The sequence below is a fragment of the Pseudomonas sp. GM84 genome, assembly GCF_000282535.1.
Taxonomy (GTDB): domain Bacteria; phylum Pseudomonadota; class Gammaproteobacteria; order Pseudomonadales; family Pseudomonadaceae; genus Aquipseudomonas.
In genome coordinates, this window is record NZ_AKJC01000139.1 from 1 (window position 1) to 52,646 (window position 52,646).

At 63.1% G+C, this 52,646-nt stretch carries 44 protein-coding genes; 29 read left to right on the plus strand and 15 right to left on the minus strand.

The window, feature by feature from the left end; translation table 11 throughout:
* The 3 genes from PMI38_RS12470 to PMI38_RS12480 all read left to right on the plus strand — a co-directional run.
* The coding region (locus PMI38_RS12470; protein ID WP_008094418.1) for a TOBE domain-containing protein at positions 1–460 on the plus strand (460 nt) is incomplete at its 5' end.
* A 93-nt stretch (positions 461–553) separates the two neighbouring features.
* The gene (locus PMI38_RS12475) at positions 554–1,846 is read left to right on the plus strand and encodes a carbohydrate porin (RefSeq protein ID WP_238540189.1); all 1,293 of its coding nucleotides are present in this window, start codon (positions 554–556) and stop codon (positions 1,844–1,846) included.
* Between the two features lie 117 nt (positions 1,847–1,963).
* Positions 1,964–2,818 carry a D-hexose-6-phosphate mutarotase gene (locus PMI38_RS12480; protein ID WP_008094422.1) on the plus strand — a complete coding sequence of 285 codons (855 nt, stop codon included), beginning with the start codon at positions 1,964–1,966 and terminating at the stop codon, positions 2,816–2,818.
* On the opposite strand, the gene hexR is transcribed toward PMI38_RS12480, so the two are convergent.
* Positions 2,811–3,674 (minus strand): DNA-binding transcriptional regulator HexR, encoded by an 864-nt coding sequence (hexR, locus tag PMI38_RS12485; RefSeq protein ID WP_177324908.1) that lies wholly within the window; start codon positions 3,672–3,674, stop codon positions 2,811–2,813. The two genes, PMI38_RS12480 and hexR, sit on opposite strands and share 8 nt — an antisense overlap.
* A 211-nt stretch (positions 3,675–3,885) precedes the next feature.
* Here hexR and zwf point away from each other — a divergent pair, with 211 nt between their 5' ends.
* From zwf to PMI38_RS12500, 3 genes are read left to right on the plus strand one after another with little or no spacing between them, the layout of a single operon-like run.
* Complete coding sequence (zwf, locus tag PMI38_RS12490; RefSeq protein WP_008094426.1) at positions 3,886–5,355, plus strand: glucose-6-phosphate dehydrogenase; 1,470 nt, start codon at positions 3,886–3,888, stop codon at positions 5,353–5,355.
* The gene (gene pgl / locus PMI38_RS12495; protein WP_008094429.1) at positions 5,342–6,055 is read left to right on the plus strand and encodes a 6-phosphogluconolactonase; all 714 of its coding nucleotides are present in this window, start codon (positions 5,342–5,344) and stop codon (positions 6,053–6,055) included. The genes zwf and pgl overlap by 14 nt, the downstream gene beginning before the upstream one ends.
* Before the next feature lie 17 nt (positions 6,056–6,072).
* Positions 6,073–6,747 (plus strand): bifunctional 4-hydroxy-2-oxoglutarate aldolase/2-dehydro-3-deoxy-phosphogluconate aldolase, encoded by a 675-nt coding sequence (locus tag PMI38_RS12500; RefSeq protein ID WP_008094431.1) that lies wholly within the window; start codon positions 6,073–6,075, stop codon positions 6,745–6,747.
* Between the two features lie 242 nt (positions 6,748–6,989).
* Here PMI38_RS12500 and leuA read toward each other — a convergent pair whose 3' ends face one another.
* The 3 genes from leuA to xseA all read right to left on the minus strand — a co-directional run bounded on the left by leuA (position 6,990) and on the right by xseA (position 11,289).
* The gene (leuA, locus tag PMI38_RS12505; RefSeq protein ID WP_008094432.1) at positions 6,990–8,663 is read right to left on the minus strand and encodes a 2-isopropylmalate synthase; all 1,674 of its coding nucleotides are present in this window, start codon (positions 8,661–8,663) and stop codon (positions 6,990–6,992) included.
* 415 nt (positions 8,664–9,078) lie between these two features.
* The gene (locus PMI38_RS12510; protein WP_008094433.1) at positions 9,079–9,906 is read right to left on the minus strand and encodes a M23 family metallopeptidase; all 828 of its coding nucleotides are present in this window, start codon (positions 9,904–9,906) and stop codon (positions 9,079–9,081) included.
* 3 nt (positions 9,907–9,909) lie between these two features.
* Positions 9,910–11,289 (minus strand): exodeoxyribonuclease VII large subunit, encoded by a 1,380-nt coding sequence (gene xseA, locus PMI38_RS12515; protein WP_008094434.1) that lies wholly within the window; start codon positions 11,287–11,289, stop codon positions 9,910–9,912.
* 129 nt (positions 11,290–11,418) lie between these two features.
* Here xseA and PMI38_RS12520 point away from each other — a divergent pair, with 129 nt between their 5' ends.
* The 3 genes from PMI38_RS12520 to guaA all read left to right on the plus strand — a co-directional run bounded on the left by PMI38_RS12520 (position 11,419) and on the right by guaA (position 15,188).
* The gene (locus PMI38_RS12520) at positions 11,419–11,976 is read left to right on the plus strand and encodes a hypothetical protein (protein ID WP_008094435.1); all 558 of its coding nucleotides are present in this window, start codon (positions 11,419–11,421) and stop codon (positions 11,974–11,976) included.
* 86 nt (positions 11,977–12,062) lie between these two features.
* Positions 12,063–13,532, plus strand: coding sequence for an IMP dehydrogenase (guaB, locus tag PMI38_RS12525; RefSeq protein WP_008094438.1), 1,470 nt, complete (start codon positions 12,063–12,065; stop codon positions 13,530–13,532).
* Between the two features lie 78 nt (positions 13,533–13,610).
* Positions 13,611–15,188 carry a glutamine-hydrolyzing GMP synthase gene (guaA, locus tag PMI38_RS12530; RefSeq protein WP_008094440.1) on the plus strand — a complete coding sequence of 526 codons (1,578 nt, stop codon included), beginning with the start codon at positions 13,611–13,613 and terminating at the stop codon, positions 15,186–15,188.
* 81 nt (positions 15,189–15,269) lie between these two features.
* On the opposite strand, the gene PMI38_RS12535 is transcribed toward guaA, so the two are convergent.
* Positions 15,270–17,156 (minus strand): LTA synthase family protein, encoded by a 1,887-nt coding sequence (locus PMI38_RS12535; protein ID WP_008094442.1) that lies wholly within the window; start codon positions 17,154–17,156, stop codon positions 15,270–15,272.
* A 301-nt stretch (positions 17,157–17,457) separates the two neighbouring features.
* On the opposite strand from PMI38_RS12535, the gene PMI38_RS12540 reads away from it, so the two are divergent.
* Together PMI38_RS12540 and tadA are read left to right on the plus strand one after the other, a co-directional pair.
* A complete protein-coding gene (locus tag PMI38_RS12540; protein WP_008094444.1) occupies positions 17,458–18,840 on the plus strand; it encodes a multicopper oxidase family protein in 1,383 nt (460 codons plus the stop codon).
* The gene (gene tadA / locus PMI38_RS12545; RefSeq protein ID WP_008094446.1) at positions 18,840–19,319 is read left to right on the plus strand and encodes a tRNA adenosine(34) deaminase TadA; all 480 of its coding nucleotides are present in this window, start codon (positions 18,840–18,842) and stop codon (positions 19,317–19,319) included. The genes PMI38_RS12540 and tadA overlap by 1 nt, the downstream gene beginning before the upstream one ends.
* A gap of 139 nt (positions 19,320–19,458) precedes the next feature.
* On the opposite strand, the gene mltF is transcribed toward tadA, so the two are convergent.
* Entirely contained in the window at positions 19,459–20,916 is a 1,458-nt protein-coding gene (gene mltF / locus PMI38_RS12550; RefSeq protein WP_043273522.1) for a membrane-bound lytic murein transglycosylase MltF, read from the minus strand.
* Between the two features lie 295 nt (positions 20,917–21,211).
* Here mltF and purL point away from each other — a divergent pair, with 295 nt between their 5' ends.
* Together purL and PMI38_RS12560 are read left to right on the plus strand one after the other, a co-directional pair.
* Positions 21,212–25,111 carry a phosphoribosylformylglycinamidine synthase gene (gene purL, locus PMI38_RS12555; RefSeq protein ID WP_008094454.1) on the plus strand — a complete coding sequence of 1,300 codons (3,900 nt, stop codon included), beginning with the start codon at positions 21,212–21,214 and terminating at the stop codon, positions 25,109–25,111.
* Positions 25,112–25,113: 2 nt separating this feature from the next.
* Entirely contained in the window at positions 25,114–25,425 is a 312-nt protein-coding gene (locus PMI38_RS12560; protein WP_043273524.1) for an NGG1p interacting factor 3 protein, NIF3, read from the plus strand.
* Positions 25,426–25,501: 76 nt separating this feature from the next.
* On the opposite strand, the gene PMI38_RS12565 is transcribed toward PMI38_RS12560, so the two are convergent.
* Positions 25,502–27,526 (minus strand): HET-C-related protein, encoded by a 2,025-nt coding sequence (locus PMI38_RS12565; protein WP_008094458.1) that lies wholly within the window; start codon positions 27,524–27,526, stop codon positions 25,502–25,504.
* A gap of 218 nt (positions 27,527–27,744) precedes the next feature.
* Between PMI38_RS12565 and PMI38_RS12570 the strand changes: the two genes are divergently transcribed.
* Positions 27,745–28,560: a DNA/RNA non-specific endonuclease gene (locus PMI38_RS12570; protein ID WP_008094459.1), complete on the plus strand. Its 816-nt coding sequence runs from the start codon at positions 27,745–27,747 to the stop codon at positions 28,558–28,560.
* 59 nt (positions 28,561–28,619) lie between these two features.
* On the opposite strand, the gene PMI38_RS12575 is transcribed toward PMI38_RS12570, so the two are convergent.
* The 4 genes from PMI38_RS12575 to PMI38_RS12590 all read right to left on the minus strand — a co-directional run bounded on the left by PMI38_RS12575 (position 28,620) and on the right by PMI38_RS12590 (position 34,682).
* A complete protein-coding gene (locus tag PMI38_RS12575) occupies positions 28,620–30,800 on the minus strand; it encodes a Heterokaryon incompatibility protein Het-C (RefSeq protein ID WP_008094460.1) in 2,181 nt (726 codons plus the stop codon).
* Between the two features lie 117 nt (positions 30,801–30,917).
* Entirely contained in the window at positions 30,918–32,978 is a 2,061-nt protein-coding gene (locus PMI38_RS12580) for a PhoX family protein (protein WP_008094461.1), read from the minus strand.
* A 576-nt stretch (positions 32,979–33,554) separates the two neighbouring features.
* Positions 33,555–34,109, minus strand: a complete 555-nt coding sequence (locus PMI38_RS12585; RefSeq protein ID WP_008094463.1) for a L,D-transpeptidase family protein — start codon at positions 34,107–34,109, stop codon at positions 33,555–33,557.
* A 21-nt stretch (positions 34,110–34,130) separates the two neighbouring features.
* On the minus strand, positions 34,131–34,682 hold the full coding sequence (locus tag PMI38_RS12590) for an NUDIX hydrolase (protein ID WP_008094465.1): 552 nt from the start codon (positions 34,680–34,682) through the stop codon (positions 34,131–34,133).
* Positions 34,683–34,807: 125 nt separating this feature from the next.
* On the opposite strand from PMI38_RS12590, the gene PMI38_RS12595 reads away from it, so the two are divergent.
* The 5 genes from PMI38_RS12595 (at position 34,808) to purT (ending at position 38,037) form a co-directional block, all read left to right on the plus strand.
* Positions 34,808–35,407: a CoA pyrophosphatase gene (locus tag PMI38_RS12595; RefSeq protein ID WP_008094467.1), complete on the plus strand. Its 600-nt coding sequence runs from the start codon at positions 34,808–34,810 to the stop codon at positions 35,405–35,407.
* A gap of 42 nt (positions 35,408–35,449) precedes the next feature.
* Positions 35,450–35,974 carry a gamma carbonic anhydrase family protein gene (locus PMI38_RS12600; RefSeq protein WP_008094469.1) on the plus strand — a complete coding sequence of 175 codons (525 nt, stop codon included), beginning with the start codon at positions 35,450–35,452 and terminating at the stop codon, positions 35,972–35,974.
* On the plus strand, positions 35,967–36,173 hold the full coding sequence (locus tag PMI38_RS12605) for a DUF1289 domain-containing protein (RefSeq protein ID WP_043273527.1): 207 nt from the start codon (positions 35,967–35,969) through the stop codon (positions 36,171–36,173). Before PMI38_RS12600 ends, PMI38_RS12605 begins: the two co-directional genes overlap by 8 nt.
* Before the next feature lie 138 nt (positions 36,174–36,311).
* The gene (locus PMI38_RS12610; RefSeq protein WP_008094472.1) at positions 36,312–36,779 is read left to right on the plus strand and encodes a VUT family protein; all 468 of its coding nucleotides are present in this window, start codon (positions 36,312–36,314) and stop codon (positions 36,777–36,779) included.
* A 76-nt stretch (positions 36,780–36,855) separates the two neighbouring features.
* Entirely contained in the window at positions 36,856–38,037 is a 1,182-nt protein-coding gene (purT, locus tag PMI38_RS12615; RefSeq protein ID WP_008094474.1) for a formate-dependent phosphoribosylglycinamide formyltransferase, read from the plus strand.
* A 38-nt stretch (positions 38,038–38,075) separates the two neighbouring features.
* Here the strand turns inward: purT and PMI38_RS12620 are convergent, their stop codons facing one another.
* The 3 genes from PMI38_RS12620 to PMI38_RS12630 all read right to left on the minus strand — a co-directional run bounded on the left by PMI38_RS12620 (position 38,076) and on the right by PMI38_RS12630 (position 41,666).
* Complete coding sequence (locus tag PMI38_RS12620) at positions 38,076–39,377, minus strand: MFS transporter (protein WP_043273529.1); 1,302 nt, start codon at positions 39,375–39,377, stop codon at positions 38,076–38,078.
* A gap of 264 nt (positions 39,378–39,641) precedes the next feature.
* Positions 39,642–40,847, minus strand: a complete 1,206-nt coding sequence (locus PMI38_RS12625; RefSeq protein WP_008094476.1) for a transporter associated domain-containing protein — start codon at positions 40,845–40,847, stop codon at positions 39,642–39,644.
* A gap of 9 nt (positions 40,848–40,856) precedes the next feature.
* Positions 40,857–41,666 (minus strand): cytochrome C assembly family protein, encoded by an 810-nt coding sequence (locus PMI38_RS12630; protein WP_008094478.1) that lies wholly within the window; start codon positions 41,664–41,666, stop codon positions 40,857–40,859.
* Between the two features lie 340 nt (positions 41,667–42,006).
* Here PMI38_RS12630 and ffh point away from each other — a divergent pair, with 340 nt between their 5' ends.
* The 6 genes from ffh to PMI38_RS12660 all read left to right on the plus strand — a co-directional run bounded on the left by ffh (position 42,007) and on the right by PMI38_RS12660 (position 46,074).
* Entirely contained in the window at positions 42,007–43,383 is a 1,377-nt protein-coding gene (gene ffh, locus PMI38_RS12635; RefSeq protein ID WP_008094479.1) for a signal recognition particle protein, read from the plus strand.
* Positions 43,384–43,630: 247 nt separating this feature from the next.
* Positions 43,631–43,882 carry a 30S ribosomal protein S16 gene (gene rpsP, locus PMI38_RS12640; RefSeq protein WP_008094480.1) on the plus strand — a complete coding sequence of 84 codons (252 nt, stop codon included), beginning with the start codon at positions 43,631–43,633 and terminating at the stop codon, positions 43,880–43,882.
* 5 nt (positions 43,883–43,887) lie between these two features.
* Positions 43,888–44,424: a ribosome maturation factor RimM gene (gene rimM, locus PMI38_RS12645; protein WP_008094485.1), complete on the plus strand. Its 537-nt coding sequence runs from the start codon at positions 43,888–43,890 to the stop codon at positions 44,422–44,424.
* A gap of 3 nt (positions 44,425–44,427) precedes the next feature.
* The gene (trmD, locus tag PMI38_RS12650) at positions 44,428–45,180 is read left to right on the plus strand and encodes a tRNA (guanosine(37)-N1)-methyltransferase TrmD (protein WP_008094486.1); all 753 of its coding nucleotides are present in this window, start codon (positions 44,428–44,430) and stop codon (positions 45,178–45,180) included.
* A gap of 42 nt (positions 45,181–45,222) precedes the next feature.
* The gene (rplS, locus tag PMI38_RS12655; protein WP_008094487.1) at positions 45,223–45,573 is read left to right on the plus strand and encodes a 50S ribosomal protein L19; all 351 of its coding nucleotides are present in this window, start codon (positions 45,223–45,225) and stop codon (positions 45,571–45,573) included.
* Positions 45,574–45,666: 93 nt separating this feature from the next.
* Positions 45,667–46,074 carry an acyl-CoA thioesterase gene (locus PMI38_RS12660; RefSeq protein WP_008094490.1) on the plus strand — a complete coding sequence of 136 codons (408 nt, stop codon included), beginning with the start codon at positions 45,667–45,669 and terminating at the stop codon, positions 46,072–46,074.
* Here the strand turns inward: PMI38_RS12660 and PMI38_RS12665 are convergent.
* Positions 46,065–47,882, minus strand: a complete 1,818-nt coding sequence (locus PMI38_RS12665) for a cation:proton antiporter (protein WP_008094492.1) — start codon at positions 47,880–47,882, stop codon at positions 46,065–46,067. The two genes, PMI38_RS12660 and PMI38_RS12665, sit on opposite strands and share 10 nt — an antisense overlap.
* 68 nt (positions 47,883–47,950) lie before the next feature.
* Between PMI38_RS12665 and xerD the strand changes: the two genes are divergently transcribed.
* From xerD to thrC, 4 genes are all read left to right on the plus strand, one after another.
* Entirely contained in the window at positions 47,951–48,847 is an 897-nt protein-coding gene (gene xerD / locus PMI38_RS12670; RefSeq protein ID WP_008094497.1) for a site-specific tyrosine recombinase XerD, read from the plus strand.
* Between the two features lie 153 nt (positions 48,848–49,000).
* Positions 49,001–49,762, plus strand: a complete 762-nt coding sequence (locus PMI38_RS12675; RefSeq protein ID WP_008094498.1) for a thioredoxin fold domain-containing protein — start codon at positions 49,001–49,003, stop codon at positions 49,760–49,762.
* An 82-nt stretch (positions 49,763–49,844) separates the two neighbouring features.
* Complete coding sequence (locus tag PMI38_RS12680) at positions 49,845–51,149, plus strand: homoserine dehydrogenase (RefSeq protein ID WP_008094499.1); 1,305 nt, start codon at positions 49,845–49,847, stop codon at positions 51,147–51,149.
* Between the two features lie 54 nt (positions 51,150–51,203).
* Positions 51,204–52,613: a threonine synthase gene (thrC, locus tag PMI38_RS12685; protein ID WP_008094500.1), complete on the plus strand. Its 1,410-nt coding sequence runs from the start codon at positions 51,204–51,206 to the stop codon at positions 52,611–52,613.
* Positions 52,614–52,646 lie beyond the last annotated feature (33 nt).

Below are 52,646 nucleotides of genomic sequence, written 5' to 3' on the forward strand. Positions count from 1 at the left end.
CGCCAGCTTCATCGGCTCGCCGCCAATGAACTTCATTCCCGCACGCCTGGCCAGGCAGGACGGGCGTCTGCTGGCCCAGCTCGACAGTGGCCAGGCGCGTTGCGAGTTGCCGTTGGGTGTGGCCGCAGAAGGGTTGGAGGGCCGTGAAATCATCCTTGGCATTCGCCCGGAGCAGATCACCCAGGGCACGGGGGAGGGCAATGGCCTGCCGGGTATTCGCGCCGACGTGCAGGTCACCGAGCCTACCGGGCCGGACTTGCTGGTGTTCGTCACCCTCAACCAGACCAAGGTCTGCTGCCGCCTGGCACCGGACATCACGTGCCGGGTCGGGGACAGCCTGAACCTGCAGTTCGACCCCGCGCGGGTGCTGCTGTTCGATGCCGCCAGCGGTGAGCGCTTGGGCCTGGGCGCGGGCAACGCATCCGTGAAGGACAACGTGGCTCACTTCAAGAGCCGTTGACATCGTCTACACCACCAATAAGAAAAAAGAGGACGCAAAGGGATGGAACAGCGCAACCGCATCAGGACCTTGGGCTCGCTGGCCTTGCTTGCCATGGTCGGCAGCAATGGCGTGCAAGCCGCCGAGGCCTTCTCCAGCGAATCGAAATGGATGTCTGGTGACTGGGGTGGCACCCGCACCGAACTGCTGGAAAAGGGCTATGACTTCACCCTCGACTACGTCGGTGAAGTGGCCGGCAACCTCAATGGCGGTTACAACGACGACAAGACCGCCCGTTACAGCGACCAGTTCGCCCTTGGCGCGCACCTTGACCTGCAGAAGATCCTCGGCTGGCACGATGCCGAATTCAAGCTGGCGATCACCGAGCGAAGCGGGCGCAACCTGTCCAACGACCGCATCAGCGACCCGCGTGCCGGGCAGTTCAGCTCGGTGCAGGAGGTGTGGGGGCGCGGCCAGACCTGGCGCCTGACCCAGATGTGGATCAAGCAGAAGTACTTCGACGGTGCCCTGGACGTGAAATTCGGCCGCTTCGGCGAAGGGGAGGACTTCAACAGTTTCCCCTGCGACTTCCAGAACCTGGCCTTTTGCGGCTCGCAGGTGGGCAACTGGGTCGGCGGCATCTGGTACAACTGGCCGGTCAGCCAGTGGGCGCTGCGGGTCAAGTACAACATCACCCCGGAATTCTTCGTCCAGGTCGGCGCCTTCGAGCAGAACCCCTCGAACCTTGAGACGGGCAACGGCTTCAAGCTCAGCGGCAGCGGCACCGAGGGTGCGATCCTGCCGGTGGAGATGGTCTGGTCGCCGAAGGTAAACGAGCTGCCAGGCGAATACCGCTTGGGCTACTACTACAGCACGGCCAAGGCCGACGACGTGTTCGACGACGTCAATGGCAACCCGCAGGCGCTCACCGGCGCGGACTTCAAATCGCACTCGAGCAAGCACGGCTGGTGGGTGGTGGCCCAGCAGCAGGTCACTGCCCATGGCGGCGACGTCAACCGCGGCCTGAGCCTGTTCGCCAACTTCACCGTGCATGACCAGGCTACCAACGTGGTCGACAACTACCAGCAGGTCGGCCTGGTCTACAAGGGCGCTTTCGATGCCCGGCCCAAGGACGATATCGGCTTCGGCGTGGCCCGCATCCATGTGAACGACGACGTCAAGAAACGCGCCGAGCTGCTCAATGCCCAGAGCGGCATCGACGACTACGACAACCCAGGTTTCGTGCCGCTGCAACGTACCGAGTACAACGCCGAGCTCTACTATGGCTTCCACGTCACCAACTGGCTGACCGTGCGGCCCAACCTGCAGTACATCAAGAGCCCGGGCGGGTTGGACGAGGTGGATAACGCGCTGGTCGCCGGCCTGAAGATTCAGTCGTCATTCTGAGCCCATTTGTTGTAAATTTACGCCAATCCAATTTCGGCTTCCGGCATCCACTGGTTTGCAGTGGTTGTCGGGGGTAGGCCGAGACAGCGCTATCTCAAACAACAAGAGCTTGGAACCATGCCCGAACATCCGCTACATCGCTTCTTTTCCTCGCAACGGCCCCGGCCGACATTCGAGTGGGAGCGTTACCAGCAGCGCGATGTGCTGATCATCGATCACCCCCGTTGCCAAGCGGTGTTCAGCCGTCAGGGCGCGCAACTGCTGCACTTTCAACCCGCCGGCGAACGGCCGTGGCTGTGGTGCGCCGAGCAGTGGCCGCAGGTGGGGGCGATTCGTGGTGGTGTGCCGGTGTGCTGGCCCTGGTATGGCCGCCATCCCAGCGAGGATCTGTGGCCTGCCCATGGCTGGGCACGGTTGCTGGACTGGAAGCTGCTGGACAGCCGCGAGGACGAGGAGGGCGTGACCCTGAAGTGGCGCCTGGACCTGTGCGACTGGCAGGTGGACTTGCAGGCAAGGCTTGGCAGCCGCATGGAACTGAGCCTGAGCACCGAGCACCAGGACAGCGAGCCTTGCCAGCTGAGTCATGCGCTGCTGGCCTACTGGCGTATCAGTGACGTTTCTGAGATAGCGCTGTCTGGGTTGGAGGATATCGAAGGCTACGACCGCCTGAATCGTCAGGCCTGTCGTGAGGACGGCGCCTTGAAGCTCAAGGGCGGTTGCCAGAAGGTCTACCCGGGTACGCCACGGGTGCAGTTGCAGGACCCGGCCTGGCAGCGCGAGCTGTGCATCGATACCGGCGACAGTGATGACACCGTGGTCTGGCACCCCGGCAACCGTCCCTTGATGGGCGTGACCGGGCGCGAGTGCCTGGGCTTCGTCTGTGTCGAGGCGGCCAGCGGCAGCGGCGAAGGCCTGAGCCTGGCGCCAGGGCAGCGCGCCCACTTGCGGCTGCAGGCGCACCGGCTCAGTTGAGGTCGTCGTCCTCGATCGGGTAGCGGCTGGCGTTGAGGCTTTCCTTGATCTTGCGCAGGTGCGGCTGGAAGTCCACGCCGCGGCGCAGGGTCATGCCGGTGGCCAGCACGTCGAGCACGGTCAGCTGGATGATCCGCGAGGTCATCGGCATATAGATGTCGGTGTCTTCCGGCAGCGGGATATGCAGGCTCAGGCTGCAGGCCTGGGCCAGCGGCGAGCCGGCGGCGGTCAGGCCGAGTACCGAGGCGCCGTTTTCGCGGGCCAGGCGCGCCACCTCGACCAGCTCGCGGGTGCGGCCGGTGTAGGAGATGATCACGAACAGGTCGCCGGTGTGGGCCACCGAGGCCAGCATGCGCTGCATCAGCACGTCGGCATGGGCCGACACTGCCAGGTTGAAGCGGAAGAACTTGTGCTGGGCGTCCAGGGCCACCGGGGCCGAGGCGCCGAGGCCGAAGAAATGGATCTGCCGGGCCTGGATCATCATGTCCACGGCGCGGCTGACCTGTTGCGGGTCGAGCTGCTGGCAGGCAGCGTCGAGCGAGGCGATGGCGCTGCCGAAGATTTTCTGGGTATAGGCCGCCGGGTCGTCGTCGGCCTCCACCGCGCGGCTGACATAGGCCGCGCCGCTGGCCAGGCTCTGCGCCAGTTGCAGTTTCAGCTCCGGGTAGCCGCTGACGCCGAACGAGCGGCAGAAGCGGTTCACGGTCGGCTCGCTGACCTTGGCCGCCTGGGCCAGCGCGGCAATGCTGAAGCGGGTCGCTTGTTGCGGGTTGAGCAGGATGACTTCGGCGACTTTGCGTTCGGCCTTGTTCAGCTCGTCGAGGCGTCCCTGGATCTGCTCCAGGAGGTTTCGCACGCGGTCCATGGGGGTGTCCTTGGGTCGGGAAGACAGCCGGCTGACGGAGCAGCAGGCCTCTTGCAGGGTCGTCTATCGTACTGGCGGTGCGGGTGGTGCACCACTTGTCTGTAATCTTTGTGTGTAATGTTATGGTTTTTACTACATTATTTCTTGAAAACCCTATGTGAAAGCGGTATTTCTAGATCAACTTTAGGAAAGAACCAACATCATGGCTGCGATCAGTGTCGAACCTTGCACCTTTGCCCTGTTTGGCGCCCTGGGCGACCTGGCACTGCGCAAGCTGTTTCCTGCGCTCTACCAGCTCGACCGCGCCAACCTGCTGCACGCCGATACGCGCTTGCTGGCGTTGGCCCGCGAGCCTGGCAGCGCCCAGGAGCACCTGAGCACCATCGAAACCCACCTGCGCCGGCACGTTGCCCCAGCAGACCTGGAGCCTGCGGCACTGGGGCGTTTTCTCGGCCGCCTGAGCTATCAGCACCTGGACTTCCTGCAGCCTGAGGGCTACCAGGCCCTGGCCGAACAAGTGGCCGGCGAGCTGCCGCTGATCGCCTACTTTGCCACGGCTGCCGCCGTGTATGGCGCGATCTGCGAAAACCTGGACAAGGCCGGCCTGGCCGCACGCACCCGGGTCGTGCTGGAGAAACCCATTGGTCACGACCTGGAGTCGTCACGGCGGGTCAACGATGCCGTGGCGCGCTTTTTCCCGGAAAGCCGGGTGTATCGCATCGACCATTACCTGGGCAAAGAGACGGTGCAGAACCTGATTGCCCTGCGCTTTGCCAACAGCCTGTTCGAAACCCAGTGGAACCAGAACTCGATTTCCCACGTGGAGATCACCGTGGCCGAAAAGGTCGGTATCGAAGGTCGCTGGGGCTATTTCGACAAGGCCGGTCAGCTGCGCGACATGATCCAGAATCACCTGCTGCAGCTGTTGTGCCTGATCGCCATGGACCCGCCCAGCGATCTGTCGGCCGACAGCATCCGCGACGAGAAGGTCAAGGTGCTCAAGGCACTGGCGCCGATCACTGGCGATGGCCTGAGCACCCGTGTGGTGCGTGGCCAGTACATTGCCGGCTACAGCGACGGCAAGGCGGTGCCTGGCTACCTGGAAGAAGACAACGCCAACGCCCAGAGCGACACCGAAACCTTTGTCGCCCTGCGCGCCGACATCCGCAACTGGCGCTGGTCCGGCGTGCCGTTCTATTTGCGTACCGGCAAGCGCATGCCGCAGAAGCTTTCGCAGATCGTCATTCATTTCAAGGAAACGCCGCACTACATCTTCGCCCCGGAACAACGTTTGCAGATCGGTAACAAGCTGATCATTCGCCTGCAACCGGACGAAGGTATTTCCTTGCGGGTGATGACCAAGGAGCAAGGCCTGGACAAGGGCATGCAACTGCGCAGCGGTCCGCTGCAACTGAATTTTTCCGACACCTGGCGCACCGCGCGGATTCCGGATGCCTACGAACGCCTTTTGCTTGAGGTGATGCGCGGCAATCAGAACCTGTTCGTGCGCAAGGACGAGATCGAATACGCCTGGCAGTGGTGCGACCAGCTGATCGCTGGCTGGCGTAACGCGGGCGATGCCCCCAAGCCGTATGCGGCGGGATCGTGGGGGCCAATGAGTTCGATTGCACTGATCACACGTGATGGGAGGGCGTGGTATGGAGATATCTGACCTGCAATTGCCGGCGAGCGTGAAGGCGCATCAGTTGATTGATGCCAAGACGCTCTCGACGACCCTGGCGGCTGACGTGGCCAGGCGCCTGCGCGCCGCGATCGCTACCAAGGGCCAGGCTTGCCTGGTGCTGTCGGGTGGCCGCAGCCCGGTGCCGTTCCTCGAGCAGTTGGCAACCGAGGCGCTGGACTGGTCGAAGGTCACCGTCAGCCTGGCTGACGAGCGCTGGGTGCCGGTGGAGCATGCCGACAGCAACGCTGGCCTGTTGGCCCGCCACCTGTTCCAGGGGGCGGCGGCCAAGGCCCGTTTCGTTGGACTCTATCGACAAGCCGAGCAGCTCGACGCGGCAGCGGACAGCGCCGACCAGGCCCTGGCTGCGTTGCCGGCTATCGATGTGCTGGTGCTGGGCATGGGTGACGATGGCCATACCGCGTCGCTGTTCCCCGGCAGCCCCAACCTGGCCGCCGGTCTCGACCGCAACAACCCGCGCCGCTGCCTGCCGATGCTGGCGCCGAGCGTGCCGCACCAGCGCCTGTCGATGACACGTTCGCTGTTGGCCAGCGCCGCTTTCATCGCGCTGTCCGTGCAAGGCCCGGGCAAACTCGCTACCCTGCGCGCCGCGCTGGCGGGCAATGATCTTTCCGAAATGCCGATTCGCGCCTTTCTTCACGACCCCCTGGACATCTACTGGTGCCCATGAGCAAAGGATCCACTGTCATGACCACCCTCGAACGCCCACAGCCCAAGCTCTCGATGGCCGAGAAAGCGACCCGGATCGATGCGATCTGTGGCGCGGCGCGCATCCTGCCGGTAATCACCATCGCCCGTGAGCAAGACATCCTGCCCCTGGCCGATGCCCTGGCTGCTGGCGGCATCCGTACGCTGGAAGTGACCCTGCGTTCGCAGCATGGCCTGAAGGCCATCCAGGTGCTGCGCGAGCAGCGCCCGGAGCTGTGCGTGGGCGCCGGCACCGTGCTCGACCGCGACATGTTCGCTGCCGTTGAAGCGGCCGGTGCGCAGTTCGTCGTTACCCCGGGCATTACCCAGGACATTCTCGAAGCGGGCGTGGACAGCGAGATCCCGCTGTTGCCAGGTATCAGCACGCCGTCGGAAATCATGATGGGTTATGCCCTGGGCTACCGCCGCTTCAAGCTGTTTCCGGCGGAAATCAGCGGTGGCGTAGCGGCGATCAAGGCCTTTGCCGGGCCGTTTGGTGATATCCGTTTCTGCCCGACTGGCGGGGTAAATCCGGCCAATGTGCGCAATTACATGGCGCTGCCCAATGTGATGTGCGTGGGCGGTACCTGGATGCTCGACAGTAGCTGGATCAAGAATGGCGAGTGGGCGCGGATCAAGGCGTGCAGCGCCGAGGCGATGGCCTTGCTGGACTGAAACTGAATTTGTTGTGTGCTTTACGGCTTATGGGGCGCTTGGTCGGCGCTCCTTTTTTTGTCTGCAGCTTTTGTGTTGCAGACGCGGGCCCTGTCGCGGGGCAAGCCCGCTCCCACAGAGGTTCTGCGAAACACTCGCAGGTGGTGGGGGCTGTGGGAGCGGGCTTGTCCCGCGAAAGGGCCGGTACAGGCAACAAAAAAGCCCGCATCATGGATGCGGGCTCTTGAACACCAACTAACAGCTTACGCCGCTTTAGCCTCTTGCTGGCTCAGCGACCGGTTCAGCGCACTGAACAGCGCCTTGAAGCTCGCAGTGGTGATGTTCTCATCGATACCCACACCATGCACCGGACGACCCCCGGCCACACGCAGTTCGATATAGGCCGCCGCCTTGGCATTGGTACCGGCACCAATGGCGTGCTCGTTGTAGTCCATGATCTCCACGGCGATCGGCAGGCCGGCCACCAGGGCTTCCAGGGCGCCATTGCCCTTGCCGCGCCAGTGCAGGGTGGTTTCGCCTTCACCGGCGACTTCCACTTCCACGGCGCTGTGGCCGTTCTCTTCCTGCAGGCGGTGGCTGACCAGTGCATATGGGGCGTTGGCCTGGAGGTATTCCTTGTGCAGCAGGCTGTAGATCTGCTGGGCAGTCATTTCCAGGCCCAGGCGGTCGGTTTCACCTTGCACCACCTGGCTGAACTCGATCTGCATGCGGCGTGGCAGGCTGATTCCGTATTCCTGTTCGAGCAGGTAGGTGATACCACCCTTGCCGGACTGGCTGTTGACGCGGATCACCGCCTCGTAGCTGCGGCCGATGTCGGCCGGGTCGATCGGCAGGTACGGCACTTCCCACAGCTCGCTGTCCTGCTGCTTGGCGAAGCCCTTGCGGATGGCGTCCTGGTGCGAGCCGGAGAACGCGGTGTGGACCAGGTCGCCGACATACGGGTGACGCGGGTGCACCGGCAGCTGGTTGCACTCTTCGACCACCTTGCGCACGCCGTCGATGTCGGAGAAGTCCAGCTCAGGGTCGATGCCCTGGGTGTAGAGGTTCAGTGCCAGGGTCACCAGGTCGACGTTGCCGGTACGCTCGCCGTTGCCGAACAGGCAACCTTCGGCGCGGTCGGCACCGGCCATCAGGCCCAGTTCGGTGGCAGCGATGCCGGTGCCACGGTCGTTGTGGCAGTGCAGGCTGATGATCACGCTGTCACGGCGGTTGACGTTGCGGCAGAACCACTCGATCTGGTCGGCGTAGATGTTCGGCGTGGCGACTTCCACGGTGGCCGGCAGGTTGAGGATGACCTTGTGCTCTGGCGTCGGGTTCCACACCTCGATGACCGCGTCGCAGACTTCCTTGGCGAACTCAAGCTCGGTGGCGCTAAAGGTCTCGGGCGAATACTGGAAGGTCCACTGGGTTTCCGGCTGCTGGGCGGCGTATTTGACGAACAGCTTGGCCGCGTTCACCGCGATGTCTTTCACGCCTTGCTTGTCCTGGTTGAAGACGATGCGGCGGAACGACGGGCTGGTGGCGTTGTACAGGTGGACGATGGCCTTCTTGGCGCCGCGCAGCGACTCGAAAGTACGCGCGATCAGGTCTTCACGGGCCTGGGTGAGCACCTGGATGGTGGTGTCGTCCGGGATGTGGCCGTCTTCGATCAGCGAGCGCACGAAGTCGAAATCTGTCTGCGAAGCCGACGGGAACGAGGCTTCGATTTCCTTCACACCAACCTGCACCAGGGTCTTCCAGAAGCGCAGCTTCTTCTCGGAGTCCATCGGCTCGATCAGCGACTGGTTGCCATCACGCAGGTCGGAGCTGCACCAGATTGGCGCCTGGGTGATGGTCTTCGACGGCCAGGTACGGTCAGGCAGGTCGATGGTCGGGAAAGCGCGGTACTTCTTCGATGGGTCTTTGAGCATGGTCATGGAAGCAATCCTTTTATGTGCGGCCGAGATCGGGCCTGCCGAGCAATAACGAGATGAAAAGGCGAGGCGACGCGATTCAGCCTGGTAGTCGGGCGCTGACCAGGCAGAGGCTGCGATGTTGTCGGAGCAGGATGAGGGTGCTGTGGGTCTTCATGCCTTCAACCCTAACCAGTGGGGTGGGGGATGGCAAGTGTTCGCGGAAAATTGAGAGGAATGCTTAAAAAAAGCTTGATAGCGAGATTTTATAGCTTGGATTCTTTTCAAGCTTTTAGCGTGTTGCGCTGTATTTTTTGATCGCGCAAGACAGGGGAAGTGATGTCGAGGGTGCTGGCCTCATCGCCGGCAAGCCGGCTCCCACGAGGTCGGCGGTGATCCTTGCGGGAGCCGGCTTGCCGGCGATGCAGGCGCTGCGGTCTCAGGGCTGGAACGCGCCAATGAAGATCGCCGGATCCACCCGCGCATCGTTCAGGCTGACATTCCAGTGCATGTGCGGCCCGGTAGCCCGCCCGGTCGAGCCGACCCGGCCGACCACCTCGCCCCGGCGCAACTGCTGCCCGACCGCCACATCGATCTTTGACATATGGCAGAACATGCTGATAAAGCCCTGCCCATGGTCGACGAACACCGTGCGCCCGTTGAAGAAGTAGTCACCCACCAGAATCACCTTGCCATTGGCAGGTGTCTTGATCGGCGTACCCGCCGGCACTGCAAAATCCAGCCCCGCATGCGGGTTGCGTTCTTCGCCGTTGAAGAAGCGGCGCACGCCGAACTTGCTCGACAGCGGCCCGCTGACGGGTTTGTCGAGCACCAGGTTGCTCGGCAGGTTGGGGCTGAAACTGCGGTAGGCCTTGATCTGCTCGGCCAGTTCACGGTCGATGCGCTTGAGGTCGGCCGGGTCGGGGTTGACCTGGCGCTTGTTCTTCAAGGTGATGTGCTGCTCCGGGTACTTCTTGCTCCCCACGCTGAACGTCAGGTTGCGACCCCCCTGGCTCAGCACGGCCGTGCCGGGCTTTTGCGTCAGCGGGATGCCGACGATGGCCAGCCAGTTGTCCTGTTCCTTGACCACCAGCACCGGCTTGCCATCGAAGCGCGCGTTCGGTGCAGTGGCCGCAGGCCCCAGGTCGACCACGGCGACGCCACCGGGTACCGGCTTGTTCAAGGTGCGGGTGATGTAGCTGGCCTGGGCGCCGCCCGCCAGCAACAACAGGGAAAGGGCAAGCAGGGGCGCGAACAGGCGGGGCATGTGTCAGTCCAGTAGGGAAAGGGTGACCGGGGTCAGGTGGTTGTCCTCGACCCGCACCCGCAGCTCGCCTTCATTCAGGCGGGCAGTCAGGCGCTGGCCGTTGTGGGTCTGCTCGGCGCTGCGGATGGCTTGGCCACGTTCGTCGAGGAGGATGCTGTAGCCACGCGCCAGGGTGGCCAGCGGGCTGACCACCTGCAACGTCTGCAACTGCGCCTGGAAGCGCTGGCGGCGATCCTTGAGCACTTCGCGCATGGCCCGTGGCAGGCGTTCGGCGAGGCTGTCCAGGCGCTGGCCCAGCAGTTTCAGGGTGCGCCCAGGATGCTGCGCGGCCAGGCGCGTGTCGAGCCGGGCCAGACGCTCGCGGCGTTGGTTGAGGTTGAGCATGAAGGCGCGGCGCAGGCGCATGTCCAGGTCGTCCAGGCGCTGGGCCTGCTGACGCAAGCGCTCGCCGGGGTGGCGCAGGCGCCGGGTCAGCGAATCCAGGCGCAGGCGGTCATGGGTCAGGCGGTTCTGCATGCGCAGCAGCAGGCGCCGTTGCAGGCCGTCCAGGCGCTGCTGCAGGCCGCTGTTGTCGGGGGCAAGCAGTTCGGCGGCGGCCGACGGCGTGGGGGCGCGCACGTCGGCGACGAAGTCGCTGATCGACACGTCGGTTTCATGCCCCACGGCACTGACGATCGGCGTCACGCAGGCCGCCACGGCGCGCGCCACGGCTTCCTCGTTGAAGCACCAGAGGTCTTCCAGCGAGCCACCGCCACGGGCCAGGATCAGGGCATCGAAGCCAAGCCGGTCGGCCTGCTGCAAGGCGCGCACGATCTGGTTGATCGCCTCGCGGCCTTGCACGGCGGTGGGAATCAGGTTCAGCTCGACCTGCGGCGCGCGGCGGCCGAACACGCTGATGATGTCGCGGATCACCGCGCCGGTGGGCGAAGTGATGATGCCGATGCGCTGTGGATGGGCCGGCAGCGGCTTCTTGCGTTCGGCACTGAACAGCCCCTCGGCACCGAGCTTTTCCTTCAGTGCTTCGAAGGCCAGGCGCAGGGCGCCGTCGCCGGCCGGCTCGACCGTGTCGAGAATCAGCTGGTAGTCGCCACGCCCTTCGAACAGCGAAACCTTGCCGCGCACCCGCACTGCCAGACCGTCGCGCAGGGCCTGGCGCACGCGTGTGGCGTTCTGCCGGAACAGTGCGCAACGCACCTGGGCGCCGCTGTCCTTGAGGGTGAAATACATGTGGCCGGAGGCCGGGCGGGCGAGGTTGGAAATCTCGCCTTCCACCCAGACGCTGCGGAACACGTCTTCCAGCAGCACGCGGGCGCGACCGTTGAGTTGGCTGACGGTGAGGACCTCGCGGTCCAGGCCGAGTCGTTCGAAGGGGTCTTTGATCATGGCGGGCATCATAAAGGACATAAGGGCCGCTTGTCTGTGCCGGCGATAGGGCCTTCACCCCTGCATTGCAGCGAGGAACTACCGGGGTAGAATTGCAGCATTACCGCAATCCCCAGGCCCGTTTCGCCAATGACCACCCAGAGCATCATCGTCCCCAAACTCTCCACCGTGCCGGTGCACGAAGCCCGCGCCCGGGCAATCCTGCGCTGGCTGGTGCGCGAGAAAATCGTCGAGGAGCAAATGACCACCTGCGGGCGCACCGGCAACCGCATGGGCCATGCCCTGGCCGCTGGCGCGCGCAAGGTCGCCCTGCATCCGCAGAAGCTGCCGTTCGGCGAGCAGGTCAATGGCCTGGAAGTGATGCTCAAGCGTTGCATCTATACCCCCACCGAGGGGTTTCTCGAAGAGGCCGGCTGCCCGGAGTGCCGGCGTGAGGTGGGCGAACCGTTGTTCGAAAGCCTGGAAGAGTGGATGCCCGGTGTAAGTGACAACTTCACCTGCCCGCTGTGCGGTTTCGAGGACGACATCAATGGCTTCATTTACCTGCAGCCATGTGCCTTTTCCAACTTGGGGTTCATCTTCAACAACTGGGGCGAGGCCGGGTTTACCCAGGCCTTTCTCGACAGCTTCGCCGATTGGCTCGACCAGCCGGTGGCGGTGGTGAAGGTAAAACTGCCAGAACGCTGACCGAAGGCCCTTATTTTGCATTGAGCGGCGCGCCGTGGATGAGTATAATGGCGCGCTTCCATTTTTCCCGCCCGGGAGCCCCCGCGATGTTGCGTATCAGCCAAGAAGCCCTGACTTTCGACGATATTCTCCTTGTACCTGGCTATTCCGAGGTACTGCCTAATGAAGTCAGTCTCAAGACCCGTTTGACCCGTGGCATTGAGCTGAACATTCCGCTGGTCTCCGCCGCCATGGATACCGTGACCGAAGCGCGCCTGGCCATCGCCATGGCCCAGGAAGGCGGTATCGGCATCATCCACAAGAACATGACCATCGAACAGCAGGCCGGCGAAGTACGCAAGGTCAAGAAGTTCGAGGCTGGCGTGGTCAAGGACCCGATCACCATCGAGGCCGACGCCACCGTGCGCGACCTGTTCGACCTGACCCGCCTGAACAACATCTCCGGTGTTCCGGTGCTGGAGAACGGCGACCTGGTCGGCATCGTCACTTCCCGTGACGTGCGCTTCGAAACCCGCCTGGATGCCAAGGTACGCGACGTGATGACGCCCAAAGAGCGTCTGGTCACCGTCCGCGAAGGCGCCGACAAGAACGAAGTCCGCGAGCTGCTGCACAAGCACCGCCTGGAAAAAGTCCTGATCGTCGACGACAAGTTCAGCCTCAAGGGCATGATGACCGTCAAGGACATCGAAAAGGCCAAGGCCTACCCGCTGGCCAGCAAGGACGACCAGGGTCGCCTGCGCGTCGGCGCTGCGGTCGGCACCGGCAAGGACACCGGCGAGCGCGTTGCTGCCCTGGTTGCCGCTGGCGTTGACGTGGTTGTCGTCGACACCGCCCACGGTCACTCCAAGGGTGTGATCGACCGCGTTCGCTGGGTCAAGGAAACCTACCCGCAAGTGCAGGTGATCGGCGGCAACATCGCCACCGGCGCTGCGGCCAAGGCCCTGGCTGAAGCCGGCGCCGATGCCGTCAAGGTCGGTATCGGCCCAGGCTCGATCTGCACCACCCGCATCGTCGCCGGTGTCGGCGTGCCGCAGATCAGCGCCATCGCCAACGTCGCCGCCGCTCTGGAAGGCACCGGTGTGCCGCTGATCGCCGACGGCGGCATCCGCTTCTCGGGTGACCTGTCCAAGGCCATCGTCGCCGGTGCTTCCTGCGTGATGATGGGTTCGATGTTCGCCGGTACCGAAGAAGCACCGGGCGAAGTCGAGCTGTTCCAGGGCCGTTCCTACAAGGCTTATCGCGGCATGGGCTCGCTGGGTGCCATGGCACAGGCGCAAGGCTCGTCCGACCGTTACTTCCAGGACTCCTCGGCCGGCGCCGAGAAACTGGTACCGGAAGGTATCGAAGGCCGCGTGCCGTACAAGGGCGCCCTGGCCGCGATCATCCACCAGCTGATGGGCGGCCTGCGTTCGTCCATGGGCTACACCGGCAGCGCGACCATCGAAGAGATGCGTACCAAGCCGGAATTCGTACGCATCACCGGTGCCGGCATGGCCGAGTCCCACGTGCATGACGTGCAGATCACCAAAGAAGCCCCTAACTACCGCGTAGGCTGAGGCTTCCAGCAACATTTGCATGCGGGGCTGTCACGACAGCCCCGCGTCGTTTCCGATTTCCACTGACGAGATTGAGTCATGGCCCTCGACATTCACGCTCACCGCATCCTGATCCTCGATTTCGGTTCCCAGTACACCCAGCTGATCGCCCGCCGCGTGCGCGAGATCGGTGTCTACTGCGAACTGCATCCGTTCGACATGGACGATGAAGCGATCCGCGAATTCAACCCGCGCGGCATCATCCTCGCTGGCGGCCCCGAGTCGGTCCACGAAGCCAACAGCCCGCGTGCCCCGCAGGCCGTGTTTGACCTGAACGTACCGCTGCTGGGCATCTGCTACGGCATGCAGACCATGGCCGAGCAGTTGGGCGGCAAGGTCGAAGGTTCCGACCTGCGTGAGTTCGGTTATGCCCGCGTCGACGTGGTCGGCAAGAGCCGCCTGCTCGACGGCATCGAAGACCACGTCGACGATGACGGCGTACTGGGCCTGGACGTGTGGATGAGCCACGGCGACAAGGTCACCCAGATGCCTGGCGACTTCCACGTGCTGGCCAGCACCCCGAGCTGCCCGATCGCCGGCATGTTCGACGATGCCCGCGGCTACTACGGCGTGCAGTTCCACCCGGAAGTGACCCACACCAAGCAGGGCGGTCGCATCCTGTCCCGCTTCGTGCAGGACATCTGCGGCTGCGAAGCCCTGTGGACCCCGTCCAACATCGTCGAAGACGCCATTGCCCAGGTACGTGAGCAAGTAGGTTCGGCCAACGTCCTGCTCGGCCTGTCCGGCGGTGTCGACTCGTCCGTGGTCGCCGCGCTGCTGCACCGCGCCATCGGCGACCAGCTGACCTGCGTATTCGTCGACAACGGCCTGCTGCGCCTGCACGAAGGCGACCAGGTGATGGCCATGTTCAAAGAGAACATGGGCGTCAAGGTGATCCGCGCCGACGCCGAGAAGCAATTCCTCGACAACCTGGAAGGCGAAGCCGACCCGGAGAAGAAGCGCAAGATCATCGGCCGTACCTTCATCGACATTTTCGATGCCGAAGCCAGCAAGCTGGACAACATCCAGTTCCTCGCCCAGGGCACCATCTACCCGGACGTGATCGAGTCGGCTGGCGCCAAGAGCGGCAAGGCCCACGTGATCAAGTCCCACCACAACGTCGGCGGCCTGCCAGAGGAAATGAACCTCAAGCTGGTCGAGCCACTGCGTGAGCTGTTCAAGGATGAAGTGCGCAAGATCGGCCTGGAGCTGGGCCTGCCGTACGACATGGTCTACCGCCACCCGTTCCCGGGCCCGGGCCTGGGTGTACGTATCCTCGGTGAAGTGAAGAAGGAATACGCCGACATTCTGCGTCGTGCCGACCACATCTTCATCGAAGAGCTGCGCAAAGCCGACTGGTACCACAAGACCAGCCAGGCCTTCGTGGTGTTCCAGCCGGTCAAGTCGGTCGGTGTGGTTGGCGATGGCCGCCGCTACGCCTGGGTCGTCGCGCTGCGTGCCGTCGAGACCGTGGACTTCATGACCGCGCGCTGGGCGCACCTGCCGTACGACCTGCTGGAAACCGTCAGCGGCCGTATCATCAACGAAATCGACGGTATCTCGCGCGTTACCTACGACGTGTCGAGCAAGCCGCCGGCCACCATCGAGTGGGAATGATCGGGTAGCCGGCCTAGGCTGGCACCGACAGGCATGGATACACCAAAAAGCCCGCATGATTGCGGGCTTTTTGCTTTTTGTTCATTCAGGTTGTTCAAGCTTTTGGGCGAATAGCGCTTTCTGGTAAAAATTGAAGGCAAGCAGCCTGTTCTTGACGGCGGTGAACTCATCCCCCTGCACGGGTTGCGGGTTCTTTTCCTGTGGGTCATCTTCGATATTGTATTTCGTCAGGGTGTCCGAGCTGAATTCGTAAATGTATTTGTAGGGATGCTCCACCAAGGCTGACGCCAAATGGTCGAAGAATGTGGACATGAAGTACGCACGCTTACCCTGCGTTCTCAACAAACTAACGCCTTGTACAGCGAGTGGCGACTCGGTGACGCCAAAGAAATCGGCAACCGTAGGGACAATATCGGTCTGGTGACTTGTCGTTGAGCCGGGTTTGCTCAGCGCCTTGCCATGTGCCCAGAATATCAGGGGTACGGCAACTTCTTCTTCATGCATGGAAGCGTTGTGAATGAACAAGCCGTGCTCACCGAACGACTCGCCATGGTCACCCACAAGTACGAATAACGTCGAGTCCAGAAGACCGGACTTGTCGAATGACTCCAGCATTTCAGCCAGCACGCTGTCGCTTTTTGCTATGCAGTTTTCGTACTTTTCCAATTCGCTCCGCAAGGCAGTGCCTTGGCCGCATTCATAGGGGTAGTGCGCCGCGCTTGGGAAGTACAATGCAACGAATCCCTTGCCGTTCTTCTTGATGTTCTCCAGGTAAGGGATGCTGGACAAGAACAACTGTTCGTCACTCTCCCCGAAACTATTGGCATTCGCTGGGCGGTTCTCGCTGGCGATGATGTCCGAGAGTTCATAGGCATTCGATACGCCAATGGATTTCAAAAAACCACGCATATTTTCGAACTCTAGAAACAATGAGCTGAAGGCGACGGCTTCCATGTTTTTCTTGTTTTTCAGTTCATGGATGAGGCTAGGTTGATTCAGAGGCATGGCCTCTTTGATCTCGACGTCGGGGTAGGCGTGCTGCCCGGTCAGGATCGCGTGATAGCCTTTGGACGAGTGAGGCACTGATACGTACGATTTGAACAGCATGCCCTCCCGGGAGAGCTTTTCGAATGTCGGGTACTTTTCAGCGGTGTTGATGTCCGCAGCGAAAATGCTTTTCCAGCGAACCGATTCCAGGACGATGAAAACCAGGTTCTTGAAGTCTGGCGTGGCTTGCGACTGTAGTTTTTCGATGTTGTTTACGCTGGAGAGCGGGTAGGCGGGTTGTTCGAACGGCAACGTTGGTTTGTGCGGGGCAGCGTTCAGGAACGTGGTGCTTCTGAGCGCGGTGACCAGCGGGCTGATGACAATATTTTTGTTCAAATCGTAGCGCGCGTCTTTGGCAGAGAGGGAACCGATGAGCAGGGCACCTATCACCAGCAGGGGAGCCCAGTAGTATCTTTTCTTCCTGGTGACGTCTGTGCGCTGTGCTTTATAGGCGATGTAGGTTGCCAGCCCAACCAGCGACCACGCCGCCAGATAAGCCAGAAAGAGTACGAAGACGATGAACCTGAAGGTGAGCCCGAAACCGGCAGATTGCTTGAAGAAAGCTTCGGCCCCGGAGGTCAGGTTGCTTGCGTTTTGCAGGCTGTAGCTGATCAGTTGCCAGTTCAGAGGCTTCAGCCACAGCTCCCGGACACGCATATCCATCAGCAGGAACAGCAACAAGGCCCCTGAGGCGATGCTCAACAGATAGAAGTTGTATTTATGCCGGGTAAGGGTGTTGACGGCGACCACATAGAGGGCTGCCGCGAGAATTACATCTTGTAATACGTACAGGGCAATATCGAGAACGCCGGTGTCCACCCATCGGTAGGAGAAGAACTCGATCAGGATGATCTTCGGCACGAGCAGAAGGGCAACGGCGAGCAGCAGAGAAATGTGTAATAAAGAATTCCGTTTCCACATGTTGTCGAGCCCTCGCATTCAGGAAGCAGGCTTCTTGTTGGGTGATAGGTGGGCAGAACGCCAGCGGCCAGAGCCCATCTGCTTGAACTTAAGCAGCCTGCCCCTGTTTGAGCAAGTCAACCCAGGCGCATCAAGCGCTTGCCCACGGAACAGGGCAGGACGAGCGGGTGTTCACGGCCGCTTACCGAGGCTGCGACAAGACTTCACTTAATCTTTCCCATTTGCAGGTGTATCGTATTCGCCCTTCATCGCTGGCCGCTGCTGGCAGACTGATTGCGCAGAACACGAGGTACCCGCACCGATGTCCTTTACCCGTCGACAAATGCTCAAGGGCCTGACCGGCCTTGCTGTGGTAGGCCTGGGCGCCGGAGGCGCCGCGCGCTACTGGCTGGGCAAGGTAGAGGACGAGAATGCCGGGCACGACTACGAGCTGATCGCCGCACCGCTGGACGTTGAGCTGGTGCCCGGCTTCAAGACCGAGGCCTGGGCCTTCGGCCCTTCGGCACCGGGCACCGAGCTGCGGGTTCGCCAGGGCACCTGGCTGCGCGTGCGCTTCATCAACCACCTGCCGGTGGAAACCACCATCCACTGGCACGGCATCCGCCTGCCGCTGGAAATGGACGGCGTACCCTATGTGTCGCAGTTACCGGTCAAGCCCGGCGAGTACTTCGATTACAAGTTCCGCGTGCCGGATGCCGGCAGCTTCTGGTACCACCCCCATGTCGCCAGCTCCGAGGAGCTCGGCCGTGGTCTGGTCGGGCCGTTGATCGTCGAGGAACGCGAGCCCACCGGCTTCCTCCACGAGCGCACCCTGAGCCTGAAAAACTGGCATGTCGACGAGCAGGGCGCCTGGCTGCCGTTCAGCATTCCCCGTGAGGCGGCGCGCAATGGCACTGCCGGGCGTCTGATCACCATCAACGGCCAGGCCGATTCGGTAACCGAGCTGCCGGCCGGCCAGGTGGTGCGTCTGCGTCTGTTGAACCTGGACAATACCTGGACCTACCGCCTGAACCTCAAGGGCAACTGCGAGGCGATGATCTATGCCCTCGACGGCAACCCGGTAACCCCGCGCCCGTTGGAAGACGACTATTGGCTCGGGCCCGGCATGCGCATTTGCCTGGCAGTGCGCATCCCCGAGGCGGGCGAGGAAATCTCCTTGCGTGACGGTTTCGTGCGCCTGGGCACCTTGCGTTCGGTGGCCAGCAACGATGCGCCGGGCGATTGGCCGCCGGCACTGCCACCGAACCCTGTGGCCGAGCCGGACCTGGAGAATGCCGAAAAGCTGAACTTCAATTTCGAATGGGTCGGCAAGGTGTCGGTGAATACCGAGAATGGCAGACCACCGAGCCTGTGGCAGATCAACGGGCAGGCCTGGGACATCACCGACAAGACCTGCGCCGATCGCCCGATCGCAACGCTGCAGAAGGGCAAGAGCTACATCTTCGAGCTGAAGAACATGACCCAGTACCAGCACCCGATCCACCTGCATGGCATGAGTTTCAAGGTGATTGCCTCCAATCGGCGCAAGATCGTCGAGCCGTGGTTCACCGACACCTACCTGCTGGGCAAGAACGAGCGCGCGCAGGTGGCCTTGGTGGCGGATAACCCCGGCACCTGGATGTTCCACTGCCATGTCATTGACCATATGGAAACCGGTCTGATGGCCGCGATCACGGTGGTGTGATGCGGCCACAAATCATCGATCGCAGCCGCGATCAGGAATTCATGCGTCTGGCCCTGAACCTGGCGGCAGAAGGTGCCGCACTGGGCGAGGTGCCGGTGGGCGCAGTGCTGGTGCAGCATGGCCAGGTGATCGGGCAGGGCTTCAACCGGCCGATCATCGACAGCGATCCGAGCGCCCATGCCGAGATGGTGGCGATCCGCGCGGCGGCGAAATCCGCCAGCAATTACAGGCTGCCGGGCAGCACCCTGTATGTGACGCTGGAGCCTTGCAGCATGTGCGCGGGGTTGATCGTGCATTCGCGGGTGGCGCGGGTGGTGTATGGGGCGCTGGAGCCCAAGGCAGGGATCGTGCAGAGCCAGGGGCAGTTCTTCAGTCAGGGGTTCCTGAATCATCGAGTGATGTTCGAGGGTGGGGTGCTGGCCGAAGAGTGTGGCGCTATCTTGAGCGAATTCTTCAAAGCACGGCGCGCCAAGGCTTAACCTGCGCCGGCCTCTTCGCGGGACAAGCCCGCTCCCACAGAGTCAGCACAGATCCTTGGGGTAGTGCAGTAACTGTGGGAGCGGGCTTGTCCCGCGAAGAGGCCGGTGCAGGAGATCGCGATGGATCAGGCAAGCGCGGTCACATCGGCGGCGACTGCTCCGCCGGCTTGTCCTTGTTCACCCCTGGCACATGCAGGTTGCCCTCGGCCACCTGGCCTTCGAGCTGCGGCTGGGTCACCCAGGTGAGGATGTCGTAGTAGCGACGGATGTTGGCCACGAAGTGCACCGGCTCCCCGCCGCGGGCATAGCCATACTTGGTCTGCCGGTACCACTGCTTCTGCGACAGGCGCGGCAGCATCTTCTTCACGTCCAGCCACTTGTTCGGGTTGAGCTTTTCGCGCTTGGCCAACGTGCGGGCGTCTTCCAGGTGGCCGCTGCCGACGTTGTAGGCGGCCAGGGCGAACCAGGTACGGTCCGGCTCCTGGATGCTGTCGGCGAGCTCAGCCTTGATCTTCATGAAGTACTTGGCGCCGCCCTGGATGCTTTGCTTGGGGTCCAGTCGGTTGGACACGCCCATGGCCTGGGCGGTGCGCTGGGTCAGCATCATCAGGCCGCGCACGCCGGTCTTGGAGGTGACTTCAGGCTGCCACATCGACTCCTGGTAGCCGATTGCCGCCAGCAGCCGCCAGTCGACCTGCTCGACCTTGGCGTAGCTCTTGAAGTGCTTTTCGTACTTGGGCAGGCGCTGCTGCAAGTGCTGGGCGAACGTATAGGCACCGACATAGCCCAGGACATCGACATGGCCGTAGTAGCGGTCTTTCAGGCGTTGCAGGGTGCCGTTCTTTTGCGCCTTGTCGAGGTACTCGTTGACCTCGTTGAGCAGGCTGTTGTCGTCACCGGCCGCCACCGCCCAACGCTGGTCGCGCGCGTCGCCCAGGTCGAAGGCAACCCGCACGTTGGGGAAATACACCTGGTTCATCGCCAGTTCGTTGGAGTCGACCAGGGTCAGGTCGATCTGGCCTTCATCGACCATGCGCAGCAGGTCGACCACCTCTACCGCGTCGGACTCTTCATATTGCAGGCCCGGATAGCGCTTTTTCAGCTCGGCCAGCTGGTCGGCGTGGCTGCTGCCCTTGAGCACCATGATCTTCTTGCCCACCAGGCCTTTGGCCTCGGTGGGGCGAGGGCGGCCATTGCGGTAGATGACCTGCGGGGTCACTTCCAGGTAGGGGTGGGAGAACTTGGCCTGGGCATTGCGCCGCTCGCTGCTGACCAGGCCAGCCGCAGCCAGCACCGGGCCGGACGGCTTGCCGAGGGCATCGAACAACTCGTCGAGGTTGTCGGCAGTCTCGATCTGCAGCTTGACGCCGAGATCGTCGGCGAAATGCTTGACCAGTTCATACTCGAAACCGGTTTCGCCGTTGCGATCCTGGAAGTAGGTGGCCGGGCTGTTGCGGGTAATGACGCGCAGCACGCCATCCTCCTTCACGCGCTCGAGGGTGCTGGGTTTTTCAACGCAGGCACCGAGCATTAGAAAGAGTCCGGTTGCGAAGAGCCATTTGGCGCAACGCTGGCGCAAAGCAGTGTGGGCGAACATAGGTTGCAGTATACGCAAAGGACTGGCACAGCCATATCTCGACAACAGATAGCTTGTCTGCTAGCGCGTTATGTGCAGCACTGGCCTCATCGCCGGCAAGCCGGCTCCCACTGGGCCTTGTGGGAGCCGGCTTGCCGGCGATGGGGCCAGGGCGGGCAAAACAAGGCAATTTTTTTGACCCGAAAGTCCGGTTCCACCGCCCGGCAGTCATGGCTTAGAGCGGGTGCCGAAAACCGCGGAATTAGGCTAGAATGCACGGCCTCTAAGCACACCCCTTCCTGAGGCTGTCCCGACGATGTTGATCCTGCGCGGCGCTCCTGCCCTTTCTGCCTTTCGCCACGGTAAATTACTCGAGCAACTGAGCCAGAAAGTCCCCGCTGTTACTGGTTTGTATGCCGAATTTGCCCACTTCGCCGATGTTGCCGGCGAGCTGACCGCCGACCAGCAGCAGGTGCTGGGCCGTCTGCTCAAATACGGCCCGAGCGTGCCGGTACAGGAGCCGACCGGCCGCCTGTTCCTGGTCGTACCGCGCCTGGGCACCATCTCGCCATGGGCCAGCAAGGCCAGCGACATCGCCCACAACTGCGGCCTGCAGTCGATCCAGCGCCTGGAGCGCGGCATCGCCTACTACGTTGCCGGCAACCTGAGCGACGCTGACGCCGCATTGATCGCCGCCGAGCTGCACGACCGCATGACCCAGCGCGTGCTGGGCCAGCTCGAGCAAGCCGCCGACCTGTTCAGCCATGCCCAGCCCAAGCCGATGACCTCGGTCGACATCCTGGCCGGTGGCCGCGACGCCCTGGCCCAGGCCAACATCGACCTGGGCCTGGCCCTGGCCGAAGACGAGATCGACTATCTGGTCAATGCCTTCCAGGGTCTCAAGCGCAACCCGAACGACATCGAACTGATGATGTTCGCCCAGGCCAACTCCGAGCACTGCCGCCACAAGATCTTCAACGCCAGTTGGGACATCGATGGCCAGGCTCAGGAAAAGAGCCTGTTCGGCATGATCAAGAACACCTACCAGATGCACAACGAAGGTGTGCTGTCTGCGTACAAGGACAACGCCTCGGTGATCGTCGGCAACGTTGCCGGCCGTTTCTTCCCGAACCCTGAAACCCGCCAGTACGGCGCGGTGCAGGAGCCGGTGCATATCCTGATGAAGGTCGAGACGCACAACCACCCGACCGCCATCGCCCCGTTTTCCGGCGCCTCCACCGGCTCCGGCGGCGAAATCCGCGACGAAGGCGCGACCGGCCGTGGCGCCAAGCCCAAGGCTGGCCTGACCGGCTTCACCGTGTCCAACCTGCGTATCCCGGGCTTCGAACAGCCGTGGGAGCAGGCTTATGGCAAGCCGGAGCGCATCGTCGACGCCCTCGACATCATGATCGAAGGCCCCCTGGGCGGCGCCGCGTTCAACAACGAATTCGGTCGTCCGGCCCTGACCGGCTATTTCCGTACCTTCGAGCAGTCCATCAACACCCCGCACGGTGAAGAAGTGCGCGGCTATCACAAGCCGATCATGCTCGCTGGCGGTATGGGCAACATCCGTGAAGATCACGTGCAGAAGGGCGAGATCACCGTCGGCGCCAAGCTGATCGTGCTCGGCGGCCCGGCCATGCTGATCGGCCTGGGCGGCGGCGCCGCTTCGTCGGTTGCCACCGGTGCCAGCTCGGCAGACCTGGATTTTGCCTCGGTGCAGCGCGAAAACCCGGAAATGGAGCGCCGTTGCCAGGAGGTCATCGACCGCTGCTGGCAGTTGGGCGACAACAACCCGATCGCCTTCATCCATGACGTTGGCGCCGGCGGTATCTCCAACGCCTTCCCTGAACTGGTCAACGACGGTGGCCGTGGTGGCCGCTTCGAACTGCGCAACGTGCCCAACGACGAGCCGGGCATGGCCCCGCACGAAATCTGGAGCAACGAGTCGCAAGAGCGCTACGTGCTGGCTGTCAGCGCTGTCGACTTCGAGCGCTTCCAGGCCATCTGTGAGCGTGAGCGTTGCCCGTTTGCGGTGGTCGGTGAAGCCACTGAAGAGCCGCACCTGACCGTAAGCGACAGCCACTTCGGCAACACGCCGGTGGACATGCCGCTCGACGTGCTGCTGGGCAAGCCGCCACGCATGCACCGTTCGGTCACCCGCGAAGCCGAGCTGGGCGATGATTTCGACCCGAGCGAGCTGGACCTGGACGCCGCCGTGCAGCGCGTGCTGAACCACCCGGCCGTGGCCAGCAAGAGCTTCCTGATCACCATCGGCGACCGCACCATCACCGGCCTGGTTGCCCGCGACCAGATGGTCGGCCCGTGGCAGGTACCGGTGGCCGACTGCGCCGTCACCGCCACCAGCTTCGACGTCTACACCGGTGAAGCCATGGCCATGGGCGAGCGTACCCCGCTGGCGCTGCTGGATGCCCCGGCGTCCGGCCGCATGGCGATCGGCGAGACCCTGACCAACCTGGCGGCTTCGCGCATCGAGAAGCTGTCCGACATCAAGCTGTCGGCCAACTGGATGTCCGCCGCCGGCCACCCTGGCGAAGACGCTCGCCTGTACGACACCGTCAAGGCTGTCGGCATGGAGCTGTGCCCGGAGCTGGGTATTACCATTCCGGTCGGCAAAGACTCGATGTCGATGAAGACCAAGTGGAGCGAAGAGGGTGTCGACAAGAGCGTCACCTCGCCGATGTCGCTGATCATTACCGGCTTCGCCCCGGTCACCGACATCCGCAAGACCCTGACCCCCGAACTGCGCATGGACAAGGGCGAGACCGACCTGATCCTGATCGACCTGGGCCGCGGCAAGAACCGCATGGGCGCCTCGATCCTGGCCCAGACCTACGGCAAGATCGCGGCCCAGGCACCAGACGTCGACGACGCAGAAGACCTCAAGGCGTTCTTCGCCGTGATCCAGGGCCTGAACGCCGACGGCCACCTGCTGGCCTACCACGACCGTTCCGACGGCGGCCTGCTGACCACCGTGCTGGAAATGGCCTTCGCCGGCCACTGCGGCCTCGACCTGCACCTCGACCCGCTGACCGACATCCGCAAGGACGTGCCGGCGATCCTCTTCAACGAAGAGCTGGGTGCGGTCATCCAGGTTCGCCAGGATGCCACCCCGGACGTGCTGGCGCAGTTCAGCGCCGCCGGCCTGGGCGAAGGTTGCGTGTCGGTGATCGGCAAGCCGGTCAACAACGCTGAAGTGTCCATCAGCCTCAACGGCGAAGTGCTGTTCGACGACGATCGCCGCATGCTGCAGCGCCAGTGGGCCGAAACCAGCTACCAGATCCAGCGCCTGCGTGACAACGCCGACTGCGCCGATCAGGAATTCGACCTGCTGCTCGAAGAAGACAACCCAGGCCTGACCGCCAAGCTTGGCTTCGACGTCAATGACGACATCGCCGCGCCATACATCAAGAAAGGTGTGCGTCCGCAAGTGGCGATCCTGCGCGAGCAGGGCGTCAACGGGCAGGTCGAGATGGCTGCTGCCTTCGACCGCGCCGGCTTCGCTGCCATCGACGTGCACATGAGCGACATCCTCGCCGGCCGCGTCGACTTCGAAGCCTTCAAGGGCCTGGTCGCCTGCGGTGGTTTCTCCTACGGTGACGTCCTCGGCGCCGGTGAAGGCTGGGCCAAGTCGGCGCTGTTCAACGCCCGTGCCCGTGATGCCTTCCAGGCCTTCTTCGAGCGTAACGACAGCTTCGCCCTGGGCGTGTGCAACGGTTGCCAGATGATGTCCAACCTGCACGAGCTGATTCCGGGCACCGAGCACTGGCCGCACTTCGTGCGCAACCGCTCGGAGCAGTTCGAAGCGCGCGTGGCCATGGTCGAGGTGCAGAAGTCCAACTCGATCTTCCTGCAGGGCATGGCCGGTTCGCGCATGCCGATCGCCATCGCCCACGGTGAAGGCCATGCCGAGTTCGCCAGCGAAGAGGCACTGCTGGCAGCCGACCTGTCCGGTTGCGTGGCCCTGCGCTACGTCGACAACCACGGCAAGGTCACCGAAGCCTACCCGGCCAACCCGAACGGCTCGCCGCGTGGTATCACCGGCCTGACCAGCCGCGACGGCCGCGTGACCATCATGATGCCGCACCCGGAGCGTGTGTTCCGCGCCGTGCAGAACTCCTGGCGCCCGGATGAGTGGCAGGAAGACGCCGCGCTGATGCGCATGTTCCGCAATGCGCGGGTGTGGGTGAACTAAGGGTGTACAAGCTCGCCTTCTTCGTCCCGGCCAGCCATGTCGACGTGGTCAAGGCCGCCGTGTTCGCCGCCGGTGGCGGGCGTATCGGCGACTACGACCACTGCGCCTGGCAGACCTTGGGCCAGGGCCAGTTCCGCCCGTTGGACGGCAGCCAGCCGTACCTCGGGCAAGCTGGCCAGGTCGAGGTGGTCGAGGAGTGGAAGGTGGAGCTGGTGGTGGCCGATGAGCTGATTCGTCAGGTCGTCACTGCGTTGAAGCAGAGCCACCCCTATGAGACCCCGGCGTATGAGGTCTGGCCGTTGGCTGACTTCTGAGCGCCTTGAAGCCTCGCGGTTACAAAACGCCAAGCCCCGGTATTCTCCTGCCGGGGCTTGGCGTTTTTACAGGGGCTTAGATGAACAGCCCACGCAAGCGGTCCCAGACGCTTGTGTCGACGTACGGGCGCTCATGCCCGGGCGACTTGTCGAAGATGGAGGCCTTGCCGGCCTGTTCAATGGCTTCGCTGTGCTCGCTTGCCCATACACTGACCAGCTCGTCCTGCCAGTCGCTGTCGTTGGGGTGGGTGAAGTAGCTGCGCGCGACCACCCGCGGATCGAGGAGCCGCCCGCCCTGCCAGTGCTTGTACATGGCAAGGCCGACGTTGCGTACAGCAACGCGTGCCATCAGCACGGCCAGAGTATGCAAGGGATGGACGTCATGGTCCTTGGCCAGCTGGGAGTGGGTCGGGTTGGTGGAACCGGATGTATTGGGGTTGTCCTTACGGAGGGTCTGTATGTCATCGACGGTATTGCCGACCAGGTTGATCAGGGCCTGGTAACCCATCTTTATCAGGTCCTGCGTATTGCGAATGGGGGAGTCGATGATCCAGGAGGCCAGCCTCAGCCCATTGAATCCGGGTATGTCCGCCAGGATGTCGCGCACTTCGAGAGAGGTCTGCAGATACGCCTGCCATTTCGGGTCGGGGTGGTCACGCAGCAGGATCAGCAGGGCGAGCTCCGAATCAGCACGCTGGCCAGGTGTGATGTTCTCGAAGCTGCCGGACGTCTTGAACAGCACCCGCGCCATCGGCTCGGCCAAGCTGGCGATCACATCGGTGCCGGAGAACATGCCGGTGACGACTGGCCAACCGTGCGTGCAGTCGGTTTTCCCTGTCCATGGCAGCACATGGTCGTGCCCCATTTTGCGCAGGCTCAGTTCGGCGTAGTTGGAGTGGGCAAAGTAATCCTCCAGCACGTGCAGGGCCGCACCGAACTCACGCAGCCCTTGGGGAGTCGGACCCGATGACATGGCATCACGCAGGCGCTCGCACATGTAGTCGACCGAGGTGAAGATGTGGCGCTTCATGGATTTCTTCGGGTCCACCTGCAGCAGGGGATCATCCTGGGCGATGGGCGCCTCGAAATCCTCGTCGATGGTGCGTGGGTCGAAGTTCGATGGGGTGGGGGTGTAGGGGTTGTCGATATGTTCGCTCGGTCGATAGACCCCAAGCATCTGCGGCGTGACCACATAGTGACTGCGTTCTTCCGGGGTGCTTTGCAGGCTGGGGAAAGACCTCAGCGCCAGCAGGTCGACGAGCTGTGTCAACACCTCTCTGGAAAGCTTGGCGGGGAAGTCTTTCGGCGCATTTGTGGCGCGGACCAGTTTGGGGTCGAGCAGCTGTGAAAAGTCGCGCAACCAGTTGCCGAAATAGATCGCCCGGCGTTGCTTCTCGTTGAAGCCTGCGTATTTGAGATCCTCCTCGATCGACCCGTGCCCCCAGGACTGATCCGGACGATCTTTGTTGCCGCCCCCTGCAGAAAAACCCTCATGGCTTCCGTCCTGGGTATCGGCGTGCTGCGCATGCTCGTCCTGGCTCAGGCGGATGAAGCGTTGCAGCGCTTGGTGGCCCACCTGCAAGTGGGTGTCTCGATCGCGGGTGCAGAGGCGGGCGACCGTCAGCTTGCCAGGGTTGATGGGCTCAATGTTCGAGAACAGGTTGGCAAAACGGGCACCCTCTTCGAACGTGGCATCCTCGGCGACGCTGGCACGGCCGTTGGCCAGGCGGGGCGCGTAATCCTGGCGCAGGACGTTGTCCAGGTGGTGACCGAACTCATGCAGCAGGATGGTCGCCAGCTCGCAGGCGGCCTCCGGCTGTTGCCGCGCGGTCTCGATCACCTCGGGGTGCAGGTGGATGATGCGGGTGGCGTTGTCGTAGCTGGCTTTGCCTAGTGCTTGTGTACCGATCTGGTGGACAGGATTGACCAGCGTGCCGTCGCGCATTGCGTTGTGCAGTTGTTGGTAGCAGGTAGCTGGCAGGTCGTCTCCGAACACTGGGATCAGCATCGAGCGGAGGGCTCTGGGCGAAAGCGGCGCGGCAAACTCAGTCAGTCGATCCAGTGCAAAAGTGGTAGTCAGGATCGCAGGAAGAGAGGGCATGGCGGGGACTCGGCAATAGTTGGAGCTCCCAGCATGCGAGCGCGACCGTTCTGCGGGGAGCGGGCAACTCATCCCACAGCACGGCTGGCGGCGGGACCTCGCTCAGCCCCGGTGACAAGCCTGCACCTGCGGTCGGTGGTTCCTGCTGCTTGAAGCGGGGGGCAAAACCTTAGCGTCGGTAGCGTTCGCTTCGAACGCCACCGACCGAGGTAATGCCCATGCGACATCCATCCTGGCCCAGGCGCTGCCTACATGCCTGCCTGCCACTGACACTGGCTCTCCAATCGGCGGGCTTGCACGCCGAGCCCAGCCCTGCGCCGCCCGACCATTGTCAGGTCGGTTGCCCCGTGGGGGGCGGCGAACAGACCCTGTACCGAAATGGTTATGCCCTGAACAACAACCCACAGACCAAGTTCGCCAATTGGGTTGCCTATCGCATCACCGCGCAAACCCAGGCGTCTGCCGCCAAGCGCCAGTGGAAAGCCGACCCCGACATTGACGAAGCAAACACACTGGAGCCGGCTGACTACAAGCATGCCAGCGAGACGCTGGGTGTCGATCGCGGTCACCAGGCCAACCTGGCGTCCATGGCGGGCGTGCCGAATGCCCATGAGCTGAATTACCTGTCGAACATCACTCCTCAAATGGGCAACCTCAACAAGGGGACCTGGGAAAAACTGGAAACCCGGGAGCGCACTCTGGCGCGAGCCGAGGGTGTCACAGCGGTCTACGTGCTGACTGGCCCCTTGTACGAGGCAGACATGGACCCACTGCCAGAGGCGGACGAGCCACACCGAGTACCTAGCGGCTACTGGAAAGTTCTGTTCATCGGCGATACACCGCAGCAGGCTTCCCACGCAGGGTTCGTCATGAGCCAGGCGACGCCGCTCAAGGCAGACTTCTGCGACTACCAGGTTACGGTCGAGGAAATCGAAAAGCGCGCCGGTCTGGAGCTCTGGAGCGACCTGCCGGCAGATCAGGCAGCTCGCTTGAAAGCTGCCAAGGGAGGTCTGGCGAAACGTCTTGGCTGTTGATGTCCCGTGGTGACCATCAGCGCAGCAAAGCTGGGGCCGCTTGGCGGCCACAGCCAACCTTACATGTGGTATCCAGGCCCTACGTCGCCCATGTTCGCCACGGTCCAGTAACTGACTCCTGTAAGCTCTTCTGCTTCCTTGATGAACTGTTCGGCATCCTGCCAGGCGCGTTCGATGTCCTGCAGTGCCCCCGCCAGATCTGACATGTGCAGCGTCCTGAGGCTTTCATAGGATTTCCCCTGTTCGACGCTGGCCGGATTCGCCTGGGCCCAGTTCCTGACGATCGCCTCGTGCCACTCGGTATCGTTGGGGTGGACCATGAAGCTTTCGGCAATATCCGCCGGCGTGCGCGCGGTTGCTCCATTGCCTTTCCAGCATTCGAACATGGCCCGGCCCACTGCTTCCACCGCCGCACTGGCCAGCGCCACGGCCAAGGTATGAAAAGGATGCGTGTCATGGTCCTTGGCCAGTTGTGAGTGGCTGGGCATGACCTTCGGGTCGACGTTGGGGTCGCCGTCGAGGTGGACCTGCAGGGTCGCGACCTCGTCACCGGCCCATTTCAACAGAGGCTTCTTGAGCAAGGCCAGCGCGTGTTCGATGGTATTGCGCGGAAGCTCGACAATCTGTTGGACCTGGTTGACCAGTTGGTATAGCCAGTTGTCGCGGACCTGATCGCGAGCTTTCAAGTACAGCAGGTAGGCCTCTCGATACACGGTCTGTCCGCCGTCATCCAGCAGGATCAGCATGACTTCGTCGAAGTCGCTGCGTTCGCCGGGCTTGAGCTGACCATTTTTCAATACATCGTCGGGGTACAATTTTTCGGCGATTGGATCAATCACGCTGGCGACGATATCGAGTGAACCGAACAGACCAGTGACTACTGGCCATTCGTGCCTGGAGGCTTCTTTGCTTTCGACCCAGGTAGTCCAGGTCAATACTTCGTGCCCCAGTTGCCTCAGACTGAGCTCGACAAAGTTGGAGTGGGCGAAATAGTCCTCCAGCACATGCAGGGCCTCGCCAAAATAACGCAAGCCCTTGGCGCTCATGCCCTCCTTCTGCGCCTCATTGAGCTTCATGTGCATGTAGGCGATGGGCCTGCGGATGTAACGCTTCATCGAACGCTTGGGCATCAGTGAATTGCGTTTGTCGCCGGGCAGTACCAACGGAGGGAAATCCCGGTCGATGGCGCGTGGATCGATCGCATTCGGGTCAAGTACGGTGGGGTTGTCGATGTGCTCGTAGGGCCGGTAGACACCGAGGATCTGCGGTGTCACCCGGTACTCCTCGCGGCCTTGCCGCGTTTTCTGCAAGTCTTTGAATTCCTTGAGTGCGAGCAAGTCGACAAGCGCGGTCAGCTTGCTGCGCGCAATGCGCGGTGCCTTGCCCTGTGTCAGGCTGGCGAGCAGGTCGCTCTGTGCGTTCGTACCTTCGCCGGTGGGCAGCACGATCTTGGGATCGATCAGTTGCGAGTAGTCGCGCAGCCAGTTGCCAAAATAGATGGCCTTGCATTGCTCGTCACTGAAGCCAATGTCCTTGAGGACCGCCTCGATGGATTCATGACCAAAGGATGCATGTCCTTCGCCGTGCCCGGTGCCGGCAGCAAAGCGCTTGCGGCGTCGTTTACCCTGATCCTCATTGGCGATCTCGGGGGCGCTGGCTGGCTCCATGGTGACCTGCTTGAGCTTGAGCGGCTGGCGATTGGCAGAGGTGCCATAAGTGGCGAAAGTGCAGTCGGCGCCGACGGGGCTATCGTAGAACAACAGGGTCGCAGCGAAATGCGCTGCCAGGTTGGCCGGGCGCGGCGGGAAGTCTGTCGGTGCGTCGTCCGGCGAGGCTTGGTTGAAGTCGTTGCGCAACACGGTATCGATGTACAGGCCCAAGGCTTCGATCAAGGCCATCAGCAGCGCCGCGCTTGTTTCAGGTCGCTGCAGCGCCTGTTCGATGGCTGCCCGGCTGACGTCGATAGCGCGAGCTTCGGTGTCGTAGGTCGCCAATGGGCTCATGTCCTTGACCCGATGTGCCGGGTTGGGGATCTGCTGGGTGGTCAACGCATCCTTGAGCCTGGCCAGGTTGGCAACGGGAATACCGACACCGAACACAGGCCTGAGCAGAAAAGTGAAAAGCTGTGGTTCCAGCCGGCTGGCGATAGTTGTCAGATGTTCCAGGGCGAAGCGGCTGTGCAGGGTCGGCAGGGAAGGGTCGTCAGTTGCTGCGCTTTCATCGTTGTCGTCATAGGCCATCTCGGTGTCCTCTCTGAAGGGGGCACCATGGTGAGGTGGGTGTGCAGTCTCAATCAGCCGGAACATGTACCCGGTGCTGGCACAGCTTGCGAAGCTGCGCCAGCACGGGGTAGCCGATCAGGCGGTACCGATTTCGCCACCATCGTCACGCTGGATCACCACCGTCGAAGCCCGCGGCCGCACCTTGGTCTCCGCCGGGGTGACGTCGGTTGCCTTGCCGGTAGACGGCCAGTTGTCCGGATGCTGGATGTTGACGAACAGGGTCTTGTTATCCGGAGTGAAGGCAATCCCCGTCACCTCGCAGCCGTTCGGCCCGACGAAGAAACGCCGCAAATCTACCTGGTTCCTGGCATTGACCGGCACCTGCTTGCCCGTGGCATCCACCAGGTCGGTGGGGATCACCGCCAGCAGCTGGTCGTTGGTGTAGTCGGTCAGCGTGGTTTCGCTATTGTCGGTCTCGAACCACAGTACGCCACGGCTATCGAAACGCATGCCGTCGGGACTGGCGAACTGGTTGAGTTCGGTCAGGCCCGAGCGGTTGATATCGGCACTGCCGGCAGCATTGGCGCCGAACACGAAGATGTCCCAGGTGAAGCTCGAATGGTCGTCGCTGTCGTGCCAGCGGATGATGTGGCCGTGGCGGTTGGGGCCACGCGGATTGGCCGCGTCGACCTGTTCCGGCGAGCGCACGCTGTTGTTGGTCAGGGTCAGGTAGACATCGCCATTGAGCGGGTTGACTGCCGTCCACTCCGGGCGGTCCATCGGCGTCGCGCCCACGGCATCGCCCGCACCGCGCGTGTTGAGGATGATGCCCGGCAGGTCGCCATACAGTGCCCCGAGGGTGCTGCCATCCTGGGTCGCCGTGGCAACGTCCAGCAACAGCCAGACGCCGGTGCCATCGGCATTGAAGCGGGCCACGTAGAGCTTGCCCTGGTCCATGTACTTGGCACCGGTAGCCAGGCGATCGGTGGGGGTGGCGTCGGCGGCCTCCCACAGGGCGGTGGAGACGAACTTGTACAGGTACTCGTTGTTGGAATCGTCGCCCATGTACCAGACCACGGGCTTGCCCACTACCGGCAGGGCAGGGCAGCAGCCTTCGTGACGGAAGCGGCCGAGGGCGGTGCGCTTGGTGGCCAGGGTATTGCTGTTGTAAGGGTCGATTTCGACGATGTAGCCAAAGGTGCTGGCTTCGTTGCGGTAATCGTCCGTGGCGCTGGTGCCCTTGAGGGTCACGTCGAAGCGGGCGAATTCGTCGTCTACCTCGGTGCTATCGCCGGCAGCGCTCTCCCACTGGTACAGGCCGCTGGAGGTGCCGACACCGATACGGCGCTGGTCTGCCGGGAGGGTGCCCTTGTTGACGAAGATGCCCGGCCAGTTCTCTTCGCAGGTCAGGTAGGTACCCCATGGGGTGTAGCCGTTGCCGCAGTTGTTGTTGGTGCCACGACAGTGGGTGCCAGCCGTCGAGTACTTGGTCTTGACGTGCTCGCTGCCACGCAGCGGGCCGCTGATCTGCATGCGTGAGGCGGTGGTGAAGCGGCGGTTGAGCGGGTCGTTGTCGACCACCTGCCAGCGACCGCCGCGCTTCTGCAGGCGTACCACGCCGGCACCGTGGGCGTTGATTTCCTTGCGTACTTCCTCGGCCGGGCGCTTGCCATCGACGTCGGTGGTCGGGCCGTTGGGGTGCAGGGCGGCGGTATCGATGTATTCGAAATTGATCGCCAGCAGCCCGTCCTCGGCGCTGCCATCGATCGGGAAGAAATGCATGCCGTCATGGTGCATGCCCATGGCATTGGCCTGGTCGCTGGATGTGTTGCTACCGTCCGCTTTCCAGGGGTTGCCTTGGCTGTTGAGCGGCGTGCCCCACGGCGCCAGCACATAGGCGCTGTAGCCGGCGGCGACCACGCAGCCGTCGGTGCGCGAGCCTGGGATGGACTGGAAGCCCAGCGCCAGTTTCGACCCAGGGTCTGTCACCGGTGGCTTGGCTAGCGCAGTGTCGCTGTCGGCGCCACCTGCACTGTCGAAGCAGCCCGTCAGGCCCGCACCGACAATCATGGCGACGGCCGCGCCGAGGCTGCCACGCATCACACTGCGCCGGCTCAGGTAAACGTCCATGATGCTGGCCATCGGCAGGTTGCCGCTGTGGTTGCGGTCCCGGTTGTCGCCGGTTTCTCGACTCATCAAGGCGTCCTTATGTTGGCTGAGTTAGAGGAAACCGCGACTTTAGAGCGCAAGTATGATGATTTCTTTACAAGGATATGAATGGGCCTTTCACGCGCCAGCGTGACTACACGGAGACCGAGGCTCATGCGGCGACGTCCGGTCAGCTCGCTGCCGCGGTTGTCGACGGGGCTGTCGAGGTGCCAGCGTGGGGCTAGGTACAGGAGCTGCCTTCGGGGGCGGTGGAGGCGTGGACGTCGTCTGCGCTGGCCGAGGGGCGCGTTGCCAGCGCTGCAACCGCGTTGCTGCTCCAGTTGCCGCAGGGTCTGCTGCTGGTCGCGCAGCGGCTGGCTGGCAGGGTCGTCGGCCAACGCCGTTGGTGCGGTCAGGCTACCGGCGATGCAGAAGGCGGCAATGTGGCGCGAGAGGAACGGCATGGAAGCACCCCGCAAAGGCTGTACGGCTTACGTACTTGTTTGCGTGGATGCTAAGAATTTGCTCATCCAGTTGGATGCCGTCTCCTGCCTACGCGGGCGTAGGACGGGAGTGGAACTGTGGTGCGAAAGCTCCTACAGCTTTAATTGCAACGGCGGATTGTCAGGGCCTGATCTCGATCAACGTTCCATCTCGCACCAGCTCCCACACTTCCTGCATGTCGCGGTTGCGCATGGCGATGCAGCCATCGGTCCAGTCGAGGGTGTGGAAGTACCACTCGGGGTAATCGTCGTTAACCGGCGTGCCGTGGATCATGATCATGCTGCCGGCGCTCACGCCTTCGCGGGTGGCGCGGGCGGCGTCGGTGATGTTCGGGTAGGTGATGTGCATGGACAGGTTGAAGCGGTCGCTTTCCTTGCGCCAGTCCAGCCAGTACAGGCCTTCCGGGGTCTTCTTGTCGCCCTCGCGCTCCTTGGCGCCCTTGGGCTGCTTGCCCAGGGAAATGCGGTAGGTCTTGAGCGGTTCGCCTCGGCTGATCAATTGCAGGCGGCGCTGGGACTTGATCACCAGCACTTTGTCGATCAGCGGCTGCATGGCCGCTTGCGATTGCGATTGCTGCGGCACCGGTGGTACCGGCTTGCGAATGATAGTCTCGGTGAAGGCCGCCTGGGACACCGAGGTAACGCAAAGGCAGAAAAAGGCAAGCAACCAGCGCATGAAACGGTATCCCTGAAGGCTTTATATAGTGGGCGAGACGGTCATCGGTGGCAGGTACTCATGGCCTACGGGGTAGTGCTGCCCGATGCGGTCGCGATAATAGCATTCTAGTGTGCGTGTGACGGTCCGGAAAGCCAGGCGGTCCCAAGGGATCTCGTGCTCCTCGAACAACCGCACCTCCAGGCTTTCGACACCAACAGCGAAGTCAAGGTCCACCAGTTCGGCGCGGAAGAACACGTGCACCTGGTTGATGTGCGGCAGGTCGAACAGCTGGTAGAGGGCCATCGAGCCTACCCGGGCGCAGGCTTCCTCGACGGTTTCGCGACGGGCGGCCTGGTCCAGGGTTTCGCCGTTTTCCATGAAGCCGCCGGGCAGGGTCCAGAAGCCGCGACGAGGCTCTATCGCGCGGCGGCACAGCAGCACCTGGCTGCCCCAGGTCGGCAGCACCCCGGCGACGATATTGGGGTTCTGGTAGTGGATGGTCTGGCAATGGTCGCAGACGTACCGCAGGCGGCTGTCGCCTTCCGGGATCCGCTGTATGACTGGCTGGCCGCACGCGTTGCAGAATTTCATGCTGTCTCCCTTTCGTTGCGGTTATCTTGGCGCGCCAGGCAGTGCTGCCGCAAGCGTGCGGGGGTTGGGTGCTGCATGGCTTTTGGTGCATCATGCGAGGCAGGCCTTGGAAACGAGAGTGCGCAATGCTGGACGAGCTACTTCGCCGAATGAGCAACCACCAACCGGCTTCGCTGGAAACCGACCGACGGTTCCCCGAAGCGGCAGTCCTTTTGCCCATTACCCGCAGCGAAGCGCCTGAACTTGTCTTGACCTTGCGTGCCAAGGGCCTCTCGACCCACGGCGGCGAAGTCGCCTTCCCGGGCGGTCGCCGCGACCCGGAAGACCCGGACCTGGTGTTCACCGCCTTGCGCGAAGCCGAAGAAGAAATCGGCCTGCCGCCTGGCCTGGTAGAGGTGATCGGCCCCCTGAGCCCGTTGATTTCCCTGCATGGCCTGAAGGTTACGCCATTCGTCGGGCTGATCCCCGATTTCGTCGAATATCACGCCAATGATGCGGAGATCGCGGCAGTATTCAGCGTGCCGCTGGAATTCTTCCGCCAGGACCCGCGTGACCACACCCACCGTATCGATTACCAGGGCCGCAGCTGGTATGTGCCCAGCTATCGTTATGGCGAATACAAGATCTGGGGGTTGTCGGCGATCATGATCGTCGAACTGGTCAACCTGCTGTACGACGCCGGTATCAGTCTGCACCAGCCCCCCGAGCGCTATATAGAGATCTGAGCGGGGCACACCCCGCCGCCGTTGCCATCCTGAGGAGCGAACATGAAATACCGCCTGGGCGACCTGCGGGTCGAAAGCCATCCCACCAGCTGGGCCGCACCGAATGCCACGCTGATCGGCCGCGTGCGCCTGCAGGCCCGCGCCAGCGTGTGGTTTGGCGCGGTACTGCGGGGCGACAACGAGCTGATCGATATCGGCGAGGACAGCAATGTCCAGGACGGTACGGTGATGCACACCGACATGGGGTCGCCGCTGACCCTCGGCAAAGGCGTGACCATTGGCCACAACGCCATGCTGCATGGCTGCAGCATTGGCGACTACAGCCTGATCGGCATCAATGCGGTGATCCTCAATGGTGCGCGCATTGGCAAGCACTGCATCATCGGCGCCAATGCGCTGATCCCCGAAGGCAAGGAAATTCCCGATGGCTCGCTGGTGATGGGTTCGCCGGGCAAGGTGGTGCGCGAACTGACCGAGCAGCAAAAACGCATGCTCGAGGCCAGTGCCGCCCACTATGTGCACAATGCCGAGCGCTACGCGCGGGAGCTGGTGGTCGACGATGAGTGAGGCGGTTGCCGTTGAGCGGCCGCTCGCTTCGCCTTGCGTGAGCATCTGTGCATTGGATGAGCAGGATATCTGCACCGGGTGCCAGCGCACCGTGGCCGAGATTGGCCGGTGGGGGCGGATGGACAACAGCGAGCGCCGGGCGGTGCTGAAGTTGTGTCATGAGCGAGCGGTGGCTGCAGGGTTGATCATCGGGCAGTGAGTGCTGCTTGGGCCTCATCGCCGGCAAGCCGGCTTGCCGGCGATGAGGCCGGTAGCCACGGCACAAGACAGTGGATCCCCGGCTGCCATTGACTCGAAAATCAAGTAATCTGTACCGCTTGCCCGACGGTCACTGCCCATGTTCTTTCTCATCGCCTACATCGCCAGCGTAGTGCTGATCAACTACGCCTTCTCCAGCGCTCCGCACCTGGACGTGATCTGGTCCGCCTGGGGCGGGCTGGTGTTCATCCTGCGCGACATGGTGCAGACCCGCTTCGGCCATGGCGCGCTGATCGCCATGCTGATGGCCCTGGTGCTGTCGTATGTCACCTCGGAACCTGCCATCGCCCTGGCCAGCGCCACGGCATTCTTCGTCTCCGAACTGATCGACTGGCTGGTGTTCAGCATCACCCGCCGGCCTTTGCGCGACCGTTTGTGGCTGAGCTCGGCGCTGAGCATTCCGGTCGATACGTTCATCTTCTTCGGCATGATCGGCGCTCTGACGCCCGCCGTCATCGGCACCGCCATGGCTTCGAAATTCGCCGGCGTGACTGCGGTGTGGCTGGCCATGGCATTTCGTGCGCGGCGGGCCGCCGTCACTGGCTGATGGTGTAGAATACCGGTCCTTTTTCAGCGGGCTGCGCCAAGCCTGGTGCGACCCCGGACGCCTTCGAGGACCTGAAATGACCCGTATCGGAACCCCATTGTCGCCCACCGCGACCCGAGTACTGCTCTGCGGCTGTGGCGAGCTGGGCAAGGAAGTGGTGATCGAGCTGCAGCGCCTGGGCGTCGAGGTGATCGCCGTGGACCGCTACGCCAATGCCCCGGCGATGCAGGTCGCGCACCGCAGCCACGTGGTCAACATGCTCGATGGCGTGGCCCTGCGTGCGGTGATCGAAGCTGAAAAACCGCATTACATCGTCCCTGAAATCGAAGCCATCGCCACCGCCACCCTGGTGGAGCTTGAGAACGAAGGCTTCAACGTGGTGCCGACCGCCCGTGCCACCCAGCTGACCATGAATCGCGAAGGCATCCGCCGCCTGGCTGCCGAAGAGCTCGACCTGCCAACCTCGCCCTACCACTTTGCCGACACCTTCGAGGACTACGCCAAGGCCGTGGCCGACGTCGGCTACCCATGCGTGGTCAAGCCGGTGATGAGTTCGTCGGGCAAGGGCCAGAGCCTGCTGCGCAGCGATGCCGACTTGCAGAAGTCGTGGGACTACGCCCAGGAAGGCGGCCGTGCCGGCAAGGGCCGGGTGATCATCGAAGGCTTCATCGATTTCGATTACGAAATCACCCTGCTGACCGTGCGCCACGTGGGCGGTACCACGTACCTGGAGCCGGTCGGCCACCGTCAGGAGAAAGGCGACTACCAGGAATCCTGGCAGCCCCAGGCCATGAGCGCGAAGGCCTTGGCCGAATCGCAGCGCGTGGCCAAGGCGGTCACCGATGCACTGGGTGGGCGTGGTCTGTTCGGTGTGGAGTTGTTCGTCAAGGGCGACCAGGTGTGGTTCAGCGAAGTCTCGCCACGCCCGCATGACACCGGCCTGGTCACCCTGATTTCCCAGGACCTGTCGCAGTTCGCCCTGCATGCCCGCGCCATCCTCGGCCTGCCGATTCCGGTGGTGCGCCAGTTCGGGCCTTCGGCTTCGGCGGTGATCTTGCCTGAGGGGCAGTCGCAGCAGACCAGCTTTGCCAACCTGGGCGCGGCGCTGAGTGAGCCGGACACCGCGATCCGCTTGTTCGGCAAGCCGGAAATCAATGGCCAGCGCCGCATGGGTGTATGCCTGGCGCGTGACGAGTCGGTGGAAGCTGCGCGGGCCAAGGCGACCCGGGCTTCGCAGGCGGTCAAGGTCGAGTTCTGATCTGAAATCGCAGGGGCCGCACAGCGGCCCCAGTTCACTCAAAGTTTGCTGTCGCGGGTCTCTTTCAGGCACAACACAGCAATCAAGCTGATCACCGCCGCCACCGACACATAACCCCCCACCCAGCTCAGCCCGCCCATGCTCACCAATTTCTGAGCAAAGAACGGCGCCGCCGAAGCCCCGACGATCCCGCCCAGGTTATAGGCCGCCGAAGCACCGGTATAACGCACATGCGTCGGGAACAGCTCCGGCAACAATGCGCCCATCGGCGCAAAGGTCACCCCCATCAGGAACAGTTCGATGGCCAGGAACAGCGCCACGCCAGTGGTCGAGCCCGAGGTCAGCAACGGCTCCATGGTAAAGCCCGAAGCCACCGCCAGCAGGCCACCGACGATCAGCACCGGTTTGCGCCCGTAACGGTCGCTGAGCCAGGCCGACAACGGCGTGGCCAGGGCCATGAAGACCACGGCGAAGCACAGCAGGCCGAGGAAGGTTTCGCGGCTGTAGCCCAGGGTGGTCACCCCGTAGCTCAGCGAAAACACCGTCGAGATGTAGAACAGCGCGTAGCACACCACCATCGCCGCCGCGCCCAGCAAGGTCGGCAGCCAGTACTTGGCGAACAGGTCGACCACCGGCATCTTCACCCGCTCATGGCGGGCTACCGCCTTGGCGAACACCGGGCTTTCTTCAAGCTTCAGGCGCACGTACAGGCCCACCAGTACCAGCGCGGCGCTGAGCAGGAACGGAATGCGCCAGCCCCAGTCACGGAACTGTTCATCGCTGAGCACCAGCGCCAAGGTCAGGAACAAGCCATTGGCCGCCAGGAACCCGATCGACGGGCCAAGCTGCGGGAACATGCCGAACCAGGCGCGCTTGCCTTCCGGCGCGTTCTCGGTGGCCAGCAACGCCGCACCACCCCATTCGCCACCCAGGCCCAGGCCCTGGCCGAAGCGCAGCACGCAGAGCAGGATCGGTGCCCAGACGCCGATGCTGTCATAGCCCGGCAGCACGCCGATCAGGGTGGTAGACACCCCCATCAGCAGCAACGAGGCGACCAGCGTCGACTTGCGCCCGATACGGTCGCCGAAGTGGCCGAACAGCGCCGAGCCCAGCGGGCGGGCGAGGAAGGCGATGCCGAAGGTGAGGAAGGCCGCGAGCATCTGCGCAGTGCCCGACCCGGACGGGAAGAACACCGGGCCGATCACCAGCGCGGCGGCGGTGGCGTAAACGTAGAAGTCGTAAAACTCGATGGCAGTGCCGATGAAGCTGGCGGTTGCCACCCGCGCAGGCGAGTTGACCGGCGCGGCAGGCGCTTGGGCGTAGGTGCTGCTGGTTGTCATTAAGTAGGTCCCTAACAGTCTCATTCCGCTCCATGGGCTTTGCCCGCAGCGGCCAGGCAGGCACGTCTTTGCGGACGCCGGAGCATATTGTTCTTGTGTTCGCCCGACTGACGATAGCCCAAGGGGGGTAGGGGCGGGAGCGGGTACTGTTCGGGGTGTTGAAGCAGGACCACGGGGCGTGTCAGTGGAGCGGACTGGCCGTGTGGCGCCGGGTGCGGGTAGCAGGCGGGACGGCGGGGCTGGGTAAGCGTGACCCGAGTATAGCTATCGGGTCACGGTCCACACCAGTACCTTGCTGGCGCAATTGTCCTCTGTTTCGAGGATTTCCAGGCGATAGCGGCCGATCTTCAGGCAAACGGCGCTTTCCGGGATGCTTTCCAGCGCTTCGGTGACCAGCCCGTTGAGGGTCTTCGGGCCGCCGTCGCAGGGCAGGTGCCAGCCCAGGGTGCGGTTGATTTCCCGCAGCGAGGCGGTGCCTTCGATGACGAAGGTGCCGTCGGGTTGGGGGTGGACGTGTGGGTTGTCGAGGCTTTGCTCGTCCTCGAACTCGCCGACGATCTCCTCGAGGATGTCCTCCAGGGTGACGATGCCTTGTACTTCGCCGTACTCGTCCACCACGACGCCCAGGCGCCGTTGCTGCTTGTGGAAGTTCAGCAGTTGCAGTTGCAGGGGCGTGCTTTCGGGAACGAAGTAGGGTTCGTAGCAGGCGCTGTGCAGTGCCTCCAGGGTCAGCTCGGCCTTGGGCAGCAAGTGGCTGATGAGCTTGGTGTTGAGGATCGCTTCGACCTGGTTGATGTCGTTGTGGTAGACCGGCAGGCGTGTGTGGCGGCTGACGATCAGCTGCTCGATGATGCGTTCGATCGGCTCGTCCAGGTTGATGCCGTCGACCTCGTTGCGCGGTACCAGGATGTCGTTGACGGTGATCTTGTCCAATGCCTGCAGACCGTCCAGCAAGCCGTGGCGAGGCGAGTCGAGCGCGTCGTCCTCGTCGAAATCGTCAGCTTCCTGCGGGTGCAGGGCAACCGCCGTGGGTTGTACGCGGAACGGGCGCAACAGCAGTTTGGCGCAACCATCGAGCAGGCAGGCCAGGGGCTGCAGCAGGGTGAGCGGTGGTTTGAGCAGGCTGACACCGAGGCTGACGAACGCCTGCGGGTTGCGCCGTGCCAGGCGCCGAGGCAGGTATTCGGCAAGGATCAGCAGGGTCAGGGTCGCCCCCAGGCCGGCCAGCCAGAAGCCATGCTCGCCGCTGTAGCGCTGGCCGATCAGGCACGCCAGGCCCAGGACCAGCAGCTTGCCCAGGCTGGCGCAGAGCACCAGGGCCTGGGCCGGCAGTGGCGGCTGCCCATCGTCGCCGTTGCGCAGCGAGCCGTTGAGTTGCAGGCGGGCGGCATCCACCGCGGTGAACAGCGCCGACCACAGCAGCGCCAGTGCCAGAGTGCCGAATAGCGGAGCGTACGGCAGGGTGTCCATGGGCGACCGTCAGATATGCAGGATGAATTCGCGAACCAGCTTGCTGCCGAAATAGGCCAGCATCAGCAGGCAGAAACCGGCCAGGGTCCAGCGGATGGCCTTGTGGCCTCGCCAGCCCAGGCGCGTGCGGCCCCACAGCAGTACGCTGAACACTATCCAGGCGACACAGGCCAGCAAGGTCTTGTGCACCAGGTGCTGGGCGAACAGGTTGTCGAGGAACAACCAGCCGGAGATCAGCGACAGCGACAGCAGGCACCAACCTGCCCACAGGAAGCCGAACAGCAGGCTTTCCATGGTCTGCAGGGGCGGGAAGTTGCGGATCAGACCGGACGGGTGCTTGTTCTTCAGCTGGTGATCCTGCAACAGCAGCAGCAGCGACTGGAACACGGCAATGGTGAACAGCCCGTAGGCCAGGATCGACAGCAAGATATGCGCGAGGATGCCTGGCTCTTCGTTGATCAGCGGCACGGTGCCGGGCGTGGCGAACTGGGCCAGCAGCGCGGTGATCGCACCGAGCGGGAACAGCAGCGCCAGCAGGTTCTCTACCGGGATGCGCAGGCAGGCCAGCAGGGTCAGGGCGATGACCGCCACGGCGATCAGGCTGGCGGCGCTGAAGAAATCGAGGCTCAGGCCCAGCGGGGTGATCAGCTGGAAGAACAGCGCACCGGCCTGGGCGAGCACGGCGATGGCACCGAGCAGGCCGAGCAGCCGCTTGTCGGCTTTGTCCGACTGGGCCAGGTGCAAACCTTGATACACGGTCGCAGCTATATAGAGGCCGGCGGCGATCAGGGTAGGGATGAGGCTGGGTGAGGAGACCATAAGTCCTGGTTGGCGAGCCTTAAAGAGACGGAGTTTGGCATAGATCGTCACTGGCAAGGAAGTCTGGCAGGGCCCTATCGCCGGCAAGCCGGCTCCCACATGGAAGGCGGTGAGGTCCTTGTGGGAGCAACTGTCTTGCTCACTTGCCAAAAGTTGACGCAATCCCTGTGGGAGCCGGCTTGCCGGCGATGGAGGCACCGAATATCCCCCAGGCCGCCAGCAAGGTGTGCGCCGCCGCCGCTCTTCGCTATAATCGCCGCCTTGCTGTGCCCAGCGCGTGTGCATTTTTCACCTGGGCGCCTGACAAACCTCGGCTTTTACTGGGCCTGAAAGGATCACCATGTTCGAAAACCTGACCGACCGCCTGTCACAGACGCTGCGCCATGTCACCGGCAAGGCCAAGCTGACTGAAGACAATATCAAGGACACGTTGCGCGAAGTGCGCATGGCCCTGCTCGAGGCCGACGTTGCCCTGCCGGTGGTCAAGGATTTCGTCAACAGCGTCAAGGAACGTGCAGTCGGCACCGAAGTGTCGCGCAGCCTGACCCCAGGCCAGGCCTTCGTGAAGATCGTCCAGGCCGAGCTGGAAAGCCTGATGGGCGCGGCCAACGAAGACCTCGCGCTGAATGCCGCGCCACCCGCCGTGGTGCTGATGGCGGGCCTGCAGGGCGCTGGTAAGACCACCACCGCCGGCAAGCTCGCGCGCTTCCTCAAGGAGCGCAAGAAAAAGAGCGTGATGGTGGTCTCGGCCGACGTCTATCGCCCGGCGGCGATCAAGCAGCTGGAAACCCTGGCCAACGACATCGGCGTGACCTTCTTCCCGTCCGACATCAGCCAGAAGCCGGTGGCCATCGCCGAGGCAGCCATCCGCGAGGCCAAGCTCAAGTTCATCGACGTGGTCATCGTCGACACCGCCGGTCGTCTGCACATCGACGCCGACATGATGGCCGAGATCAAGGCGCTGCATGCTGCGGTCAAGCCGATCGAGACCCTGTTCGTGGTCGACGCCATGACCGGCCAGGACGCCGCCAACACCGCCAAGGCCTTTGGCGAAGCCCTGCCGCTGACCGGCGTGGTGCTGACCAAGGTCGACGGTGACGCCCGTGGCGGTGCCGCGCTGTCGGTACGTGCCATTACCGGCAAGCCGATCAAGTTCATCGGTATGGGCGAGAAGACCGAGGCCCTCGAGCCCTTCCACCCGGACCGTGTCGCCTCGCGCATCCTCGGCATGGGCGACGTGCTCAGCCTGATCGAGCAGGCCGAGCAGACCATCGACAAGGCCAAGGCCGACAAGCTGGCCAAGAAGCTGAAGAAGGGCAAGGGCTTCGACCTCGAAGACTTCCGCGACCAGCTGCAGCAGATGAAGAACATGGGCGGCCTGGGCGGCCTGATGGACAAGCTGCCGAGCATCGGCGGGGTCAATCTGTCGCAGATGGGCAACGCCCAGGGCGCGGCCGAGAAGCAGTTCAAGCAGATGGAAGCGATCATCAACTCCATGACGCCGGCCGAGCGTCGCGACCCTGACCTGATCAGTGGTTCGCGCAAGCGCCGTATCGCCCTCGGTTCCGGTACCCAGGTGCAGGACATCGGCCGCTTGATCAAGCAGCACAAGCAAATGCAGAAGATGATGAAGAAATTCTCCGCCAAGGGCGGCATGGCCAAGATGATGCGTGGCCTGGGCGGAATGCTGCCAGGCGGCGGCATGCCGAAGCTGTAACCCCTATTCCGGGAGCCCGCCTTTAGCTGGGCAGGCTTCCAGAACCCCCGCCGTGGCGGGGCAACTGCCGTGGATTTCACGGCTAAACCGGCAAATCTGGACGGTGGGGCAATGCCTTGCCGAAAAAGTCATTTGCAAATGTCCGTGTATTCCCCGAGAATATGCGGCCTTTTGGGCACCCGTGTGCCTATTTGGCATTCAGATTTGCAGTACAAACTGCAACACCGACTATAGGAACGATGTTCACATGGTAACCATTCGTCTGGCCCGTGGCGGCTCGAAAAAGCGCCCATTCTACCACCTGACCGTGACCAACTCGCGTAACGCCCGTGACGGCCGTTTCGTTGAGCGCGTTGGCTTCTTCAACCCGATCGCATCGGGCGCCGAAGTCAAGCTGTCGGTCAACCAAGAGCGCGTCACCTACTGGCTGAGCCAGGGCGCACAGCCGTCTGAGCGCGTTGCTCAGCTGCTGAAGGACGCTGCCAAGGCCGCTGCCTGAACAGTATGAACGCGACGCCAGAAAAGGCTGACGACCTCATCGTCGTTGGCAAGATTTTTTCGGTTCACGGCGTTCGCGGCGAGGTGAAGGTGTATTCCTTTACCGATCCGATTGAAAACCTGTTGGATTATCCGCGCTGGATGCTTCGGCACGAAGGCACGGTAAAGCAGGTCGAGCTGGTCAGCGGTCGTGGCTCCCAAAAGGGCCTGGTCGTGAAACTGAAAGGCCTCGATGATCGCGATGAAGCCCGTCTTCTGAGTGGTTACGAAATCTGCATTGCGCGGAGCCTTTTGCCCAACCTGGCCGCAGACGAGTACTACTGGTACCAGCTGCAGGGCCTGAAGGTCATCAACCAGGACGAACACCTGTTCGGCAAGGTCGATCACCTGTTGGAGACCGGTGCGAACGATGTAATGGTGGTCAAGCCCTGCGCAGGCAGCCTGGATGATCGCGAGCGTCTGTTGCCCTATACGGCGCAATGCGTGCTCAACGTCGACCTGGAAGCAGGCGTGATGCGGGTTGAATGGGACGCGGACTTCTAGACGATGGGTAACCTTCGCGTAGACGTCATCACGTTGTTCCCCGAGATGTTCTCGGCCATCACGGAGTACGGCATTACCAGCCGCGCGGTGAAACAGGGGTTGCTTCAGGTGACTTGCTGGAACCCGCGGGACTACACCACAGATCGTCACCACACGGTGGATGATCGGCCGTTTGGCGGTGGTCCGGGCATGGTGATGAAAATCAAGCCTCTGGAAGACGCCCTGGTTAGCGCCAGGCAAGCGACCGGAGCATCGGCAAAGGTGATCTACCTTTCGCCGCAAGGCCGCAAGCTTACCCAGCAGGCGGTCAAAGGCCTGGCAGAGCAGGAATCGTTGATCCTGATCGCCGGTCGTTATGAAGGCATCGACGAGCGCTTTATCGAGGCTCATGTCGATGAGGAGTGGTCGATTGGCGACTATGTGCTTTCCGGTGGCGAGCTGCCGGCCATGGTACTGATCGATGCGGTTACGCGGCTGCTGCCCGGAGCTTTAGGGCATGTGGACTCGGCGGAAGAAGATTCCTTCACCGACGGTCTGCTCGATTGCCCGCACTACACCCGACCCGAGGTGTATGCGGATCAGCGTGTTCCCGACGTGTTGCTAAGTGGCAACCATGCACATATCCGGCGTTGGAGGATGAAGCAGTCCCTTGGTAGGACCTTCGAACGACGCGCCGATCTTCTGGAAAGTCGCTCGCTTTCTGGAGAAGAGAAGAAGCTGCTCGAGGAATATCTCCGCGAGCGGGACGATAGTTAAACGTATCGATGGTGGATCAAGTATCCATCTTAGGAGCACAGCATGACCAACAAGATCATCCAGCAGCTCGAAGCCGAGCAGATGAGCAAGGAAATCCCAACCTTCGCACCAGGCGACACCATTGTCGTTCAGGTTAAAGTGAAGGAAGGTGAGCGTTCCCGTCTGCAGGCGTTCGAAGGCGTCGTTATCGCCAAGCGTAACCGCGGTCTGAACAGCGCCTTCACCGTGCGCAAGATCTCCAGCGGCGTTGGCGTAGAGCGTACCTTCCAGACCTACAGCCCGCAGATCGACAGCCTGGCCGTGAAACGTCGTGGTGACGTGCGTAAAGCCAAGCTGTACTACCTGCGCGACCTGTCCGGCAAAGCCGCTCGCATCAAGGAAAAACTGTCCTGAGTACAGTTTGCCCGGTGGCCCAGGCCGCCTAGCGAGAAAAAAGCAGCCTTCGGGCTGCTTTTTTGCTTTTTGAAACCCCGCAATGTGACAGACATGACTGCCCGAGATCAGGAAATCCAGCGCCGCACCGAGCTTTCGGTGACCCGCGTGACCAAAGCCGTATTCCCCAACACCACCAACCACCACAACACCCTCTTCGGCGGCACTGCGCTGGCCTGGATGGACGAAGTGTCGTTCATCGCCGCCACGCGCTTCTGCCGTCTGCCGCTGGTGACCGTGTCCACCGACCGCATCGACTTCAAGCACCCGATCCCGGCGGGCTCGATCGTCGAGCTGGTCGGCACGGTGATCAAGGTCGGCAATACCAGCCTGCAGGTGCAGGTCGACGTGTTCGTCGAGAACATGTACCTCGATGGCCGCGAGCGTGCGATCCATGGCGTGTTCAGCTTCGTTGCCATCGACGAGGACAAGCGCCCGGTGCCCGTGCTGCCTCAGGCCTGATTCAACTCCGCTACTGCCGGTTCCACCAGCGCCACCAATGTCCAGCCTGCTTGGGGTTGCAGTGGTTCGTCAGCGCTGGCGACATGCACCCAACCGTGTTCGTCACGTGCAAACAGCAGGTGTGCCCGTTCGCCATGCAGGGCCCGGTAGTCCTCCCAGTCGAAGCCTTCGGTGAGCGTGGTGCTGTAGAGCTCCGCGCCTTCATGCAGGCGGTTGGCCAGTTGCAGATAGGTCATCGGGCTTGCGCCGAGCAGATGCCCGCGGTGCTCTTCGGCGGCCCGGTGCTTGTCGCTGCGCTGCTTCTCCAGGCCGCTGGCCAGCACGAACAGGCGGCCGTGGCCAAAGTCATGGCGAAAGCGGGCGCAGGCCAGGGCATTGATCTCGCCCGCAGGCGACAACCCCAGCAGATGGCCCAGGCCGACCAGGTCAAGGTGCGCATCAGCATGCTGCGAGGCCGGGTTGCCAAAATAGGTGGGCAGCCCATCCATGCGCGCTGCACGAATGTTTTCCCAGCTCGAATCGGTCAGTAGCACGCGACAGCCCAGTTGCTGCAACGCCTTGGCGATGGCCCGGGCCGGCTCGTTGGCGCCGACGATGAGAAAGCCGCTGGGCGCCGGTTCTGCGACCTTGAGCAGGCGTGCCAGGGGGCGTGCCGTGGCGCTCTGTATGACCACGGTGCCGATGATCACGGCGAAGGTCAGCGGCACCAGCAGCAGGGCGCCCTGGTGGCCGGCCTCATGCAGGCGGATGGCGAAGATCGCCGACACCGCCGCGGCGACGATGCCGCGTGGCGCGACCCAGGCGAGCAGGGCGCGCTCGCGCCAGTTCAGCGATGAGCCCAGGGTCGACAGCGCCACATTGAGCGGTCGCGCCAGCAACTGGATCACCAACAACAGCGCCAGCACAGCGGGTCCCAGGCCGATCATGGCGTGCAGGTCGAGGCGCGCGGCGAGCAGGATGAACAGGCCGGAGATCAGCAATACGCTGAGGTTTTCCTTGAAATGCAGGATCTGCCGCACATCGACCCCGCGCATGTTGGCCAGCCACATGCCCATCACCGTGACGGCCAGCAACCCGGATTCGTGGACGATCTGGTTGGCGGCGATGAAAATGCCCAGCACCGCGGCCAGCGAGGCCAGGTTGTGCAGGTATTCCGGCAGCCACTGTTCCCGCATGATCTGCCCGAGCAGCCAGCCGCCTGCCGCCCCCAGGGCGCTGCCGCAGAAGATCACCCCGGCGAAGGTCACCAGGCTCTGGGTCAGGCCATCGCCAGCGCCACTGGCGATGATGAAGCTGTACACCACCACGGCCAGCAGGGCACCGATCGGGTCGATCATGATGCCTTCCCAGCGCAGGATGTTGGCGATGGCCGCCTTGGGCCGCACCACCCGCAGCATCGGCACGATCACGGTGGGGCCGGTGACCAGGGTCAGGGTGCCGAACAGGATCGCCAAGGGCCAGTCGAAGCCCAGCAGCCAGTGGGTAGCCAGCGCGATCACCAGCCAGGTCGACAGCGCCCCCACGGTAACCAGCCGGTGCACCACGCTGCCGATGTCGCGCCACTGCGACAGGTGCAGGGTCAGGCTGCCCTCGAACAGGATCAGCGCCACCGCCAGCGACACCAGTGGCATCAGCAATGGGCCGAACAGCGCTTGCGGGTCCAGCCAGCCAAGGATCGGCCCGGCGAGGATGCCGGCCAGCAGCAGAAACAGGATGGCGGGTAATTTCAGGCGCCAGGCCAGCCACTGGCAGGCCAAGGCGGCAGCGCCGATACCGCCGACGCTGAGAAGGATCTGCTGTTCGTTCATGCGGGCTCCCTATGCCGGCGTGGTTATGAAAGACTAAGCGCCATTTCGTCGTTTTCCACCGAGTTTTCATGCCTGCCCTCGACCACCCTCTGATCGACCAGTTCCTCGACGCCCTGTGGCTGGAAAAAGGCCTGTCCGACAACACCCGCGTTTCCTATCGCAGCGACCTGGCACTGTTCAATGGCTGGCTGCAGGCGCATTCGGTGACCCTGCCCGACGCCGGCCGCGAGTTGATCCTCGACCACCTGGCCTGGCGCCTCGACCAGGGCTACAAGCCGCGTTCCACGGCGCGCTTTCTCTCGGGGCTGCGCGGCTTCTTTCGTTACCTGCTGCGGGAAAAGCTGGTAGCCGTCGACCCCACCTTGCAGGTCGAGATGCCGCAATTGGGCAAGCCATTGCCCAAATCGTTGTCGGAAGCCGATGTCGAGGCACTGTTGCAAGCCCCGGACCTTGGCGAAGCCATCGGCCAGCGCGACCGTGCGATGCTCGAAGTGCTCTACGCTTGCGGCTTGCGGGTGACCGAGCTGGTGAGCCTGACCCTTGACCAGATCAACCTGCGCCAGGGCGTGCTGCGGGTGATGGGCAAAGGCAGCAAGGAGCGCCTGGTGCCGATGGGCGAGGAGGCGGTGCTGTGGCTGGAGCGCTATGTGCGGGACGGTCGCAGCGAGCTGCTCAATGGCCGGCCCAGCGACGTGCTGTTCCCCAGTCAGCGCGGCGAGCAGATGACCCGCCAGACCTTCTGGCACCGCATCAAGCACCATGCACGGGTAGCGGGCATCGACAAGTCCTTGTCGCCGCACACCCTGCGCCACGCCTTCGCCACCCACTTGCTCAACCATGGCGCCGACTTGCGCGTGGTGCAGATGCTGCTGGGCCACAGCGACCTGTCGACCACGCAGATCTACACCCATGTGGCCAAGGCCCGTTTGCAGCAGCTGCATGCCCAGCATCACCCGCGTGGATGAATGATTTTCATGTTCCGCCGGCCGGTACCTGCAGACCCCTTCATTGGCGGTGTGATGTGGTAGGCTTGAGCGGTTTGCACCAAGGGCCGCACGGTCGCCGCGGTTTTTCCGCAGGTGACGCCCTCCGGCCCCTGTCCGCCTTCAGGAGTTCCCATGCGCTTGACCCAGATGATCGCCGCCGCCGCGTTGGCGCTGGCCAGTACCTTCGCCGTTGCCGCGGCGACCGATAGCAATGCCGTTGCCGAGCAGGCCATCCGCAAATCGTTGCAGAACCTCGAACTGGAAGTGCCCGTGGAAAGCGTGGCCAGCAGTCCGGTCAGCGGCCTCTATGAAGTGAAGCTGCAGGGCGGTCGCGTGCTGTACGCCAGCGGCGACGGCCAGTTCGTCATGCAGGGCTATCTGTTCCAGATCCAGGACGGCAAGCCGGTCAACCTGACTGAAAAGACCGAACGTCTGGGCATCGCCAAGCTCATCAACGGCATTCCAGCCGCCGAGATGGTGGTTTATCCTGCCAAGGGCGAAACCAAGTCGCACATCACCGTATTCACCGACACCACCTGCCCGTACTGCCACAAGCTGCACGCCGAAGTCCCGGAGCTCAACCGTCGCGGTATCGAAGTGCGTTATGTCGCCTTCCCGCGCCAGGGCCTCGGTTCGTCGGGTGATGAGCAGTTGCAGGCCGTGTGGTGCTCCAGCGACCGCCGCGCGGCGCTGGACAAGATGGTCGAAGGCAAGGAAATCAAGGCTGCCAAGTGCGCCAACCCGGTCAGCAAGCAGTTCCAGCTGGGCCAGTCGATCGGGGTCAATGGCACCCCGGCGATCGTGCTCGAGAACGGCCAGGTGATCCCGGGCTACCAGCCTGCGCCACAAGTGGCCAAGCTGGCCCTGGCCGGCCAGCAGCAGGCCGCCAAGTAATTCATTCAGTACGCCGTCGTCATGGGGTGACGGCATGTTTCACGGTCGGCGCAGGTGCCGGCCGTTCAATGGGGAGTTCACAGTGAAACCGGTCAAAGTAGGCATCTGTGGGTTGGGGACCGTCGGTGGCGGTACCTTCAATGTACTTCAGCGCAACGCCGAGGAGATTGCCCGCCGTGCCGGGCGCGGTATTGAAGTGGCACAGATCGCCATGCGCTCGCAGAACCCGAACTGCCAGATTACCGGTACCCCCATTACCGCTGATGTGTTCGACGTTGCGAGCAACCCGGAGATCGACATTGTCATCGAGCTGATCGGTGGCTACACCGTGGCCCGTGACCTGGTGCTCAAGGCCATCGAAAACGGCAAGCACGTGGTCACCGCCAACAAGGCGCTGATCGCCGTGCACGGCAACGAAATCTTCGCCAAGGCCCGCGAGAAGGGCGTCATCGTCGCCTTCGAAGCCGCGGTGGCTGGCGGCATCCCGGTGATCAAGGCGATCCGCGAAGGCCTGTCGGCCAACCGCATCAACTGGCTGGCCGGGATCATCAACGGCACCGGCAACTTCATCCTCACCGAAATGCGCGAGAAAGGCCGTGCCTTCCCCGACGTGCTGGCCGAAGCCCAGGCGCTGGGTTATGCCGAAGCCGACCCGACCTTCGACGTCGAAGGCATCGATGCCGCGCACAAGCTGACCATCCTGGCTTCCATCGCCTTCGGCATCCCGCTGCAGTTCGAAAAGGCCTACACCGAAGGCATCACCCAGCTGACCACCGCTGACGTGAATTACGCCGAGGCCCTGGGCTACCGCATCAAGCACCTGGGCGTGGCTCGCAGCACCCCTGCGGGCATCGAGCTGCGCGTGCACCCGACGCTGATTCCGGCCGACCGCCTGATCGCCAACGTCAACGGCGTGATGAACGCGGTGATGGTCAACGGCGACGCTGCCGGTTCCACCCTGTACTACGGCGCCGGTGCCGGCATGGAGCCGACGGCTTCCTCGGTGGTCGCCGACCTGGTCGATGTGGTCCGCGCCATGACGTCCGACCCGGAAAACCGTGTGCCGCACCTGGCCTTCCAGCCGGACTCGCTGTCGGCCCACCCGATCCTGCCGATCGAAGCCTGCGAAAGCGCCTACTACCTGCGCATCCAGGCCAAGGACCACCCGGGCGTACTGGCCCAGGTGGCGAGCATCCTGTCGGAGCGCGGCATCAACATCGAGTCGATCATGCAGAAGGAAGCCGAGGAACAGGATGGCCTGGTGCCGATGATCCTGCTGACCCACGGTGTGGTCGAGCAGCGCATCAATGACGCCATCGTCGCCCTGGAAGCCCTGCAGGACGTGGTCGGCAAGGTCGTGCGCATCCGCGTCGAACAGCTCAACTAATTTCCCCCACGGGCCGCGACGGCGGCCCGGGCCCAGCATCGAAGGTTTGTAGCCATGCGTTATATCAGCACCCGCGGCCAGGCACCGGCCCTGAATTTCGAAGACGTCCTGCTGGCGGGCCTTGCCAGCGACGGCGGCCTGTACGTACCCGAGAACCTGCCACGCTTCACCCAGGAAGAGATCGCCTCCTGGGCCGGCCTGCCGTACCACGAGCTGGCCTTCCGGGTGATGCGCCCGTTCGTCACCGGCAGCATTGCCGACGCCGACTTCAAGAAGATCCTCGAAGAAACCTACGGTGAGTTCGCCCACGCCGCGGTCGCACCGCTGCGTCAGCTGAACAGCAACGAGTGGGTCATGGAGCTGTTCCACGGCCCGACCCTGGCCTTCAAGGACTTCGCCCTGCAGCTGCTCGGCCGCCTGCTCGACCACGTGCTGGCCAAGCGCGGCGAGCGCGTGGTGATCATCGGTGCCACCAGTGGTGACACCGGTTCCGCTGCCATCGAAGGCTGCCGCCGTTGCGACAACGTCGACATCTTCATCCTTCACCCGCACCAGCGTGTGTCGGAAGTGCAGCGCCGTCAGATGACTACCATCTTCGGTGAGAACATCCACAACATCGCCATCGAAGGCAACTTCGACGACTGCCAGGAAATGGTCAAGGCCAGCTTCGCCGACCAGTCCTTCCTCAAGGGCACTCGCCTGGTGGCGGTCAACTCGATCAACTGGGCGCGGATCATGGCCCAGATCGTCTACTACTTCCATGCTGCCCTGCAGCTGGGTGGCCCGGCCCGTTCGGTGGCGTTCTCGGTGCCGACCGGCAACTTCGGCGACATCTTCGCCGGTTACCTGGCGCGCAACATGGGTCTGCCGATCAGCCAGCTGGTGGTGGCAACCAACCGCAACGACATCCTGCACCGCTTCATGAGCGGCAACCAGTACGTCAAGGAAACCCTGCACGCGACCCTGTCGCCGTCGATGGACATCATGGTCTCGTCCAACTTCGAGCGCCTGCTGTTCGACCTGCATGGCCGCAACGGCGCCGCCATCGGCGAGCTGATGGCCAACTTCAAGCAGGGCGGCGGCTTCAGCGTCGAGCAAGACCGCTGGACCGAAGCCCGCAAGCTGTTCGATTCGCTGGCCGTGAGCGATGAGCAGACCTGCGAGACCATCGCTGAAGTCTTTGCCAGCACCGGTGAAGTGCTCGACCCGCACACCGCGATCGGCGTCAAGGCCGCCCGCGAGTGCCGCCGCAGCCTGGACACGCCGATGGTGGTGCTGGGCACTGCGCACCCGGTCAAGTTCCCGGAAGCGGTGGAGAAGGCTGGCGTCGGCAAGGCGCTGGAGCTGCCCGAGCACTTGAGCGACCTGTTCAGCCGCGAAGAGCGCTGCACGGTACTGGCCAACGACCTGAAGGCAGTGCAGGCCTTCGTCAGCCAGCACGGTAATCGCGGCAAGCCGCTTTAAGCGGAAGTCGAAGGGGCCGCTGTGCGGCCCAAT

Excerpts from the sequence above, each read along its gene's own strand:
- PMI38_RS12475 (WP_238540189.1), top strand. The coding sequence starts at position 554 with ATGGTCGGCAGCAATGGCGTGCAAGCCGCCGAGGCCTTCTCCAGCGAA.
- PMI38_RS12480 (WP_008094422.1), top strand. The coding sequence starts at position 1,964 with ATGCCCGAACATCCGCTACATCGCTTCTTTTCCTCGCAACGGCCCCGG.
- zwf (WP_008094426.1), top strand. The coding sequence starts at position 3,886 with ATGGCTGCGATCAGTGTCGAACCTTGCACCTTTGCCCTGTTTGGCGCC.
- pgl (WP_008094429.1), top strand. The coding sequence starts at position 5,342 with ATGGAGATATCTGACCTGCAATTGCCGGCGAGCGTGAAGGCGCATCAG.
- PMI38_RS12500 (WP_008094431.1), top strand. The coding sequence starts at position 6,073 with ATGACCACCCTCGAACGCCCACAGCCCAAGCTCTCGATGGCCGAGAAA.
- leuA (WP_008094432.1), bottom strand. The coding sequence starts at position 8,663 with ATGACCATGCTCAAAGACCCATCGAAGAAGTACCGCGCTTTCCCGACC.
- PMI38_RS12510 (WP_008094433.1), bottom strand. The coding sequence starts at position 9,906 with ATGCCCCGCCTGTTCGCGCCCCTGCTTGCCCTTTCCCTGTTGTTGCTG.
- xseA (WP_008094434.1), bottom strand. The coding sequence starts at position 11,289 with ATGATCAAAGACCCCTTCGAACGACTCGGCCTGGACCGCGAGGTCCTC.
- PMI38_RS12520 (WP_008094435.1), top strand. The coding sequence starts at position 11,419 with ATGACCACCCAGAGCATCATCGTCCCCAAACTCTCCACCGTGCCGGTG.
- guaB (WP_008094438.1), top strand. The coding sequence starts at position 12,063 with ATGTTGCGTATCAGCCAAGAAGCCCTGACTTTCGACGATATTCTCCTT.
- guaA (WP_008094440.1), top strand. The coding sequence starts at position 13,611 with ATGGCCCTCGACATTCACGCTCACCGCATCCTGATCCTCGATTTCGGT.
- PMI38_RS12535 (WP_008094442.1), bottom strand. The coding sequence starts at position 17,156 with ATGTGGAAACGGAATTCTTTATTACACATTTCTCTGCTGCTCGCCGTT.
- PMI38_RS12540 (WP_008094444.1), top strand. The coding sequence starts at position 17,458 with ATGTCCTTTACCCGTCGACAAATGCTCAAGGGCCTGACCGGCCTTGCT.
- tadA (WP_008094446.1), top strand. The coding sequence starts at position 18,840 with ATGCGGCCACAAATCATCGATCGCAGCCGCGATCAGGAATTCATGCGT.
- mltF (WP_043273522.1), bottom strand. The coding sequence starts at position 20,916 with ATGTTCGCCCACACTGCTTTGCGCCAGCGTTGCGCCAAATGGCTCTTC.
- purL (WP_008094454.1), top strand. The coding sequence starts at position 21,212 with ATGTTGATCCTGCGCGGCGCTCCTGCCCTTTCTGCCTTTCGCCACGGT.
- PMI38_RS12565 (WP_008094458.1), bottom strand. The coding sequence starts at position 27,526 with ATGCCCTCTCTTCCTGCGATCCTGACTACCACTTTTGCACTGGATCGA.
- PMI38_RS12570 (WP_008094459.1), top strand. The coding sequence starts at position 27,745 with ATGCGACATCCATCCTGGCCCAGGCGCTGCCTACATGCCTGCCTGCCA.
- PMI38_RS12575 (WP_008094460.1), bottom strand. The coding sequence starts at position 30,800 with ATGGCCTATGACGACAACGATGAAAGCGCAGCAACTGACGACCCTTCC.
- PMI38_RS12580 (WP_008094461.1), bottom strand. The coding sequence starts at position 32,978 with ATGAGTCGAGAAACCGGCGACAACCGGGACCGCAACCACAGCGGCAAC.
- PMI38_RS12585 (WP_008094463.1), bottom strand. The coding sequence starts at position 34,109 with ATGCGCTGGTTGCTTGCCTTTTTCTGCCTTTGCGTTACCTCGGTGTCC.
- PMI38_RS12590 (WP_008094465.1), bottom strand. The coding sequence starts at position 34,682 with ATGAAATTCTGCAACGCGTGCGGCCAGCCAGTCATACAGCGGATCCCG.
- PMI38_RS12595 (WP_008094467.1), top strand. The coding sequence starts at position 34,808 with ATGCTGGACGAGCTACTTCGCCGAATGAGCAACCACCAACCGGCTTCG.
- PMI38_RS12600 (WP_008094469.1), top strand. The coding sequence starts at position 35,450 with ATGAAATACCGCCTGGGCGACCTGCGGGTCGAAAGCCATCCCACCAGC.
- PMI38_RS12605 (WP_043273527.1), top strand. The coding sequence starts at position 35,967 with ATGAGTGAGGCGGTTGCCGTTGAGCGGCCGCTCGCTTCGCCTTGCGTG.
- PMI38_RS12610 (WP_008094472.1), top strand. The coding sequence starts at position 36,312 with ATGTTCTTTCTCATCGCCTACATCGCCAGCGTAGTGCTGATCAACTAC.
- purT (WP_008094474.1), top strand. The coding sequence starts at position 36,856 with ATGACCCGTATCGGAACCCCATTGTCGCCCACCGCGACCCGAGTACTG.
- PMI38_RS12620 (WP_043273529.1), bottom strand. The coding sequence starts at position 39,377 with ATGACAACCAGCAGCACCTACGCCCAAGCGCCTGCCGCGCCGGTCAAC.
- PMI38_RS12625 (WP_008094476.1), bottom strand. The coding sequence starts at position 40,847 with ATGGACACCCTGCCGTACGCTCCGCTATTCGGCACTCTGGCACTGGCG.
- PMI38_RS12630 (WP_008094478.1), bottom strand. The coding sequence starts at position 41,666 with ATGGTCTCCTCACCCAGCCTCATCCCTACCCTGATCGCCGCCGGCCTC.
- ffh (WP_008094479.1), top strand. The coding sequence starts at position 42,007 with ATGTTCGAAAACCTGACCGACCGCCTGTCACAGACGCTGCGCCATGTC.
- rpsP (WP_008094480.1), top strand. The coding sequence starts at position 43,631 with ATGGTAACCATTCGTCTGGCCCGTGGCGGCTCGAAAAAGCGCCCATTC.
- rimM (WP_008094485.1), top strand. The coding sequence starts at position 43,888 with ATGAACGCGACGCCAGAAAAGGCTGACGACCTCATCGTCGTTGGCAAG.
- trmD (WP_008094486.1), top strand. The coding sequence starts at position 44,428 with ATGGGTAACCTTCGCGTAGACGTCATCACGTTGTTCCCCGAGATGTTC.
- rplS (WP_008094487.1), top strand. The coding sequence starts at position 45,223 with ATGACCAACAAGATCATCCAGCAGCTCGAAGCCGAGCAGATGAGCAAG.
- PMI38_RS12660 (WP_008094490.1), top strand. The coding sequence starts at position 45,667 with ATGACTGCCCGAGATCAGGAAATCCAGCGCCGCACCGAGCTTTCGGTG.
- PMI38_RS12665 (WP_008094492.1), bottom strand. The coding sequence starts at position 47,882 with ATGAACGAACAGCAGATCCTTCTCAGCGTCGGCGGTATCGGCGCTGCC.
- xerD (WP_008094497.1), top strand. The coding sequence starts at position 47,951 with ATGCCTGCCCTCGACCACCCTCTGATCGACCAGTTCCTCGACGCCCTG.
- PMI38_RS12675 (WP_008094498.1), top strand. The coding sequence starts at position 49,001 with ATGCGCTTGACCCAGATGATCGCCGCCGCCGCGTTGGCGCTGGCCAGT.
- thrC (WP_008094500.1), top strand. The coding sequence starts at position 51,204 with ATGCGTTATATCAGCACCCGCGGCCAGGCACCGGCCCTGAATTTCGAA.